At 71.8% G+C, this 57671-nt stretch carries 33 protein-coding genes, 1 tRNA gene and 12 pseudogenes (1 of these 46 running past the window's edge); 27 read left to right on the top strand and 19 right to left on the bottom strand.

Annotation, left to right across the window (positions count from 1 at the left end):
* From UG55_RS20490 to UG55_RS20475, 5 genes and pseudogenes are all read left to right on the top strand, one after another.
* Positions 1 to 1500, top strand: the 3' portion of a protein-coding gene (locus UG55_RS20490; RefSeq protein WP_066071758.1) for a cell division protein FtsK. 732 nt of this gene lie to the left of the window's left edge; 1500 of the gene's 2232 nt are visible here — the last part of the coding sequence; its start codon lies beyond the left edge, outside the window; the stop codon is at positions 1498 to 1500.
* A 384-nt stretch (positions 1501 to 1884) separates the two neighbouring features.
* Positions 1885 to 2108 (top strand): annotated as a pseudogene (locus UG55_RS47730) (DNA cytosine methyltransferase); the annotation flags it as partial.
* A gap of 1 nt (position 2109) precedes the next feature.
* Positions 2110 to 2757, top strand: a 648-nt coding sequence (locus UG55_RS20485; protein ID WP_242424849.1) for a DNA cytosine methyltransferase, incomplete at its 5' end; no start/stop codon positions are given.
* A gap of 23 nt (positions 2758 to 2780) precedes the next feature.
* A complete protein-coding gene (locus UG55_RS20480; RefSeq protein ID WP_066071752.1) occupies positions 2781 to 3692 on the top strand; it encodes a hypothetical protein in 912 nt (303 codons plus the stop codon).
* A 3-nt stretch (positions 3693 to 3695) separates the two neighbouring features.
* Positions 3696 to 3983 carry a hypothetical protein gene (locus UG55_RS20475; protein WP_066071749.1) on the top strand — a complete coding sequence of 96 codons (288 nt, stop codon included), beginning with the start codon at positions 3696 to 3698 and terminating at the stop codon, positions 3981 to 3983.
* 592 nt (positions 3984 to 4575) lie between these two features.
* Here the strand turns inward: UG55_RS20475 and UG55_RS30170 are convergent.
* The 8 genes and pseudogenes from UG55_RS30170 to UG55_RS40010 all read right to left on the bottom strand — a co-directional run.
* Positions 4576 to 4929: pseudogene (locus tag UG55_RS30170) on the bottom strand (hypothetical protein); the annotation flags it as partial.
* Positions 4930 to 5337: 408 nt separating this feature from the next.
* The gene (locus UG55_RS20465) at positions 5338 to 5583 is read right to left on the bottom strand and encodes a hypothetical protein (RefSeq protein ID WP_066071744.1); all 246 of its coding nucleotides are present in this window, start codon (positions 5581 to 5583) and stop codon (positions 5338 to 5340) included.
* On the bottom strand, positions 5580 to 5876 hold the full coding sequence (locus UG55_RS20460; protein ID WP_066071791.1) for a hypothetical protein: 297 nt from the start codon (positions 5874 to 5876) through the stop codon (positions 5580 to 5582). The genes UG55_RS20465 and UG55_RS20460 overlap by 4 nt, the downstream gene beginning before the upstream one ends.
* A gap of 632 nt (positions 5877 to 6508) precedes the next feature.
* A pseudogene (locus tag UG55_RS40025) lies at positions 6509 to 6918 on the bottom strand (tyrosine-type recombinase/integrase); the annotation flags it as partial.
* A 1-nt stretch (position 6919) separates the two neighbouring features.
* Positions 6920 to 7368, bottom strand: a pseudogene (locus UG55_RS40020) (tyrosine-type recombinase/integrase); the annotation flags it as partial.
* A gap of 160 nt (positions 7369 to 7528) precedes the next feature.
* Positions 7529 to 7601 (bottom strand) — tRNA-Arg (locus UG55_RS20445).
* A 243-nt stretch (positions 7602 to 7844) separates the two neighbouring features.
* Positions 7845 to 8257 (bottom strand): annotated as a pseudogene (locus UG55_RS40015) (aldo/keto reductase); the annotation flags it as partial.
* Position 8258: 1 nt separating this feature from the next.
* On the bottom strand, positions 8259 to 8726 hold a 468-nt coding region (locus UG55_RS40010), incomplete at its 3' end, for an aldo/keto reductase (RefSeq protein ID WP_242424848.1).
* 334 nt (positions 8727 to 9060) lie between these two features.
* Between UG55_RS40010 and UG55_RS40005 the strand changes: the two are divergent.
* Both UG55_RS40005 and UG55_RS20435 read left to right on the top strand, forming a co-directional pair.
* Positions 9061 to 9186, top strand: a pseudogene (locus UG55_RS40005) (single-stranded DNA-binding protein); the annotation flags it as partial.
* A 1-nt stretch (position 9187) separates the two neighbouring features.
* On the top strand, positions 9188 to 10035 hold an 848-nt coding region (locus UG55_RS20435; protein WP_242424847.1), incomplete at its 5' end, for a single-stranded DNA-binding protein.
* A gap of 2364 nt (positions 10036 to 12399) precedes the next feature.
* Here UG55_RS20435 and UG55_RS20425 read toward each other — a convergent pair.
* The gene (locus UG55_RS20425; protein WP_313954630.1) at positions 12400 to 13716 is read right to left on the bottom strand and encodes a DUF1214 domain-containing protein; all 1317 of its coding nucleotides are present in this window, start codon (positions 13714 to 13716) and stop codon (positions 12400 to 12402) included.
* 338 nt (positions 13717 to 14054) lie between these two features.
* On the opposite strand from UG55_RS20425, the gene ettA reads away from it, so the two are divergent.
* Entirely contained in the window at positions 14055 to 15737 is a 1683-nt protein-coding gene (gene ettA, locus UG55_RS20420; protein WP_066071725.1) for an energy-dependent translational throttle protein EttA, read from the top strand.
* A gap of 757 nt (positions 15738 to 16494) precedes the next feature.
* On the opposite strand, the gene UG55_RS20415 is transcribed toward ettA, so the two are convergent.
* Positions 16495 to 16914: a globin gene (locus tag UG55_RS20415; protein ID WP_066071783.1), complete on the bottom strand. Its 420-nt coding sequence runs from the start codon at positions 16912 to 16914 to the stop codon at positions 16495 to 16497.
* Between the two features lie 134 nt (positions 16915 to 17048).
* Complete coding sequence (locus tag UG55_RS20410; RefSeq protein WP_066071723.1) at positions 17049 to 19004, bottom strand: glycoside hydrolase family 13 protein; 1956 nt, start codon at positions 19002 to 19004, stop codon at positions 17049 to 17051.
* A 293-nt stretch (positions 19005 to 19297) separates the two neighbouring features.
* Between UG55_RS20410 and UG55_RS20405 the strand changes: the two genes are divergently transcribed.
* A complete protein-coding gene (locus UG55_RS20405) occupies positions 19298 to 21412 on the top strand; it encodes a SpoIIE family protein phosphatase (protein ID WP_396230963.1) in 2115 nt (704 codons plus the stop codon).
* 85 nt (positions 21413 to 21497) lie between these two features.
* Here UG55_RS20405 and UG55_RS20400 read toward each other — a convergent pair whose 3' ends face one another.
* On the bottom strand, positions 21498 to 23144 hold the full coding sequence (locus UG55_RS20400) for an SDR family oxidoreductase (RefSeq protein WP_066071717.1): 1647 nt from the start codon (positions 23142 to 23144) through the stop codon (positions 21498 to 21500).
* A 100-nt stretch (positions 23145 to 23244) separates the two neighbouring features.
* The gene (locus tag UG55_RS20395) at positions 23245 to 23766 is read right to left on the bottom strand and encodes an HNH endonuclease (RefSeq protein ID WP_066071712.1); all 522 of its coding nucleotides are present in this window, start codon (positions 23764 to 23766) and stop codon (positions 23245 to 23247) included.
* A gap of 609 nt (positions 23767 to 24375) precedes the next feature.
* Here UG55_RS20395 and UG55_RS20390 point away from each other — a divergent pair.
* The 7 genes and pseudogenes from UG55_RS20390 to UG55_RS20365 form a co-directional block, all read left to right on the top strand.
* Positions 24376 to 25319, top strand: a pseudogene (locus UG55_RS20390) (mechanosensitive ion channel family protein); the annotation flags it as partial.
* Position 25320: 1 nt separating this feature from the next.
* Positions 25321 to 25659 (top strand): annotated as a pseudogene (locus UG55_RS39995) (mechanosensitive ion channel family protein); the annotation flags it as partial.
* A gap of 122 nt (positions 25660 to 25781) precedes the next feature.
* Complete coding sequence (locus tag UG55_RS20385; protein ID WP_066071710.1) at positions 25782 to 26522, top strand: response regulator transcription factor; 741 nt, start codon at positions 25782 to 25784, stop codon at positions 26520 to 26522.
* Between the two features lie 34 nt (positions 26523 to 26556).
* The gene (locus UG55_RS20380) at positions 26557 to 28239 is read left to right on the top strand and encodes an ATP-binding protein (protein ID WP_396230962.1); all 1683 of its coding nucleotides are present in this window, start codon (positions 26557 to 26559) and stop codon (positions 28237 to 28239) included.
* Positions 28236 to 30665: a 4-alpha-glucanotransferase gene (gene malQ / locus UG55_RS20375; protein WP_066071777.1), complete on the top strand. Its 2430-nt coding sequence runs from the start codon at positions 28236 to 28238 to the stop codon at positions 30663 to 30665. The genes UG55_RS20380 and malQ overlap by 4 nt, the downstream gene beginning before the upstream one ends.
* A 229-nt stretch (positions 30666 to 30894) precedes the next feature.
* Positions 30895 to 31200, top strand: coding sequence for a hypothetical protein (locus tag UG55_RS20370; RefSeq protein ID WP_242424845.1), 306 nt, complete (start codon positions 30895 to 30897; stop codon positions 31198 to 31200).
* Positions 31187 to 31582: a DUF5130 family protein gene (locus tag UG55_RS20365; RefSeq protein WP_066071700.1), complete on the top strand. Its 396-nt coding sequence runs from the start codon at positions 31187 to 31189 to the stop codon at positions 31580 to 31582. Before UG55_RS20370 ends, UG55_RS20365 begins: the two co-directional genes overlap by 14 nt.
* Positions 31583 to 31733: 151 nt before the next feature.
* Here the strand turns inward: UG55_RS20365 and pepN are convergent, their stop codons facing one another.
* The gene (pepN, locus tag UG55_RS20360; protein WP_066071697.1) at positions 31734 to 34292 is read right to left on the bottom strand and encodes an aminopeptidase N; all 2559 of its coding nucleotides are present in this window, start codon (positions 34290 to 34292) and stop codon (positions 31734 to 31736) included.
* Between the two features lie 517 nt (positions 34293 to 34809).
* Here pepN and UG55_RS39990 point away from each other — a divergent pair.
* The 4 genes and pseudogenes from UG55_RS39990 to UG55_RS20345 form a co-directional block, all read left to right on the top strand.
* Positions 34810 to 35413: pseudogene (locus tag UG55_RS39990) on the top strand (AI-2E family transporter); the annotation flags it as partial.
* Between the two features lies 1 nt (position 35414).
* Positions 35415 to 35913, top strand: a 499-nt coding sequence (locus tag UG55_RS39985) for an AI-2E family transporter (protein WP_242424844.1), incomplete at its 5' end; no start/stop codon positions are given.
* A 37-nt stretch (positions 35914 to 35950) separates the two neighbouring features.
* Entirely contained in the window at positions 35951 to 36619 is a 669-nt protein-coding gene (locus UG55_RS20350) for a disulfide bond formation protein DsbA (RefSeq protein WP_066071694.1), read from the top strand.
* Between the two features lie 181 nt (positions 36620 to 36800).
* Entirely contained in the window at positions 36801 to 37286 is a 486-nt protein-coding gene (locus UG55_RS20345; protein WP_066071691.1) for a ribose-5-phosphate isomerase, read from the top strand.
* Here UG55_RS20345 and UG55_RS29590 read toward each other — a convergent pair.
* Positions 37232 to 37768: a hypothetical protein gene (locus tag UG55_RS29590; protein ID WP_128423098.1), complete on the bottom strand. Its 537-nt coding sequence runs from the start codon at positions 37766 to 37768 to the stop codon at positions 37232 to 37234. The two genes, UG55_RS20345 and UG55_RS29590, sit on opposite strands and share 55 nt — an antisense overlap.
* 751 nt (positions 37769 to 38519) lie before the next feature.
* Here UG55_RS29590 and UG55_RS39980 point away from each other — a divergent pair.
* From UG55_RS39980 to UG55_RS20330, 4 genes and pseudogenes are all read left to right on the top strand, one after another.
* Positions 38520 to 38720: pseudogene (locus UG55_RS39980) on the top strand (glycosyltransferase); the annotation flags it as partial.
* 1 nt (position 38721) lies between these two features.
* Positions 38722 to 39692: glycosyltransferase (locus UG55_RS20340; protein WP_242424843.1), on the top strand; the 971-nt coding region annotated here is incomplete at its 5' end.
* 265 nt (positions 39693 to 39957) lie between these two features.
* Positions 39958 to 44274: a DUF3367 domain-containing protein gene (locus UG55_RS20335; RefSeq protein WP_242424842.1), complete on the top strand. Its 4317-nt coding sequence runs from the start codon at positions 39958 to 39960 to the stop codon at positions 44272 to 44274.
* Between the two features lie 212 nt (positions 44275 to 44486).
* On the top strand, positions 44487 to 45893 hold the full coding sequence (locus tag UG55_RS20330; RefSeq protein ID WP_066071685.1) for a condensation domain-containing protein: 1407 nt from the start codon (positions 44487 to 44489) through the stop codon (positions 45891 to 45893).
* Positions 45894 to 46067: 174 nt separating this feature from the next.
* Here UG55_RS20330 and UG55_RS39975 read toward each other — a convergent pair.
* From UG55_RS39975 to UG55_RS39960, 4 genes and pseudogenes are all read right to left on the bottom strand, one after another.
* Positions 46068 to 46508, bottom strand: a pseudogene (locus tag UG55_RS39975) (RHS repeat-associated core domain-containing protein); the annotation flags it as partial.
* 1 nt (position 46509) lies between these two features.
* On the bottom strand, positions 46510 to 46661 hold a 152-nt coding region (locus tag UG55_RS39970), incomplete at its 3' end, for a hypothetical protein (protein ID WP_242424851.1).
* 833 nt (positions 46662 to 47494) lie between these two features.
* A pseudogene (locus UG55_RS47725) lies at positions 47495 to 48914 on the bottom strand (sugar-binding protein); the annotation flags it as partial.
* Positions 48915 to 50215: 1301 nt separating this feature from the next.
* The coding region (locus UG55_RS39960) for a DNRLRE domain-containing protein (protein ID WP_242424841.1) at positions 50216 to 52111 on the bottom strand (1896 nt) is incomplete at its 3' end.
* Between the two features lie 873 nt (positions 52112 to 52984).
* On the opposite strand from UG55_RS39960, the gene UG55_RS20320 reads away from it, so the two are divergent.
* The 3 genes from UG55_RS20320 (at position 52985) to UG55_RS20310 (ending at position 56675) form a co-directional block, all read left to right on the top strand.
* Positions 52985 to 53551, top strand: a complete 567-nt coding sequence (locus UG55_RS20320) for a transposase (protein WP_083987025.1) — start codon at positions 52985 to 52987, stop codon at positions 53549 to 53551.
* A gap of 259 nt (positions 53552 to 53810) precedes the next feature.
* Entirely contained in the window at positions 53811 to 54641 is an 831-nt protein-coding gene (locus UG55_RS20315) for an FkbM family methyltransferase (protein WP_242424840.1), read from the top strand.
* A 501-nt stretch (positions 54642 to 55142) separates the two neighbouring features.
* Entirely contained in the window at positions 55143 to 56675 is a 1533-nt protein-coding gene (locus UG55_RS20310) for a lipopolysaccharide biosynthesis protein (protein WP_242424839.1), read from the top strand.
* Positions 56676 to 57671 lie beyond the last annotated feature (996 nt).

The following is a 57671-nucleotide window of genomic DNA, read 5'->3' as shown; positions in this document are numbered from 1 at the left end:
AGCCCGGCCGTGGTCCCGACCCGGGTCGGCCGGCTGACCGCCGACGTCGTCACCCGCGCTCTCGGCGCTCTCGGGATCGCGGAGATCAACCGTGCGCGGCGGGAAGGCGGCGGGATCACCTACCCGTCGCCGATCATGCGTGACGGGCCGGGCTGGCGGGCAGAGGTCGACCTGCCCTACGGGGTGACCGTCTCCGACATCCTGGAACGCCGCGAACGGCTCGCCTCCGGGCTGCGCCGCCCCCTCGGCTGCGTCTGGCCGGAAGCCGGGCACGACGCGCACGCGGGCCGGTTGATCCTGTGGGTGGGGGACCAGGACATGTCCCAGGCCCCGGCCGCGCCGTGGCCGCTGGCGACACGCGGCCTGGTCGACGTGTTCGCCCCGCTGCCGTTCGGCACCGACCCGCGCGGCCGGCCGGTGTCCATCTCGCTGGCGGAAAACAATGTGCTGGTCGGGTCGCTGCCCGGGGCGGGGAAGACGTCGGCGGTGCGGGTGCTCATGCTCGGCTGCGGGCTGGATCCCACCTGCGAGCTGTGGGTGTTCAACCTGAAAGGCACCGCCGACCTCGACGCGGCGGAGAAGTTCGCCACCCGCTACGCCACCGGCCTCGACGATGCCACCGCCGAAACCACCCTGGCGGCGCTGCGGGACCTGCGGGCCGATATCGCCCGCCGCGCGGAGGCTATCCGCCGGTTGCCGAAGGATCTGTGCCCGGACGGGAAAGTGACCCGACAGATAGCCGGCCTGCGTTCCCAGGGGCTGCACCCACTCGTCGCGATCATCGACGAATGCCAGAACCTGTTCTCCCACCCCGACTACGGCAAAGAAGCCGGGGAACTCGCCACCGCCATCATCAAACTCGGCCGCGCACTCGGCGTCATTCTCATCCTCGCTACACGGCGGCCGGATGCTGCGTCGCTTCCGACGGGGGTTTCGTCGAACGCGTCTATCCGGTTCTGTCTGCGGGTGATGGGGCAGGTCGAGAACGACATGATTCTCGGCACATCGATGTACAAGAACGGAATCCAGGCCAGCACCCTACGCCCGTCGGACAAGGGAATCGGCTACCTCGTCGGTGCGACCGATGAGCCGATGATTGTCCGCGCCGCCTACATCGACACCCCCACCGCGGAGAAAATCGCGGACCGGGCGCGGGCCGCGCGGATCGCTGCCGGCAGGCTCGCCGAACACGGCCCACGCGAGATCACCGCGGCGGAACCCGTGACGCTGTCCCTGCTCGACGACATTCTCGCCGTCATACCCGACGCCGAGAACCGAGCGTGGTCGGAAACTGTCGTCGCGCGGCTCGCCGAGTTGCGGCCGGACCTGTATGGCGGATGGGGCCCGGAACAGCTCGCGGTGGTGTTGAGGCCGTACGGCATCGAGACCAGCCAGATCAACCGGCGGGTGCGCGGGAAGGTCGTCAACCGGCGCGGCATCGTCCGTCGCGACGTTGCCGCCGTGGTGGCGGAACGTGACCGAAACGGGGTCCGCGGATAGGTCGGGCGGGTGCTTGCGCAAGCGGCCTCCCTGCTTGCGCAAGCACCCCCTGTAAGCGCCTAAAAGGCTTGTTGAGCAGGGAGAACGCTGGTAAGCGGCCTGGTCGCGGAAGGCGCTGAAACCCGCGAAAACCTGCTTCCCAGGCCCCCTCCACCCTCCCGCTTGCACTCTCGCCACTCCCTACCGACCTGCGCCACTCTGTGTGATCGAAGTACGCGGCCGTCGCTGCAAGCCGCTCGACGTCCACGGCGCCCCCGCACATCTGGGAATGCTGCCGGACGCCGCGATACTCGCTCTCGCCGCCTCCATTTCGGTCTATCCGTCGATCACTGGTACGCGATTTCTGTGCTACCCATCGCTTCTTCCTCTGAACNGGAGAAAGAAATGTCGACCGTGCTTGACCTCTTCGCAGGTGCCGGCGGATGGTCCCTGGCCTGCGCGCAACTCGGCCTCCATGAAATAGGTGTCGAGTGGGACCATCAGGCCTGCGAAACCCGCCGCGCCGCCGGGCTTCCCACCATCGAAAGTGACGTCGAGGCGCTCCGGCCGGATGACTACACCGGGATAACCGGGCTGATCGCCTCCCCGCCCTGCCAGCCTTTCAGCATNGCCGGAAACAAGATGTGGCTCGCCGATCCCCGCGGCCGGCTCATCCACCAGCCCATGCGGTTCGCCCGGGCCCTTCGCCCGGACTGGATCGCGATGGAAGAAGTTCCCGCCGTCCTGCCGATCTGGGATCGGTTCGCCTACGAACTGCGCCGCGGCGGCTACGCCACCTGGACCGGAATCCTGTCCGCCGAGCAATACGGCGTGCCGCAGACCCGCCGCCGCGCCTTCCTTCTCGCCTCCCGCACCAAGAACACCGTCGGCCCGCCGCAACCCATTCACACCCGCTACCGCTCGAATACCGCACGATTCGCCCCACCGCTCAAGCCGTGGCGCAGCATGGCCGACGCTCTCGGTCGCGGATTGACCGACAGGCCGGCCTACACCGTCACTGGGGGAGGGAACGCCTGGGGCGGAACGTACGCCCGTCGCACTCTGCGAGCGGCCCAGGTAAACGGCCGGTGGGCCGGGCCGACGCACCGTCTCACCGCCGTCGAGTTCGGCGTCTTGCAGTCCTTTCCCGCCGACTATCCCTGGCAGGGAACCGCCAGCAGCCGGCAATTGCAGGCCGGGAACGCGGTTCCGCCCGCTTTCGCCGCCGCCGTCCTGTCTACCCTCGCACTTCCCGAATCCCTCACCCGCGCCGCATAACCCCCGGAACGGAGAACCTCGACATGACCACGACCCCCGACCCCACCGCCCAAGACGCACCAGACCCGGCCCCGACAACCCCCACCGAGGCCGGAAGCGGCGACGACCTGGCACGGGCCGGGCCCGCTCCCGCTGACAGCACGCCCGGCCGGCAGGGACGCACGGAACGCGTGCTCGGGGCGGCGTTGCCGGTGGTGCTCGCGGTGGGGGTGTTCTGCGTCGCGTTCGTCCACGTCCACGACGTCGCCGCCTGGGCTGGACAACCCGACTGGGCCGCCTGGTTGATCGCCGTGTCCGTCGAGCTGATGGCGCTGGCGTCCATCATCGAGATCCGGCACCGGCACCGTGGCGGCGCCCCGGTCCGCTGGCCCGTCACGACCCTGGTTGCGGGGGTGGGAATGTCCGGCGCGGCGAACCTCACCGCCGCCGGACCCGACGCGCTCACCGGCACGCCCGGTGCCTGGGTGCCTACGATGGCCCTGTGGCCGGTCGCCGCATTCGGCTTGGTCGCCGGACTCAAAGCCACCCGGCCCGCCCACCCCACACCAGCGACGACCGCCGACCCCACCCGCGGCCCCGCCCCGCCGGTCGATGACCGCCCGGCGGGCGACGGCCCGCGGACTGACCGGACCAGCAGCGCCGACACCACCGGTCCGGCCCCGGCGGTCCTGCCGGCTGATCTCCTGGCGGCCGGGCGGGCGGTCGCCGTCGAGCTGACCCGCCAGGGCCGACCGGTCACCCGGACCGCGCTCGCCCGCGGTGTCCGCCAGCGCGGGCACCGCTGCTCCACCGACCGGGCCGCGGTCCTGCTCGCCGCGGTCCGCGCACCGTCCCAGGGGCCGCCGGAGCTCCCCGCGGCCGGTGCCCCCGCGCGCGAGCCCGGGGGAGCTCTCCCCGGACCGCCCAGGACCGTCACAGAACCGTCCAGGAGCTGACCCGTGGTCGCTTCTCGTCCCGAGGACAGGTCTCTCATCGCCCGTATCGCCGCTCACGTCTCGTGGGCGAACACCCCCGACCGCGCCGCGCGCACCGCCCGCGGACGCGCCGCCTTCCTGGACCGCTTCGACCGCCAGGTCGACCCGGACGGCACCCTCCCACCCGCCGAACGTGCCCGCCGCGCCGAGCACGCCCGACGTGCCTACTTCTCCGCGCTGGCGTTGCGCTCGGCGCAGGCGCGACGCCGGAACCGCACCACACCGAAACAGGACACCACGCCCGCTCCCTGACCGGCCGGGGAACCCCGGGAACGTTGCCCCCTGTCCGCGGTGACCAGACCGCGCCACGGGTGACGGCTGGACATGCGAGCGGCTCTCTACCGGTACCGGTAGAGAGCCGCTCGGCGGCTTGCCCGTGTCCGAGTGCGGATGGGGGCACTCCCCGTGTGACCATCGACCATCACGTGACGATCGCGGGAGCGGTATCGGTCGAGGCAACGGACCGGGGGCGCAGCGAGGCACGGCGTGCCCGCTCGGCCAGAAGAGCAAGGTGGTAGACAAGTGCGTCGGCCGCCTCACCGCGGCGCGGCAAGGTCTCACGCATGCGGCCCTTCCACCAGACCTGGGCCACGCTGCCCGCCACGTCGCGGGCCCGCCACGCCTTCCCGCCATGAGGACCGTAAGCGGGACGGACCGTCCCGAGAAGCACACCACCCAAGTAGACGTCCTGCGTGCCACTGACATCGGAGTCCACCCGGCGGACCTCAGGAGTGTCCCCTTCCCCAGCGTTGGCGACGGCGCGAACCGCCGCGGACAGCTCGGCGGACAGCGGCTTGTCCCCGCGGTCCGTCCGGATCACCACTGGCCGCTCCCGATTTCGACNGGAACCGGTCGGCCGTGGTGCGGCCTTCTCCGGGTCGGCTACCGGATCTGCTGGCACGGTCGCCACGTGACGATCGTGGGGACGGGCCGGCGTGGTAGCCGCCGGAGTGTGACCGGTTCGCGCGGAACGGTCGTCATGTGACGATCGTGGATCGGGCGACGTGCCCGACGACGGTGCTGCCGGGAGGGGCGCGAGACGGTCAGCGTCCGGCGTAGGTGCCGTCGGCGCGGGAGCGACGCGGGAAAGCAGCGCCGTCGTGCCGTCCCGCACCACGGCGACCAGCGCATCGTCGGGCCGGCCGCCAGCGTCCAGCACCCCGGCCAGAACGCGGATCGCGTCGAGGAGCCCGGCCACGCTCGCCGGGTCCGCCGGGGGAGCGGTCCGGGCGGCCTGGCGGGCCCGGTACGCGCGCTGTTGACAGCCGCGGGAGGCGTACCGCGGTACCCGGCCTCCACGGGCAGGGGCGGCCGGACACGGCCGGCCGCAGCCACACCCACACAGCCCGTCCACCGGAACCGGATCGGTCATCACGTGACGATCGCCCATGACCGGCATGCTAGGCCAATCCCGGACGATCGTCACGTGACGATCGTCTCTGATCGCCGACCAGCACGCCAACCACAGCACCGGACGGCCGGCAGGCCCGGCGCAGCGGCACCAGCAACCCCGCCCCGACCGGCCGGAACCCCGCGGCGATCCCCGAACACGCGAACGGCCCCCCGCCCGCCAGGGCAGAGGGCCGAGCGTGCGCGACGAACGAACTCAATGTCGCCCGCCCGCAATCCGGGCCGGCAGTACCTGGAACAACTCGACGCCCTGTTGACCAGCCCACTGCCGCGCCGTGGTCTCACTCCCGAACGGACTCACCACCTCGACCAACGCACCCGTGTCGTCGAGCACGACCAGGCCGTAGATCAACGGGCGCCGGCCGGCCGCGGCCCCCGCTCGCCGCCGCGCCTCCGGGGCACCCTGGGCACCGGGGACCGGCAGCACCATCCGCGCGCTCACGACCCGTCGCCTTCACCGAACGCGCTCCCGCTCCCGGTGAACGGGTCATCATCAGCCAACCGGAGCAACCGGTGCGCAAGCCCACCGGTCACGCTCGGATGCTGCTCGTGAACCTTGAAATGCAGCTCGCCGCCCGAACGCGTACCGGACAGGTCCGCCATGTTCGCGAACTCGCACCCGATCGGCAGCTGTCGCAGAGCCGCGGCGAGGCTCGCCGGATGCGCGCCGGCCGGCACGTCGACCACGACGTGCCGGAACGGTCCCGTTCCCGTCTCGCGGACTTGTACAGCCATGACCCCGGACCCGTTGTCGCTGGTGACCCCGGGTACGTAAGCGCTGGTGGGGAGGGCTTCGGGCATGGTCGCGAGCGGCGCTCGGGGGTGGTCGCTCGCTGGTTGGTCGTGGGGCACGGCGTGATCCTTTCCGTGAAGGCGATCGCCGAGAACCCGCCCGGACCGCAGCGTTCGGGCGGGTTCGTCCTTGTGGCCCTGGTCGTGGTCGACCGGGAAACAAAGGTACCGCAAGTAGGTGACGTGCGTAACCGCCGTGAATAACCAATGCTCGTAGGTTACTTAACGTAGTCGTTAGCGTGCGCGCACATGGTGCCGTGGCCGAAGCGGGAGATGATTTCCCTGACGGAACTGGCCGAGGCGGTCGACGTCGACGCACTCCGTGACCTCATCGGGCGCGGTTCCCGTCNGCGGCAGCGAGTCTCGCGGGCCTACGCCGTGAGGGTTGCGACCACGAAGGGCTTCCCGGACCCGATCTTGGATCATCCGAAGCTCAGGCTCTGGCATCGTGCCGACGTCGAACAGTGGCTTGACCTCAACCGCCCCACGTGGCGGGGCGAGACGTGATCTGCCTGCCGTACCTCTGAGCGTCGCGGACGGTCACGGGACCGTCTGGCGTGCCTGGGGGAGAGCGCCTACAGCCGGTCGCCGAGCGAGAGGCGGGCGGCCGCTTCCCGGGCACGTTCTTCGGCTGTCGAGCGGGCGTACCGGCTGAGCATCTGCCGGGAGCGCCATCCGGCGTTGTGCATGAGGTCGGTCTCGTTGCCGCCGGCGGCCAGGAAGTAGTGGGCCCACGAGTGTCGGAGCTGGTGCGGGTGGACGTCGAGGCCGACGGCCCTGGCCCTGCGGACGATCATTTGGTAGAGGCCGTCCGCGGTCATCACGCCCCGGCCCCTGTCCGAGAGCCACCAGCCCGGCAGGTCGGCCCTGGAGTCGCGGGAACGGACACGGCCATAGCGGTCAAGTGCCAGTGCTGTTTTGGCGCCGAACCGGACGCGTCGGGCCCGGCGGCCCTTGCCGAGAACGTTGACGACTCGGTCATCAANGTCGACGTCGTCGACCTTGATGGAGGCCAGCTCGGATCGCCGTAGCCCGGTGTCGAGGAACAGGCGCACGGCTGCGTTGTCGCGGCGGTCCAGGAAGGACTTGCCGTTGAGGCTCTTGAGGAAGAGTTTGAGCGTCTCCTCGTCGAGCACGGGGACCGGTTTCTCCGGAACGATCGGCGGCTTGGTCCGCTCCATGGGGGAGCGGTCGATCTCTTCCTCCTCCAGGCACCAGGTGAAGAACTGCTGCAGCGACCGGTAGCGGTTGTTGACCGTCGAGGCCGCCAATCCCCGGTTGTGGAGGCTCACCAACCAGTTCTCGACGTCGGCCCGGGTCACCTCGTCGATGTGGCGGAGAGTGGCTGCGGCGTCGAGGAACTCGTCGAACTGGGCGGCGGACTCGATGTAGGTCCGGCAGGTCTGATCACTCTTGTTCGCGGCTCGCAGGGAGCNGAGCCAGGACGCGAGGAGGGGGCCGAGCGGGCCGGTCGCCCGCGCTGCCACGCGATCTTCAGGGGTGGCCATGGCGGCGAAAGTTATCAGGTGTCTGAGCGCTGTGCCAAGGCCCGTTTTGGATCTTAACCGGCAAAACTGCAGGTCAGGGGTTGTTTGTGCGCCCGGCAGGGATCGAACCTGCGACCCAGTGCTTAGAAGGCACTCGCTCTATCCGCTGAGCTACGGGCGCGCTCTTCCATTGTGGGGCCCGCGGACGGATCCCACGTGGGATGGACAGTGTCCACCCCACGTCACCTGATGTCGCAATCGGCCCCCGGTCGTCGTGGGCGGCGGCTCTGCTCGGCAGGGTGGAGTCACCATCCCACATGGTGCCGCATCCACCCACCGATGGCTTGATGACCGGCGGGCCGATGCGGATCGGGCATCGGCCCGCCGATCGTGGGCTGGGCCGTGGCGAGGACCGGGACGGCTGTCAGCCGGCCGCTTTGGCCAGCTCGTCGAACTCCCCGTCGGTGAGTGTGACTCCGGCGGCGGCGACGTTCTCCTCCAGATGGGCTACCGAGGAGGTGCCGGGGATCGGCAGCATCACGGGCGACCGGCGCAGCAGCCAGGCCAGCGCGAGCTGTGAGGGCTGGTTGCCGTGCCGCTTCGACGCGTCGTCGAGGACTCCGCCTGGCCGGGCGAGGGTCCCTGTCGCAATCGGGAACCAGGGGATGAACCCGAGGCCCTCGCGCTCGGCGTAGTCGAGTACGTCTTCGGAGGCGCGGTCGGCGAGGTTGTAGCGGTTCTGGACGCTGACGATCTCCGCGAGGGTCCGGCTGTGCTCCAGCTCGGCGACGCTGACCTCCGAGAGCCCGATGTGGCGGATTTTCCCCTCCTGCTGGANGGCGCGCAGCTCACCGAGGGACTCCTCGACGGGGGTCTTGGGGTCGATGCGGTGGAGCTGGTAGAGGTCGATCCGTTCCAGCTTGAGCCGGCGCAGCGACATCTCGACCTGCTGGCGCAGGTACTCCGCTCGCCCGACCGGGGTCCACCTGTCCGGGCCCTGGCGGGTGAGGCCGCCCTTGGTCGCGATGACCAGGCCTTCGGGGTAGGGGTACAGGGCCTCGGCGATGAGATCCTCGCTGACCTCCGGCCCGTAGGAGTCGGCGGTGTCGATGAGGTTCACACCGAGTTCCACGGCGCGTCGCAGTACGGCGATCGCCGCGTCCCGGTCGGCGGGTGGGCCCCAGACTCCCCGGCCGGTGATCTGCATCGCGCCGTAGCCGAGTCGGTTCACCGCAAGATCGCCGCCGAGCAGGAAGGTTCCGCTTGCGGCCGCGTTCACGTCGGGGTCAGCGGCTTGTGTCGACATACCGTCCCATTCTCCGTAGGTGCTGCCTGGCGGGCCGCCGTCGTGCGCCGACCCGCAACCACCAACCCCGATCGGTCCGCGCGGTGTTCCCGGGCCTGGTCATCGGCGGTCAGTCCGAGCATCGCCCAGGGCGGTGGCGCGAGCGAGGGTGGAACGCCGAGCTGTGGACGGGGACCAGTTATCCACANCGGACGAAGAAGCGGTTCCCCTCGGGGTTCCGGTGGCGCAGAGTCGTGGCGTGGACGCACTGCCGGTCGCTGGCCGCCTCTCGGGAGTCCCGGGTGGGCGCTCAGTGATCGATGGGCGCCCGCCGAGTCGTCTCCCTGCCCCCGAGATGCTCCCTGAGGAGTGCTCCATGCCCGACGCCACGATCACGTTGGTCGGCAATCTCGTCGAGAACCCCGTTCTGCGGATCACCGCCAGCGGTGTCTCCGTCTGCGGGTTCCGCCTGGCCTCGACCNCACGCCGCTTCGACCGCGCCGAGCAGCGGTGGATCGACGGGAACACGCTCTATCTCAAGGTGTCCTGCTGGCGGCAGCTCGCCGAGAACGTGGCGGCCAGCCTGTCGCGGGGGGACCGGGCGCTCGTCGTCGGCCGCCTGCGTCAGAACAACTTCGAGACGCAGGAGGGCGATCGGCGCGTCAGCTACGAGATCGACGCGGAGGCCGTCGCGGCGGAGCTCACCTGGCGACCCGTCGAGGTCCGCCGGGTGGCACGCGCGGCGCCCCCCGACCTCCCGATGCACACGGACCCCTTCGCGGATCCCTCGGCGGCGCCCGTCGACCAGCCGAGTCGCGACGGAGCCGGGTTCGGTGGTGCGGACGAAGGCGGGAACCTCCTCGGCGTGGGTCCGGCCGCCGACGAGGAACGCCAGGAAGGTGCTGTGCCGACGGTGCCGGTTGACCGGGCGGTCGCGGTCGACGCGGTCTCCTCGGCGGGCCACCGCGGCACCACGCGGGGGGCCGCGGGCGTCGCCGGCTTCATCGGCACGGAATCCGAACCGCCCGATCTGAGCGGCGCCGGGCACCCCGACGGCCCCGGGGTGGTCCCCGACGTGATCCCTGACGAGGTTCCGCTGGAGGAGGGGGCTCCGGACAGCGCCCTGTCGAACGATCCGATCCAGTCCGCCCCGCGGTCCCAGCGGGGGAGGCCGGTGTTCTCGTCGCGTTTCCGGGCCGGGGCGTCCCGGCTGCCGGGACGTCTGCCGTCCGCCTCCGGGCTGGCCCGGGCGCCCGGTGAGATGACGATCGGCCTCGCCGACATCGTGGGTGAGATCCGTCTGCTGGGCATGGGAGGCGCCTACGGCTGAGACCGCCCGGGGTCTGGCTGCGGCTGCGGCGGTGCTCACGGAACGCGCGCGTCGACCGACATGCTGTGACCGATGGGGCCACCTGCGGCATCGGTACCCGTTCCGCTCGGTACCGTGCCGAGGGTGAGCAGGCTGAACGAACCCGGTGGCGGGGTGGGCTCGGCGCTGGAGGAGCCGTCCAGTGGAACCGACGCCGAGGTCCCGCGGCAGGACACGGGCGGTCAGGCTGTTCCNACGGCCGAAGTGACGGTGCCCGGGCACCTGATCGGCAGGCTGGGCCGGCGCGGGCGGGAGATCAGCGCGCCTGGTCGGTATGTGGCGGTCCTCGCTGTGCTCAGCGCCGCGGTGGCCGTCCTGCTGCGGCACAACCTGTTCCCGTACCTGTCCGTCAACAACGACGAGATCATCTACCTGACCCAGGCCCGCGCGATGGCCGGCGGCCACCTGTTCCCGGTGGCACCCGAACCGGCGGCCTCGTACGCGCCGTGGCTGGCGGCGGTGTCCGACGGTCATTTCGTCCTCAAGTACACGCCGTTCGTTCCCGGCCTGTTCGCGCTCGGTCTGCTGCTCACCGGCAGCATCTCGCCGGTGCTGGCGCTGGTCGCCGCGGCGGCGGTGGTGGTCACCTACCTGTTCGGCGTCGAGCTGGCAGGTGACCGCAGGGTGGCGGCGCTGGCCGCGACCCTGCTGGCGTTCTCTCCGCTGGTGATCGTGCAGAGCGCGCTGGTGCTGAGCTACCTGCCGGTGCTCGTCCTGCTGGAGCTGGCGCTGCTCGGCCTGCTCCGCGGCCTGCGCGGCGCGGGCCGTCGAGCGGGTGGAGTGGCCCTCGCCGGTGCCGGATTCAGCGCCGGGGTGGCCGCCGCGGTCCGCCCCTACGATGTCGTTCTGCTGCTCGCGCCGGTCGTCGTCTGGGCGGGGGTGAAGGCACGTCGGGGTGGTCGGCTGGGCTGGGCACTGCGCTGGGCGGCGGCCGGGCTGGTTGTGCCGGCCGGGATCCTGCTGGCGTACAACACCGCCGCCACGGGCAGTCCGTTCAGACTGCCGTTCGCGCTGCTGGAACCGGATGACAAGCTCGGCTTCGGCCGGCGCAGGCTCTACCCGTCCGACGGCGGGCACGACTTCGGGCTGACCGACGGGCTGGCGTCCGTCGGCGACCATCTGTGGCTGCTCGGTGGCTGGGCCTGCGGCGGTGTGCTGCTCGCCGTGGCTGCGGTCGTGGCGGCGGCGCGCCGCCGGCTGAACGGGCCGGCCTACGCGCTCGGCGGCGGGACGTTGCTGTTCCTGGTGGGCTACATCGGCTTCTGGGGGGCCTGGAACGCGGCCGAGCTGTGGGGCGGCATCCGTTATGTCGGGCCGTTCTACCTCACCCCGGTGCTGATCGGGCTGGTGCACCTCGGAGCTCGGGGGGTCGCCGACCTCGCGACGTGGTCACGGCGGTGGGCGGCGCGCGGTGCGACGGCCGTGGGTACGGCGGGCGTCGTCGGGCTCACCACGTTCATCCTGGTGGGTGCGATCGACGCGAACGCGACGATGACCGGTCATGACCGCGAGCTCGCCGGGATGCTACGCGCGTTGCCCGGCCGGTCGCTGGTGCTGGTGGCGGCGAGCCCGCCCTACCTGGGCCATCCCAGCGCCGTCACGGCGAACGGCCCGGATCTCGACGGGGCGGACGGCGATGGTCAGCTGCTGTTCGCCGTCTCGCGGGGAGTCGCGGACCTGCGGGTCGTCGCTGATCACCCGGACCGGACTCCGTACCTGCTGCGGATGCCGGCCGCCTACAACCGCTCGCCGGGATCGGTTACACGCTCGCGGGTCGACGTGCTCACCCTGGCCACCGGACGCACCGTCGAGGTGGAGGTGACGATCGACGCCNCGCCGGCGGGGATGCGCGCGCCGCAGCTGGTGTTCGAGGCGGGCGGAACCCGGTTGTCCTACCCGATCTCGGCGCGTGGCCCGGCAACCGCCCACCTCACGGTCGACGCCGACGGGCTCGACCCCGAGGACGTCACCGACGCGGTGACCTATGACGAGGTGGAGACCAGGGGTTCCCCCTCGGGTCCGGGTGCGGGGAAGCCGCTTGGCCGCCCGCGGGTGTCGCGGGTGCCCGGCGCCGGAGCGTCGATCACCGTGTCGCTGGTGGCGACACCGGCGGCCGGGGGCCGGGCCCGGACGGTGGACCGCCAGGTGCTTCCCGTCCTGGCCGAACGCGGCGGTGAGGTGGCGGTGCTGGCGCCGGGTGCCCAGGTGGACGAGGCCGGAACGGGCAGCCGGCTTCCGGTCCGCGTCACGCTGAGCTGAGCTGAGCTGAGCTGAGCTGGGCTGAGCTGGGCTGGGCTGGCCGTATCGGTCTGGCTGTCGCGGTGGTCAGCCCAGGCGGTGGATCGCCGGCGGGGAGTAGGCGCCGTTGAGGACCTCGCTGCCGGGGCGGTACATCCGCAGCACCAGGCGGAAGTCGCCACGCGCCGCGGGCAGCCAGTTCGCGGTCGGGGCGGCGGGCTCCGGCGGGGGGGCCTCGTGCTGGATCAGAATCGGCACGGATCCGTCGGGCTCGTGGACGAGATCGTCCTGGCTGTTGATCGAGTAGCGGCCCAGCGGGTTGTCGACGAGATAGCCATCCGGCTCGTCGTACATCGTGAGGGTCCAGAAGGCGTCCACCGGCGGGGGCTTCAGGCGGAGCCGGTAGTCGTGGGCGCCGGTGAGGCGGTGCCCTTCGACGTCCACGGCGCAGTGTGCGGACGTCGACTCGTAGGCGTGGACGATGCCCAGCGGCCGCCGGGCGGCCATCGCCCGCGCGATGCGGGCCTGCGCCCGGTCGGGCATCTCCCAGGCGGGGTCGTCGAGGACGCCGGGGCCGAAGCGGTCGAGGTTGTAGTCGGCCTCGTGCAGGGTGCTGACCCAGCCCTGATTGGCCCGCCGGCCGACGTCGGCCAGCCGTTCCAGCGCGTCTCGGCCGGTCCGTAGGCCGCTGCGCAGCGACCAGGCGAGCGCCGGGTCGGGGTCGATGTAGGGGGACGGGTCGGTGAACACGCCCAGCGCCTCGAACCTGCGGGCGTAGTCGAGCTCGACCTGGGGAGGCGGGAAGGCGCGTAGCCAGATCCGCAGCTCCTCCCAGAACCGCAGGTCGTCACAGACCCGCTTGGACCGGTCGGGTGGGCCCTCGGGGCGGCGGGCGTCCAGGTCGAGTGGGTTCAGCGAGAGCTGGTCCTGCAGGGCGCGGACGGCCCGGAGATCGGCCGGGCCCCGGTAGGCGAAGCCGGCGACGATGCTGAGGACCCGCGCCGGCGCCTCGATCACGAGACGTCCCGCGTCAGTTCGGTGACCTCCCGCGTCGGTTCCGGGACGTCCCGTGGCGGTTGCGTCGCCGCCGGGTGGGAGGAGCAGGATCTCCCCTCCCTCGCCGCCGGTCGTGCGGGTGCCCAGATAGGCGAACACGTTCAGCCACGGGTCGTAACACGCCAGGACGTGGTAGCGGTCGGGTGCCGGCGGGAGGCGCAGCAGCAGGGGGCCCGGGCCCAGATCCACCTGTGCCGTCGAGACGAGGAGGTCGGGGTTCACGTTCAGGAACGAGGAGAGCGGACCCGGCGGGTCGGTCTCGTGCGTGAACGAGTTGAAGCCGGCCGGGCTGATCGGCCCGACGCCCTCGTGGGCGGCGCGGAGAATCTGCCTGACCGTGCAGACCATCGGGTAGCCGAAGCTGAACGCCTCGGCCGCGATTCCGACTCGCTGGTCATCCGCGCGCATGTCGCCTCCCGGCACNGTCGGCCCGGCCGCGACCGTCAGCCTGGTCGACGGATGGTCATCGCCGTAGATGGTCATCGCCGCACGGCGGTCGCGGTCCAGGGGCATGGGCATGAGCAGGGCTTGGTGGCCGATGGTGGCCGTCCGACTCCGGTTCGTACCCGGCTGTCGAGGGATCGAACGCGGGTCGACGCGTCCTCTGGTCGTCCGACGGTTGTCTGAACGTCGTCCGCCGGATCACCGCCGTGAGGTACCGGGGCGCGATGCCCTAGGGTTGACACATGGCGCAGTACGTCTTCCAGATGCGCAAGGCCCGCAAGGCCCACGGCGACAAGGTGATCCTCGACGACGTCACCCTCGCGTTCCTACCTGGCGCGAAGATCGGTGTCGTCGGTCCCAACGGCGCGGGGAAGTCGTCGCTGCTGAAGATCATGGCCGGTCTCGACCAGCCGAGCAACGGCGACGCGATCCTGAGCCCCGGCTACACCGTCGGGATGCTCGCGCAGGAGCCCGTGCTCGACGAGACGAAGGACGTCCGCGGCAACGTCGAGGACGGTGTCCGCGAGATCCGCGAGGTGCTCGCCAGCTACGAGGCGATCAACGAGAAGATGTCCGCGCCCGACGCGGACTTCGACACATTGCTGGCCGAGCAGGCCATCCTGATCGACAAGATCGAGGCGGCGAACGCCTGGGAGCTCGACAGCCAGATCGACCAGGCGATGGACGCGCTGCGCCTCCCGCCCGGCGACGCCGAGGTCACCCCGCTCTCCGGTGGCGAGCGCCGCCGCGTCGCGCTGTGCCGGCTGCTGCTCGAGGCGCCCGACCTGCTGCTGCTCGACGAGCCGACCAACCACCTGGACGCCGAGAGCGTCGCCTGGCTGGAGCAGCACCTCGCACGCTACGCCGGGGCCGTGCTCGCGGTCACGCACGATCGTTACTTCCTCGACAACGTCGCCGGCTGGATCCTCGAGCTCGACCGCGGGCGCGCGCATCCATACGAGGGCAACTACTCCACCTATCTGGAGAACAAGGCGAGCCGCCTCAAGGTCGAGGGCCAGAAGGACGCCAAGCGCCGGCGGATGCTCGCCCAGGAGCTGGAGTGGGTCCGCTCGAACCCGAAGGCGCGGCAGGCCAAGAGCAAGTCCCGGCTGTCCCGTTACGAGGAACTGGCGGCCGAGGCGGACAAGGCCCGCCCGCGCGACTTCGAGGACATCCAGATCCCGCCGGGTCCGCGGCTGGGCAGCCTGGTGATCGAGGCGAAGAAGCTGACCAAGAGCTACGGCGACCGGGTGCTCATCGACGACCTCTCCTTCAGCCTGCCCCGCGGTGGCATCGTCGGTGTGATCGGCCCGAACGGCGTCGGCAAGACCACCCTGTTCACGATGATCGCCGGGGGTGCGACCCCCGACAGCGGCGAACTACAGATCGGCGAGACCGTCGACATCGCCTATGTCGACCAGGGCCGGTCCGGGCTCGACCCGAAGAAGAACGTCTGGCAGGTCGTCTCCGACGGGCTGGACCACATCGTGGTCGGCAAGACCGACATCCCCAGCCGTGCCTACGTGTCGTCGTTCGGGTTCAAGGGGCCTGACCAGCAGAAGCCGGTCGGCGTGCTGTCAGGTGGTGAGCGCAACCGCCTCAACCTGGCGCTGACGCTCAAGCGCGGCGGCAACGTCCTGCTCCTCGACGAGCCCACCAACGACCTCGATGTGGAGACGCTGCGGTCCCTGGAGGACGCGCTGCTGGAGTTCCCCGGCTGCGCGGTGGTCGTGTCCCACGACCGGTGGTTCCTGGACCGCGTCGCGACGCACATTCTGGCCTGGGAGGGCACGGACACCGACCCGGCGCGGTGGTTCTGGTACGAGGGCAACTTCGCCGACTACGAGACGAACAAGGTCGAGCGGCTGGGTCCCGAGGCCGCGCGCCCGCACCGGGTGACCTACCGCAAGCTCACCCGCGACTAGGCGCTTTCCGGTGGACGGGGCCGGGGTGGCGGCGGCGGTGGCGGTGGCGGTGGCCGGGATGGTGTTGGCGGGCCGGGGTGGCCGGGGCCGGGCCGGGGTGGCCGGGGCCGGGCCGGGGTAGCGGTGGCCGGCCCCGTGGCCGGGGTGACAAACCTGTCTGATTGGATGGGACACTCGGGTGGCGGACCGGGTCGGGACCGGGTCGCGAGGCCCGAGGCGCGACCGCCTCGGGCCGGTACCGGACACCATCGCCTCGCCCTTTTACGACGTCCGGCACCCGCCCCGCAGGCACCTCGGCCCGCGGCCAGCCGGTCGAGGCACGGCGATCGGGCCGCCGCATCCGGCGGAACCCGCCGCGACGCCCGCTGCCAGGGCTTTCAGAGCCCGCACAGGCCGCGAAACACCCCCCACCCACCCCGCCGCCGCCCATCGGCGGGTGTTCGCCGCCAGCGACTGAAGAGCTCCTTGTGTCTCTGCTCCCGGCGGGGTTGCATCTCATCCGCCGCCGGGGTTGTCAACACCTCTCCCGAGGAGACACGCAGAGCTCTTCAGTCGCCGCATCGCCACTTCCGCGCCGGCACCCGAAACGCTGGCCGCCACCGTCAGATCACCGAACGCTCCCACTTGGCCCCGCGCTGGGTGAGGCCTTCGGCCGGCAACGAGGTACCGAGGCGGACGGACCGACAGGTCCGCGAATCGTCGTTCGGCCGACCCCCGGGGCACTCCAGGGGGTCGGCAACGACGGCGGGACGTTCGTTCAGCCGGGGCGGTTCTGCAGGGAGTTCGCGGCCATCAGCAGGTAGTCCCACAACTGGGCGTGCAGCTCCGGGTCGAGATCGAGGCTGTCGACCGCGGCCTTCATCTGCCGGATCCAGGCGTCGCGCTCCGCTGGGCCGATCGCGAACGGCACGTGCCGCATCCGCAGCCGTGGATGCCCACGCAGCTCGCTGTAGGTGCCCGGACCACCCCAGTACTGGATGAGGAACAGCCGCAGCCGCTCCTCCGCGGCGGCCAGGTCCTCCTCCGGGTAGAGCGGACGCAGGACGGGATCGCCGGCGACACCCTGGTAGAACCTGGCCACCAGCGTCCGGAACGTCGACTCGCCGCCGACGGCGTCGTAGAAGTCTGCTCGTGGTCGCGCGGGTGACGGTTGGTTCACACGTCCATTCTGCGCCACCGGACGGCGGTGCCCGGACCGCGGCCCGGCCTGGTTCCGCCCCTGGCGGAAGGTGGTGGCAGCCGCGCGCCAGACCCTCCAGGTGAGCGGTTCGAGTGGCGGTACGCGTCCGGCGGCCGACACCCACCGGTGGGTCAACCCGACCGGGGGACGACCCAGACAGTGGTGGCCGGGGGCAGCAGCAGCGTCGCGCCGTCGTAGCCCACCGGGCTGCTCGCCAGCACGAGCCGGCCGGCGAGGGGGAGGCGCACCTCGGAGTCGGTGGACATCACGCAGACGAGCGCTGCTTCCGGCGGTGTCGCGGATGCGGGCGGTTCCGCGGATGCGGCCGGTGGGGCTGCGGCCGGTGGGGCTGCGGCCGGTGGGGCTGCGGCGACCGGTGGGGCGGCGACCGGTGCGATCCGGTCGAAGGCCAGGCAGTCGTCGGGCAGGCCGTCCCGCCAGCGGAACCCTGGCGTGGTGCCGCCGGGGTGCGTCGAACCGCCGAGGAACGGCAGTGCTCGGCGCAGCGCCAGCGCGCCGCGGACCAGTACCCGGGTCGACAGCGGGTCCTCGGACTGGGCGGCCGCGGTCAGCGCGCCCCAGTCGGGCGGCTGCGGGAGCCAGGGGGTGACGTCGTCGTCCGTGAAGCCGTACGGCGGCGTCTGCCCGGACCACGGCATCGGTATCCGGGTTCCGTCCCGCCCGGGCGAGGTGTGTCCGGAGCGTTCCCACACCGGGTCGCGACGCAGGTCGGGCGGAACGTCGACCTGTGGCAGCCCGAGCTCGTCCCCCTGGTACAGGTAGGCCGTCCCCGGCAGCGCCAGCATCGCGAGCAGGGCGGCACGCGCCCGCCGCAGACCCGTCTCGCCGCCGCCGTAGCGGCTCACCGGACGGACCACGTCGTGGTTGGCCAGCACCCAGGTCGGCGTGGCGCCGACGGCGGCGGTGGCGGCCTGGGCGGCCGCTATCGCACTCCGCCAGGCCGGTGCCGAGAACGGCGCGAACAGCAGCGAGAACGTGAAGGTCAGGTGCAGTTCGTCGGGACGGATGTATCGGGCGAGGCGTTGCGGGTCACAGACCCAGGTCTCGCCGACGAGCACCCGGCTCCGCCCGTCCAGGCGGTCGTAGTCGTCCAGGATCGCCCGCCACTCGCGGTAGATCTCGTGGACGCCGTCCTGGTCCCAGGAGTAGGGCTCGAAGAGTTCCCGGAAGCCGGTCTCCGGTGTCGGGAGGCTCGGCGCCGAGGGGCTGTCCGCCGCGCCGCCGGAGCCGCCCGCGCCGCCGGAGCCGCCCGCGCCGCCGGAGGTGGCTCCGGCCGTGGCGATGGTCATGGTGTCGCCCACGGCTGCTGGGCCGAGAGCGGGATGGTCGCGCAACGCGTCGTCCTTGACCAGGCCATGCGAGACGTCGATGCGGAAGCCGTCGACCCCGCGGTCGAGCCAGAACCGGAGGATCCCGCGGTGCTCGGCGCGGACCTGCGGATGCCGCCAGTTCCAGTCGGGCTGCTCGCGGGCGAACAGGTGCAGGTACCACTGGCCGTCGGGAACCCGTGTCCAGGCGGGGCCGCCGAACACGGAGATCCAGTTGTTCGGCGGCAGCGTCCCGCCGGGCCCGCGACCGTCCCGGAACAGGTACAGCTCCCGCTCCGGGGAGCCCGGCCCGGCGGCGAGCGCCGCCTGGAACGCCGGATGCTGACAGCTCGAGTGGTTCGGGACCAGGTCCACCACGACCTTCAGGCCGCAGGCGTGCGCGTCGCCGAGCAGGGCGTCGAGATCGGCGAGCGTGCCGAACAGCGGGTCGACGTCGGTGTGGTCCGCGACGTCGTACCCGTGGTCGGCCATCGGGGAGCGGTAGAACGGGCTGATCCAGATCCCGTCGACACCCAGATCTGCGAGGTCGGGCAGCCGGCCGCGGATGCCTTCGAGATCGCCGACGCCGTCTCCGTCGGTGTCGGCGAAGCTGCGGATGTAGACCTCGTACATCACGGCGTCACGCCACCAGGGAGCCCCCGCCGCGGCCGCCCCGCTCGCGTCGCCGGCCGGGCGGCCCGGCGGAGGGCCTCCGGCCGAGGACGGGTCGTCCGCACGGTCCGTGACAACGGGATCCATGCCCGTATCAAACCCTCTCTGTGCGCGCGAAGTAAACGGCATGCCACGGTTACGGAAAGTGTTGGTCGAGAGTCTCGCCATGCGCGATATCCGACTACCGAACTACACTTCCGCGAGTGGATGACGTCACAGTCCGTTATGGAGTGCTTCCTGGGGGTGGATGTGGCCCGGTGGCGAAACGTCCCCACGGCGCTAGGAACGGCTCGTCCGAGGTCGTCGGCAACGGCGCGTCCGCNGGGGGGAAATCCGAGGNGGGGAACGTGGTGACTCGCACCGACCTGACTCGCACCGACCTGACTCGCACCGACCTGGCACGTCCGGGGTGGGCCGCGACGACGGCCTCGGTCGGCCGCGCGATCGTCCGGGAGCTGTCGGCCGCACGGCGCGGGCACTCGCATGTCACCGAGGAGACGACGCAGCGGCAGTTCTCCTTCCTCGCGGACGCGAGCCTGGTGCTGGGCAGCTCGCTCGACCCACAGCGGATCATCGACATGACCGCGGCGCTGGCCGTGCCGCGGCTGGGCAGCGCCGCGGTGGTCTGGCTGCGCGGGGAGGACGGTGCTGTCCGGATGGCCGGCTCGTCCTTCCTCGACCCGAAGGCGGCCGACTTCATCCGGGCCGCGGTGCAGATCCGCCCGCCCAACGTCGACCAGGACATCCCGCCGGGGGTCGTCATCCGGACGGGCCAGTCGCACTACATCCCGCGTTACACCGAGAAGCTGGTCGGCGAGCTGTTCAGCCGCGAGGCGTACGAGGGCTTCTGGGAGCTCCGTTCCGGGCCCACCATCACCGTGCCGATGCATGCCCGCGGGCGGGTGCTGGGCGCGCTGTCCGTCGGCCGGACGGGCCCGGCGGACGAGTACTCCACGCTGGAGATCCACCTCATCGAGGAGCTTGCGCGGCGCGGCGGCACGGCGCTCGACAACGCGCAGCTGTTCCGGGAGGTCGAGGAATCGGCGCTCACGCTGCAGCGCTCGCTGCTCCCCGCGCACCCACCGGCCCTGGACGGCATGGAGCTCGCGATGGAGTACCGGCCCGGCACGGCCGGGACGGAGGTCGGCGGAGATCTGTACGACGTGATCCCGCTGCCCGGCGGGCGGGTCGGCGTGGCGATCGGCGACGTGATGGGCCGCGGGCTGCACGCGGCGGCGGTGATGGGTCAGCTGCGGGCTGCGCTGCGGGCGTACGCACTGGAGGACTGGGGCCCCGCCGAGCTGCTCGCGCGCCTGGACCGGGTCGTCGACTCACTGCCCGGCCTGCAGCTCGCGACGTCGATGTACGCGGTGTACGACCCGTACTCCGGCCGCGCGACGATCGCCAGCGCGGGCCATCCGCCGCCCCTGCTGCTGATGCCGGACGAGCAGCCGGACTACCTGGTCCTGGAGCCGGGCCTGCCGCTCGGGACGGGGGAGAACGATCCCTTCTCCGAGACGACCATCACGCTGCCCGCGGGGTCGGCCTTGGTGATGTTCACCGATGGGCTGGTCGAATCACGTCGACGGCCGCTCGCGGACGGACTGGAGAAGCTGCGGTCAGGACTGGCAGAGCAGATCGCCCGCCCACGCGCCGCGCGGGAGGTCGTCCCAGCGGACCGGTCCGGTGCTCAGGCCAGGCGCGCCGTCCCGGAAGGAGGTGCCGTCCCGGAGGGAAGTGCCGTCCCGGAGGGAAGTGCCGTCCCGGAGGGAAGTGCTGCCCCGGGTGGAACTGCGGGACCCGAGCCGCCAGCCGGGCCGGTCTCGACGGTGCCGCCGGAGCGGCGGATCCGCGAGCGCCGGTCCGGGCGCGACCGCCGCGGCGGCTACCGCAGGTCCCGCCCCGCGGGCGACCGGCGCCGGGCGGGCAGCTTCGCGGCCCGGAGCTGGTCCGGGCCGGAGGGCGTGAGCTGGGACGGGTCCGGCCCGATCCAGGAGACCGCGCGGACCGTGCTCGAACGCTGCCTGCTCGCCGCCGAGCTTCCGCCCCGCACGGACGACGACCTCGCCCTGTTGGTGCTGGTGACCCGTCCGGTGCGCCCACCGCTGCTACAGCTCGCCCTGCCCGCGGTGGCGGCTTCCTCCGGCCAGGCCCGGACGGCCGTGCGGTGCGCTCTTCGCGACGCCGGCATCGGCTCGCTGGACGACGCGATCCTGCTGGTCAGCGAGGTGGTCACGAACGCCGTCCTGCACGCCCGCAGTGATCTCGTGCTGCGGGCGACCCTTGAGCCGGGCCGGCTGCGGGTCAGCGTCGAGGACCGCGAGGGCTCGGCGCTGCCCCAGCCCGGCGACGAGTCCACCGATCAGATCGACGCCGAGCACGGCTGGGGCCTGTTGCTGGTGGAGGCGCTCGCGCAGGCCTGGGGCGTCGAGACGACGCCGGACGGCAAGCGCGTGTGGTTCGAGATGGAGATCCCCGGCGACGACCACACCTGAGCGGCCCGGCGGCCGGGCATGGTCGTCTCAGTCAGGCGTGGTCGTCGCGGTCGGGCGTGGTGGTCGCGGTCGGGCGTGGTCGGCGTCAGCGCCGCGCCGCGACCGGGCCGGCACCGGCGGGGCTCCCCTGCCGTGCCGGTGTGGCGCGGTCGGTTTCGGCGCGGCGCACCACCGTCCGCAGCATGGCGCCGAAGACGACGGAGTGGAAGGGGCTGATCACCTTCCAGTAGAGGTGCCCGAGGAGGCCGCGGGGCAGGAAGAGCGCCCGCTGCCGGTAGACGACGCCTCCCGTGCCGGGCTCGACCCGAAGCTCCAGCCAGGCCTGGCCGGGCAGTTTCATCTCGGCGCGCAGGCGCAGCAGCCGGCCGGCCACCAGCTCCTCGACCCGCCACAGGTCGATCGCCTCGCCGGTCCGCAGGTGATGGGGGTCCCGCCGGCCGCGGTGATGCCCGACCCCGCCGAGCAGGAGGTCGAGCCATCCGCGGACGGACCAGGCGAGCGGCCAGCTGTACCAGCCGTTCTCCCCGCCGATGCCCTCGATGACGGCCCACAGGCGGTCGGCGGGTGCCGTGACCGCCTGGGACCGCTCATCGGTGTAGAGCGAGCCGCCGGCCCACGCCGGGTCGGTCACCACCGGCTCGCCGGGCGGTGCCTGCACGAGGGACCGCGAGGTGCTCGTCCGGTGGTCCGCCGGTGACCCGTCCGGGTGCGGCTTCCCGGTGGCACCGCCGAGGTGGGCGATGACCTCCGGGAATGGTGAGTTGATCGCGCTGCCCGGCCAGACCGCGGTCGACCAGCGGGTCTCCACCGCCCGGTCGCGCACCCGAGCCAGCGCGTAGGCCACCGAGGTCTCGAACGGGAGGAGCCCGTCGGGCGGGTCCGCTATCCACTCGGCGATGTCGTGCTCACCGGCGACGACCTCCGTCCGCAGTGACCGGACCAGCGGGCGCGCGATGGCCTGGGGGACCGGCGTCACGAGGCCCACCCAGAGCGACGACAGGTTGGGGGTGAGGACGGGTACCCGGATGAGGATCCGTGGGCGCAGACCCTCGACGGCGGCGAACCGCCGCATCATGTCGGCGTATGTAAGGATCTCCGGCCCGCCGATGTCGAACGACCGGCTGACCTCGGCGGGGACGTCCAGGCTTCCGATCAGGTAGTACAGGACGTCGCGGACGGCGATCGGCTGGATGCGGGTCTCCACCCAGCGCGGGGTGACCATGACGGGCAGCCGCTCGGTGAGGTAGCGCAGCATCTCGAACGACGCGCTGCCGCTGCCGATGATGACCGCGGCGCGCAGCACGACGGTCGGCACGCCGGAGCCGAGCAGGATCCGCGCCACCTCCTGGCGTGACGCCAGGTGCGCGGAGAGCCCGTCGGCCGTCGCCGGGCTCAGACCGCCCAGGTAGACGATCCGGCTGACCCCGGCGGCGCGCGCAGCGTCCGCGAAGGCGCCGGCGGCCGCGCGGTCGGCTGCCGAGAAGTCCCCGCCGCTGTCGATCGAGTGGATCAGATAGTAGGCGGCGTCGACGCCGGCCAGGGCCGGGCCCAGGGACGGGGGATCGAGCGCGTCCGCGCGGACGACCTCGGCCGCGGGGTGGTGCGCCCAGCCGACCTCGGCGAGCCGCGCCGGATTCCTGGTCATGCATCTGATGTGGTGCCCCGCGGCGAGCAGGCGGGGAGCCAGTCGGCCGCCGATGTACCCGGTCGCACCGGTCACGAGTATGCGCACGCGGAGTACCTGCCCGTGCTCCCCAGGTGGCTACCGCCGGGGCCGGCTACCGCCGCGGGCCGGCTACCGCCGCGGGCCGGCCGCCGCCGGCCGCGTGCGCTCAGGCGCTGGCCGCCTCGGAGACGTCTGGCACGGTGCTGAGGTACCGCGACCACCGCGGATCCATCCGACGGGACCCCAGAATGCGCCAGGCGGCTCCGCTCGGCGCTCTGGGCGCCGTGCGAAGCCGCCAACCGAGATCGGCAACCGCCCGGTCGGCTTTGACATGGTTGCAGCGGCCGCAGGCCGCCACGACGTTCTCCCATACGTGCGCCCCGCCGCGGGAGCGGGGGATGACGTGGTCCAGCGACGTCGCGGGGGCGTTGCAGTACACACACCGGTGATGGTCGCGGGCCAGGACACCCTTGCGGGTGAGCGGCACCTGCGAGCGGTACGGCACTCGAACGAACCGCGCTAACCGCACGACGATCGGTACCTCCACCGAGCTCGTCGACGAACGCAGTACCTGACCGGCGGATTCGACCATCACGGCCTTGTCGGTCAGAACCAGCACCAGTGCTCTTCTTTGTGACACCACGCACAGAGGCTCGTACGTGGCATTGAGAACCAGCGCCTCTGCCACGCGCCGACCTCCTGCCCACCCGAGGGTCCTCGCGGACCGTCCTACCCAGCGTCTCCGGTGACAATGGACAGTCAACCTTCTTCTGCGGCCGAACGCGAGCCTGTTTGCATGGTCATCAGCCCGGTCAAAGCGCTGATGTGCATATCCGGCCCGGTTTGTGACCAAGAACAAGCCCATCAGGTCATGTGTCGTGACCGCATAAGTACTCTGCGTGTCGAGGTGGCGGGTTGTGTCCGTGCGTGGTCGAGGTGGGGGTGTCCGGCCGTCGGCGGCGGGCGATGGGCGACACTGTCGGCGGGCCCGGGGGGAGCGGCGGCTGCCGCGGGCGGGTGCCGGGTCCGCCGCCGCGCGGAGGTCGGCGCGGGGGTCGGCGCGGAGGTCGGCATTGAGGGTGCGTGACGGGGCCCGGGTGCTGCCCGGGCCGTCCGCCGCGCCGAGCCGGCACCCTTTGACCGAGATCTTTCATGGAGGATGGCCAACGTTGTGCCCATCTAGCTTTTCCGGTTCCGTGTGCTTCGGGTCGGCCGGCGCCTCGGCCCGCCCGACGCCGGGGCATCGCGTGTTGTCGCGGGAGTGGTGCCGTCCGTGACCGCCCAACCGGTGATCCCGATGCTAGGCGCGCTCCTGTCGCCGACCGCCGCGCCCACCACCACCCCCGCCGCGGCGGTCTCGCAGAGCCCGTTCCCCTCCGTGTCCGTCTCGCCGGAGCCGACGTCGGACCCGATCGTCTCGATCGAGGGCGTCGCCAACGCGCTGCGGGATGCCTGTGGCGTGGACGCGAGCATCACCTGCCGCACCGTGTACAACATCACGCACAGTGACTATCTCGCGTCCGGTGCCGAGGTGTTTCTCGGGACCCCGATCAAGATCGCGCTGATTCTGCTGATCGCCCTCGTGATCCGGGCGCTGCTGCACAGATTCATCCGGCGGGCCACCACCCGCGCGGCCTCGGGGCGCGGAATCGGGCCGTTGCGCGGGCTGCGCAGCAACACCCTGCTGGGTGCGTTCGGTGATCCGACGATTCTGCTTGAACGTAGCCGCCAGCGGGCCGGGACCGTCGGTTCCCTGCTGCGCAGCGTGACCTCAATCATTATCTTCGGGCTGGCATTCCTGACGATCCTCGGTGAGCTGGGGATTAATCTCGCCCCGATCGTCGCCAGCGCCGGCGTCCTCGGCATCGCGGTCGGTTTCGGCGCGCAGAACCTCGTGCGCGACTTCCTGTCCGGCATGTTCATGCTTCTGGAGGACCAGTACGGCGTCGGGGACGTGATCGACGTCGGCCCGGTGTCGGGCACCGTCGAGGCGGTGAGCCTGCGGATGACGCGGCTGCGCGACGTGGAGGGAACGGTCTGGTACGTCCGCAACGGCGAGATAACCCGGGTCGGCAACAAGAGCCAGCAGTGGGCGCGCACGGTTCTCGACGTCCCCCTCGACTACGACACCGAGGTCTCCGCCGCCCGGCGGATCCTCGCCCGCACGGCGGACGAGATGTGGAAGGACGACAAGTGGTCGAGCCTGATCCTGGACGAGCCCGAGGTCTGGGGCATGGAGACNATGACCGCGGACGGCTACACGCTGCGGATGGTCGTCAAGACGCAGCCGCTCAAGCAGTGGGACGTCGCTCGTGAGCTGCGCGAGCGGGTGCGGACCGCGCTGAGCGGCGCGGGAATCGAACTCGGGACGGTGCAGCGCAGCGAGGTCGTCGTCGTAGACGAGGAGGAGGAGACCACAGCGGCGGAGGAGGAGGAGTCGCCGGGTGGCGACCTCGCGGGCCCGGCCGGGCCCCCCGGCCGCGGCGGCGCGGAGGATCTGCCGGCGCCGAGAATCGATCCGCCCGCGCCGGGGTCGTCGTCGACGGCCGGTGGGAGCCAGGTCGGCAGCGGTTCGCGCTGACCCGGCCCCACGGACACCGGTACGCGCGAGCTGTCTGAAGCCGGGCTGAGGATCCCGGAAGGTCTTCCTGAGGTGCGCGTCCAAAGCCCGGAACTGTCACGTGCGGCAGGCAGACTGGAGCCGTGCGGGTACTGGTTGTGGACGACGATGCCGCCGTCCGGGAGTCGTTGGAACGTTCCCTGCGTTTCGAGGGGTATGAGGTGCGCACCGCCGCGGACGGTGTGGACGCCCTCGACCTGGTGACCCGGGACCATCCGGACATCGTCGTGCTCGACGTGATGATGCCGCGCATGGACGGGCTGGAGACCTGCCGGCGCCTGCGGGCCCGCGGCAACGACGTGCCGGTCCTCATGCTGACGGCTCGTGACGGCCTCGCCGACCGGGTGAGCGGGCTGGATGTGGGAGCCGACGACTACCTGGTGAAGCCGTTCGCCCTGGAGGAGCTGTTCGCCCGGTTGCGGGCCCTCATCCGCCGGGCCACCCTGGCCGCCCGCGCCGGGGCGGGCACCGGCCAGCCGCCGGGCCGGGGAACGGATCACGGTGTCGCGCCGGCCCTGGTGTACTCGGACGTCCGGCTGGACCCGGCGAGTCGCCAGGTGCTGCGCGGAACCCGCGAACTCACCCTGACCAAGACCGAGTTCGAGCTGCTGGAGCTGTTCCTGAGCCACCCGCGCCAGGTGCTCTCCCGGTCGGTGATCATGGAGAAGGTCTGGGGTTACGACTTCGGCCCCTCCTCCAACTCGCTGGAGGTGTTCGTGAGCTATCTGCGCCGCAAGCTGGAGGCGGGTGGGGAGCCGAGGCTCCTGCACACGGTGCGCGGCGTCGGGTACGTGCTGCGTGAGCTGCCCGCCGACCGGGCGTGAGCACGGGGACGCCGGTGGGCACCCGATGATCGGCATGGGCGGGCCGGCGCACCCGGCGGCGAAGGGGGCGGGGCTGCGCGCCCGGCTGAGCCTGGGTGCCCGGCTCACGCTGCGGGCACGGATGGCGCTGCTCGCCGGGGCCGCCGTGGCCGCGGCAGTCGCCGTGGTCGTCAGCGTCGCGCTGGGCGTGACGCGGATCGTGCTCAACCAGGCGATCGACGACCAGCTGCTGGAACAGGCCAGGGCCTCGGCCGGGAACCTGCAGGCCAGCGAGATCAGCGTGCGGGCGCTGAACTTCGGGATGGAGGTGCAGTTCCTCGACTCCCGGGGCGTGCCGCTGGAGAGCGCGTTCCCATCGCTGGAGACGTTCGCGATCCCCGTCGACGAGCAGGACGCGCAGGTCGCCGAGGGCCTGCGGACCAAGAACCTGCACACCGTGACGGTCGACGGCACGCGCTACCGGGTGGCGACGGTGCCGCTGCGCTATCCGCCGCCGCTGACCGGAACAGGCGCCCTGCAGTTCGCCCGCCCCACCTCCGATGTGGACCGCACCCTGCGCGACCTCGGCCTCGTGCTGTTCGTCGTCGGCCTCGTCGGGGTCGTCGGCTCGGCGATCGCCGGCCGGCTGGTCGCTCGGGCCGCGCTGAAACCGGTCGATGCCGCCGCGGCCGCCGCGGAGGAGGTGGCCAGGACCCAGGACCTCTCAGCGCTCATCCCGGTGACCGGCTCGGACGAGATCGCCCGGCTCGCGACCAGTCTCAACAGCATGCTGCGGGCCCTGGAGGCATCCCGGCTGCGTCAGCGCCAGCTCGTCGATGACGCCGCCCACGAACTGCGCACGCCGTTGACGAGCCTGCGTACCAACATCGAGCTGCTGCTGCGCGCGGAGTCGACCCCGAACCGGGCGCTGCCCCTGGAGGACCGTGAGGCGCTGCTGCGGGATGTCGACGCCCAGTTGCGGGAACTGACCCACCTGGTCAACGAGGTCATCGAGCTCGCCCGGGACGAGGCGCCGACGGAGGAGGTGGAACGGCTCGACCTCGCCGGTGTCGTCCGGTCGGCCGCCGAGCGGGCGCAGCGGCGCGCGAAGGCCAGGGGCATCCGCATCGAGGTGAGCACCGAACCGTCCTTCGTGGACGGGCGGCCGAACCTGCTGGAACGGGCCGTGACCAATCTGCTGGACAACGCGGTGAAGTTCGGCCCGCTGTCGTCCACGGTGCGGGTGGTCAGCCGCGGGGGCGAGGTCACCGTCGCGGACGAGGGGCCGGGCATCGCACCAGCGGACCGGACGAAGGTCTTCGAGCGCTTCTACCGGGCGACGTCGGCGCGCAGCCGGCCCGGCTCGGGGCTGGGGCTGGCGATCGTGGCGGACGCGGTAGCGATGCACGGGGGAACCGTCCGCGCCGAGACCGCGCCCTCCGGCGGGGCGCTGCTGCGCATGACGCTGCCCCTCGCCGCGCCGAGCTCGACCACCGAGCTGGACGGCGGCGCGTTCCCGCCCGCACCGCCCGCACCGCCCGGCCCGGCCCGGCCCGGTCCGCCCGCGCTGCCCGGTCCGCCCGTCGTGCCTGACTCGCCCTGGCGTCGACCGGCCGATCCGTCTGCCCGCCCGCCGTCGTCCGACATCGCCGCGACGCCTACCACATCGGGTCCGGACGGCGAGCGGTCCGGGGGTGGGTGGGCCGCGCCGGGCCGACGGGCAGTATCGGGATCGTGACGTCCGCCACCGAAGGCCCCCGGCAGCCCGACCCGTCCCTCGATCCGGCCAGCTCCGGCGCAGGCCCCGGCCGACCCGGCCGACCCGGCCGACCCGGCGGCGCCGTCGCGGCGGCCTGGTCCGGGCTCGGTGCCCTCGCGGCGCTCGCCGCCGATTTCGGTGTGGCCACGTCCTACGACGGGCAGGACGGCCGGCCCGTCACCGTGGCGCCCGAGGCTGTCCGCGGGGTGCTGGAACTGCTCGGCGTCGACACGGCCGACCCGGCGGCGGCACTCGCGCGGGAGCGCGCGGCCCGCCGGCGACGGCCGCTGCCACCCTGCGTCGTGATGCGCGCGTCGTCCGCGGCCTCCGTCGAGGTGCACCTTCCGGCAGAGACCGCGGACGAACCCTCCGCGGTGGTCGTCCTCGCGGACGGTGGTCACGTTCCGGTCACCTTCCGGCCGGCCGCCGCCGATGGCGGTGTCGGTGTCGGTGTTGATGGCGATGGCGGTGGCGGTGGCGGTGGCGGAACTGGCGAGGAGGTCGACGGTCGGCTGTGCCGGGGCGCTGCCGTGGACCTTCCCGCGGGCCTGCCGCTCGGCGACCATCTCCTGCGGGTTCGGGCCGGCGCGAGTACGGAGCAGTGCCCGCTGATCGTCGTGCCGGATCGGGTGCCCGACGTCCTGACCGAGGCCGACGGCCTGCCCCCGGCGGAGCCGGAAGGACCAGCCGTGGGAGGACCAGCCGTCCGGGGGGCTGGTGTGCGGCGGGCCGGGGAGGCGAGCGGGCGGGCCTGGGGCTGGATGATCCAGCTCTACGCGCTCGCCTCGGCGGGCTCCTGGGCGATCGGTGACTACGCCGACCTTGCCACCATCGCCGGGTGGTCCGGCCGGGACGGCGCCGACGTCCTGCTGGTGAACCCGCTGCACGCGGCGGCCCCGACGTTTCCGGTCGAGCCGTCGCCCTACTCGCCGGCGAGCCGTCGCTTCGTGTCGCCGTTGTACCTGCGGCCGGAGCTTCTGCCCGAATACCTGCAGGCCACGGACGAGGTACGCGCCGAGGTGGATCGGCTGGCCCGACGGGCGCGCGAGGAGGGGATCGCGGACGGACTCCTCGACCGTGACGCGGTCTGGCGGTCGAAGCTGGCGGCCCTCGAACTGTTGTTCGCGACCGCTTCGGCCGGCGCGGGCCGCCCGTCGGATGGCGCGCTGGGGGACTTCGCGCTCTGGTGCGCGCTGGCGGAGCGGCACGGTCGTGACTGGCGGACCTGGCCGGAGGACCTGCGTGACCCGGCTGGACCGGCCGTCGAGGCGGCCCGCGGCCAGCTCGCGGACCGCGTCGCCTTCCACACCTGGCTCCAGCGGCGCTGCGACGACCAGCTCGCCGCGGCCCAGTCGGCGGCCACCGCGGCGGGTATGCGGGTCGGCATCGTCCATGATCTGGCCGTCGGCGTCGATCCGGGCGGCGCGGACGCGTGGGCCATGCGCGGAGTGCTCGCCGCCGGCGCCTCCGTGGGGGCGCCGCCGGACGGTTTCAACCAGCAGGGCCAGGACTGGGGCCTCCCGCCGTGGCGGCCGGTCGCCCTGGCCGAGAGTGGCTACGCTCCGTTCCGCGAGATGGTCCGCGCGGTCCTCTCCCGGGGCGGTGGACTACGGGTGGATCACATCCTCGGCCTGTTCCGCCTCTGGTGGGTGCCGGCGAGGGCTGGCGCGAGCGGTGGGACGTACGTCCGGTATGACGCGTCGGCGCTGCTGGGGCTCCTTGCGCTGGAGGCGTCGCGGGCCGGTGCGCTGGTTGTCGGGGAGGATCTCGGCACGGTGGAGGCCTCGGTGGCCCAGGTCCTCGACCAGGCCGGGATCTTCGGGTCGTCGGTGCTGTGGTTCGAGCGGCGGGCCGACGGATCCCCGCGCTCGCCGGGGGAGTACCGGGAGCGTTCGATGGCCAGCGTCACCACCCATGATCTGCCGACCGCGGCCGGGTTCCTCGACGGTGAGCACGTGCGGGTGCGCGGCCGGCTCGGGCTGCTCGCGCGCTCGGGCGAGGAGGAGCGCGCCGCCTGGCTCGCCGAGCGGGCCGATCTGTTGCGCCTGCTCGCCGCGGAGGGCCTCGCCGCCGAGGGCCTTGCGGACGAGGGCCTGGCACCGGAGGGGGAGGAGCGTGCCGAGGCGCGGGAGCGGGCGGTTCTCGGGATGCACGCCCTGCTGGGCCGGTCGCGCGCCCGGGTCGTCCTGATCGCTCCGGGCGACGCGTTCGGCGACCCCCGGCAGCCGAACCTGCCCGGCACGGTCGACAGCTATCCGAACTGGCGGCTGCCGGTCGTCGACAGCGCGGGCCGGCGCGTCACCGTCGAGCGGCTGCTCACCGATCCGCGGCCGCGCAACCTCGTCGCCGCCCTCGGTGCCCGCGCCGTCAACCGGCCGGATGCCACCACCGCCCGGCGCCCCTGAACCGCTGTGTCGCGGGTCGCCTCGCCGAGGTCGAGCCGGTCGAGGCGCGCGGCGACCAAGCTCGCACCCCTGAGGACGGACGGTGGCACCGGTTCCCGGTACCCTTCCGGTCGTGATTCCACGTCGTCCGCGCCGTACGTCTCGACGGTCCGTCGCGGCCCGTGACCTGTCCTCGACCTTCCGGTCGGGCCGACGGGTCGCCGCGCGCCGCGTTCTTACCGTTGCCGCGTTGTCCCTGTTCACCGTGCCGTTCCTGGCGGTGTCCGCGTCCGCGCAGGATGTGGGGACTCCCTACGACCCTGACCCACTGTCGGCTGTCCAGGCCTGGGCGATCTACGGCGGCACGGTTGTCGGCGGGTTCCTGCTGGCGGTCGTCCTCACCGCACTGACGAGCCGCATGAGCCGTCCGTCGCGGTACCGTCCGGGCCAGCCGTGGGTGCATGACGAGACCTGGATCGGGGCGAAGCCCGAGGATCTTGATGAGAAGCGCTCGGCGGCCACGCCGGGCGCGGGCGGTGCCAGTGGCACCTGGTGAGGCATTCACCCCCGAGCAGGCCGACCGGCTCGAGCGCGCCCGGCAGGCGGCGCAGAAGCAGACCGGCATCCGCTTCGCCGTCCGCGTAGGCGGGCTGGACGGAGATCCCAGGCTCGCCGCCGAGCGGCTGCTGGGGGGCCTCGCCGATCCGCGGCAGGACGAGGCGGTGCTGATCGCCGTCTCGCCGGGCCAGCGGTTCGTCCGGGTCGTGACCACCCCGGCCGCGAAGAAGCGCGTGAGCGACGCCGCGGCCGGCCTGGCCACGCTCGCGATGACGTCCAGCTTCGCCCACGGCGACCTCGTCGGGGGTGTGATCACCGGGCTGCGGCAGCTCGCGGACGCTGCGGGTGCCCCCGCAGCGACGGCCGGCGCCCGCCGCTGACCCGCCCGCCGCGCACGGCTACCAGGCCCGGCGCGGCGGATGTGCCTCCCCGGCCGGCTGGCCGCGGGTGGTGCCCGGCCGGCTGGGTGGTGCCCGGCCGGACGCGGGCGTGCCGCGAGAGCCGCGGCCCGCTCCGCGCCCGGCCCCGGGGTCAGCCCCGCGCGGTACCGGCGGCGGCGTCCTTCGCCCGGGCGGCGAGCGCCCGCACCAGGCCGTCCCGGCCCTCGACCAGCGCGCGGCGCAGCGCCGCCGGCAGCTCCGTGCGCGTCAGGTAGGCGTCCACCCGCTCCACGGTCGCGGGCTCGATGACGTCGGACGGGAACAGCATCTGGGTGATCGTCTGCGCGGAGTCGAACGTCCGCGTCTCCCAGATGCCGCCGATCTCGGCGAAGAACCGGTCGACGTACGGACGGGTCAGTTCCAGCTGGTCGCTGATCCAGAAGCCGTTCATGGTGGCGACCGCCAGGTGGTTCGACAGCGCGTCCGAGTCCATCACCGCCGACCAGGCCGCGGCCTTCGCCTCGGCGGTCGGCCGCGCGCTGCGGGCGGTCGCGGCGCGCTTCTCCCCGGTGGCCGTGCTGTCCCGGGCGAGCTCCGCGTCGATCTCGGCGTCGCCGTAGACGCCGCGTGCCACCAGCTGGGTGAGCAGCGTCCACCGCAGCTCGGTGTCCAGGACGAGCCCCGCCACCACGTCGGTGCCCTCGAAGATCGCCCTGAGGCGGTTGATCTGCTCGGGATCCTCGGTCTGGGCGAAGGCGGAGGCGAAGACGAGCTGCAGGTCGCTGCCGGGTTCGGCGGAGCGCAGCAGCTGCTCGGCCCGGGTGGTCAGCTCCAGCAGCGCCGCCGGCCGGTTCGCCGGGTCGCCGTAGCTGTCGACGGTCAGCACCGCCTTGGCGACCAGTGACTGCACCACGCCGATGTCGTCCTCGGCGTCGATGCCCGACAGCACCAGCCGCAGGTAGTCGCGCGCGGCGAGCTCGGCGTCGCGGGTCATGTCCCACGCGGCGGCCCAGCACAGGGTGCGCGGCAGCGACTCCGAGACCGCCCCGATCGACTCGACCAGCGTGCGCAGCGACCGCTCGTCCAGCCGCACCTTGGCGTAGGTGAGGTCGTCGTCGTTGAGCAGGACGAGATCCGGCTGGCGGAGCCCGACGAGCTTCGCGACCTCGGTGGTCTCCCCGACGACGTCCAGCTCGACGCGCTCGCGCCGGACCAGGCGGCCGGCGGTGTCCCGGTCGTAGAGGCCGATCGCCACCCGGTGCGGGCGCAGCGTGCGCGAGGCGGTGGCGGGTGCGCTCGCCGGCTCCTGGACGACCTCGAACGAGGTGAACAGCCCGGCGGAGTCCGTCGTGAAGCGGGGGCGCAGTGTGTTCGCTCCCGTGGTCTCCAGCCAGTCCGCCGACCAGGGCGCCAGGTCGCGCCCGCTGGCCTTCTCCAGCTCGACGAGCAGGTCACGCAGCGAGGTGTTGGCGTACTCGTAGCGGCGGAAGTAGCTGCGCAGCCCGGCGAGGAACTCCTCCTGGCCGACCCAGGCGACGAGCTGCTTGAGGACGGAGGCGCCCTTGGCGTAGGTGATGCCGTCGAAGTTGCTGCGCACCGCGTCCATGTCGGGGGCGTCGGCGACGATCGGATGGGTGGAGGAGAGCTGGTCCTGGCGGTACGCCCAGCCCTTCTCCGCGTTCGCGAACGTCGTCCAGCCGTTGGTGAAGCGGGTGGAGGTCACCTGCGCGAGGACGGACATGTAGGTGGCGAACGACTCGTTGAGCCACAGGTCGTCCCACCAGCGCATGGTGACCAGGTCGCCGAACCACATGTGGGCCATCTCGTGCAGGATCGTCTCGGCGCGGCGCTCGCGCCGGGCCTCGGTGACCTTCGCCCGGAAGACGTAGTCCTCCAGGAAGGTCACGCAGCCGGCGTTCTCCATCGCACCGGCGTTGAACTCGGGCACGAAGAGCTGGTCGTACTTGCCGAACGGGTACCGGTAGTCGAAGACCCGGTGGTAGAAGTCGAAGCCCTGCTTCGTGATCTGGAAGATCTCGTCCGGGTCGAGGAACTCGGCCAGTGAACCGCGGCAGTAGATCCCGAGGTCGATGCCGTCGTGGTGGTCACGCACCTCGTGGTACGGCCCGGCGACCAGCGCGGTGATGTAGGTCGACATCACCGGGGTCGGCGCGAACGACGTCCGCGCCGCACCGTCGGCGGCGCCCGCCGAGCCGGTGACGACGCTGTTGGAGATGATCTTCCAGTCGGCCGGCGCGGTGACCGCGAGGGTGAACGTCGCCTTCAGGTCGGGCTGGTCGAAGCAGGCGTACATGCGGTGCGCGTCGTACGTCTCGAACTGGGTGTACAGGTAGACGGCGCCGTCCACCGGGTCGACGAACCGGTGCAGGCCCTCACCGGTGCGCGAGTACGCGCACTCGGCGACGATCCGCAGCTCGTTCGCCGCGGCCAGGCCCGGCAGGGTCACCCGCCAGCCGTCGAAGACCTCGGCCGGGTCGAGGGAACTCCCGTTGAGGACGATCTCGCGCACCGCCGGGGCGGCGAGTTCGACGAAGGTCGTCGCGCCCGGTTCGGAGCAGGTGAACGAGGCGGTGGTGCTGGAGAGGAACGTCTCGGCACCGACCGTGAGATCAAGCTCGACGTCGTAGGAAGAGACGGCCAGCAGGCGGGCGCGTTCGCGCGCCTCGTCGCGGGTGAGGTTGTGAGGCACCCGGATCCTTTCGCAGTAACGTCGCGGAAACCGGCGGGAACGTGTGCGGTGCGCTCGGTGAGCGTGCCCCCGCCGCGCGAGCACGCGGGCATGACGTGACGTCGCGGACCAGTGTCCCACGCGGTGGGGCGGGCCCCGACGACGTCCGGATTACGCCGCACAGCGGGCCGCGGCCTCGGACGGCCCGCCCGGCTGCGCACGGAGAGTGGGTTGTTCTGGGGCTTGGTGGAACTCTGCCCGGCCCGTCGGGTTGGATGTCCGAAAGGACAGCGCCAGCGGGCAGGACCGTCGGCCGCCGGAGCGAGGGGGTGGGCCGTTGCGCCGGGTAGCGGGGCTGGGCCGGGTGCCCCTGCGTGGTCCGCGGCGGGCGTCCGCGAGTGAGCCGGAGCAGCCGCGGCCCGGCGGCGCACCCCGCCGTTCTCCTCGGCCGGCCCGGCCGGGGGATGGCGGCACCGTGAGCCGACGGGTGCGCGGGGCCGCGGAGGCGGGCAGCGCCGCGGGCCCCGGCCGGCGGACGATGGTCAACGGCGCCCGGGCGAGCTCGACCGCGCGCCGGGCGGAGCAGCATGTGCCGGTCTCGCTGCGCGTCGCGGCCGGGTGGTCCTGGCGCGTACTCGTCATCGGTGCCGGCATCTACGTCCTGGTCATGATCGTCGGGCGGGTGCGCTCGGTCGTCATCCCGGTGATCGCGGGGCTCCTCATCGCGGCCCTGATCCATCCGCTGGCCCACCGCTTCCAGCGGATGGGGCTGCCCCGTCTCGGGGCGGCCTTCGCGGCCCTGATCGTGTTCCTCCTGGTCGTCACCGGGGCCGGGGTGGCGGTGGGGTTCAACGCCGCCAACGAGATACCGGCGGTCGCCGACCAGGTCAGCGAAGGTGTCGACCAGGTCCGCGACTACCTCACCGACGGGCCGTTCCACCTCTCCGAGGGCCAGATCGACGACCTGGTCGACGACATCCGCAAGAGCCTCACGAGCAACCGCGGCCGGGTGGTCTCCGGCGTGATCTCGACCGCGTCCGTCGCCGCCGAGGTACTGACCAGCATCCTGGTCGCGTTGTTCGCCACCTTCTTCTTCCTCTACGACGGCGAGCGGATCTGGGACTGGATCGTCACCCGCTTCCNCGCGGGCGCGGAGGAGCGGGTCCGCGGTGCCGGCCGGGAGGCCTGGCTCACGATCACCGGCTACATCCGGGGCACCGTCTTCGTCGCCGCCGTGGACGCGGTCGGCATCACGATCGGGCTGGTCGGGGTCGGCGCGCCGCTCATCGCGCCGCTGGCCCTGCTCACGTTCTTCGGCGGGTTCATCCCGATCGTCGGCGCGACGGTCGCCGGGATCGCGGCCGTCCTGGTGGCCCTGGTGTCGAACGGCGTGGGCGACGCGCTGATCATCCTGGGCGTGGTCCTCGCGGTGCAGCAGCTGGAGGGCCACCTGTTGCAGCCGCTGGTCATGCGCCGGGCTGTCCGGCTGCATCCGCTGGCCATCGTCATCGCGCTGTCCGCCGGCGGCGTGCTGGCCGGCATTCCGGGGGCGATCGCAGCTGTGCCCTTCGTCGCGGTGGTGAACCGGGTCGCGACATATCTTGCCGCCGAGGGGAAGGAACCGACGCCCACGGACGGTTGAGGTGGAACGTAGTTCCGTCCGCCGTCCAGGAGGTCCCATGACAGCCGATACCGCGCTTTCGGCCCAGTCCAGCCCCACCGGTTCCGGCCCCGCCCCCGGCCAGCCGCTGGCCGAGGCCGATTTCTGGTTCGACCCGATGTGTCCGTGGGCCTGGCTGACCTCGCGCTGGATGCTGGAGGTGGAGAAGGTCCGGCCTGTCCGCACGCGCTGGCACGTCATGAGCCTCGCGATCCTCAACGACGGGCAGGACGTGCCCGAGCAGTACCGGGAGGCCATGCGGCAGGCCTGGGGACCGGTCCGGGTCTGCATCGCCGCGGCGGCCACCGCCGGTGAGGAGGTGCTGCTCCCGCTCTACACCGCGATCGGCCGGCGCCGTCACCTGGAGAACGCCGATCTGAACGAGGAGACCCTGGTCGCGGCGCTGACCGAGGTGGGGCTCGATCCCGCGCTCGCGGCGGTGGCCGGCTCGACCGAGTGGGATGAGCGCCTGCGGGCCAGCCACAGTGACGGCATCAACCGGGTCGGCATGGACGTGGGGACACCCGTGATCGCCGTCGCCGGTACCGCGTTCTTCGGCCCGGTGGTCACACCGACGCCCCGCGGGGAGGCCGCGGGCAAGCTGTGGGACGGCGTCCTGCTCGTCGCGCAGACCCCCGGCTTCTACGAGCTCAAGCGCAGCCGCGACCAGGGGCCGATCTTCGACTGAACGGGCCGGGAGGGTACTCCCGGGCCTCCGCGATCTCTCCGCGGCGCCCCCGCGACCACCCCGCCGCCTCGGCGGCCCGTTCCGAGCCGGCTGCGCGGAGCCGGCCGCGGAGGCGGCGGCAGGGGGAGTGGTTCGTCACCGGCGGCGCGGCGACGGCGGTGACCGGGCATGATGGCGCATCATGCGCGTCCATCTCGGTTCTGATCACGCCGGGTTCCACCTGAAGCAGGCACTCGTCACGCGGCTCACGGAGCTCGGCCACGCCCCTGTCGACCACGGGCCGGTCGACTACGACCCCGACGACGACTACCCGCCGTTCGTCATGGCCGCCGCGGCCGCCGCCGCGGCGGAGCCGGGCAGCCTGGGTATCGTGATCGGCGGTTCCGGTAACGGCGAGGTGATCGCCGCCAACAAGGTGGACGGGGTGCGCGCCGCTCTGGTCTGGAGCGAGCAGACCGCGACCCTGGCCCGCCAGCACAACGACGCGAACGTCATCAGCGTCGGTGCCCGCATGCACTCGGTGCCGGAGGCCCTCGGGTTCGTGGAGGTCTTCCTGACGACGCCGTTCAGCGAGGAACAGCGGCACGTGCGCCGCATCCGGATGATCTCCTCCTACGAGCGCTCCGGTGAGCTCCCGGAGGCGTCGCCGTCCGCGCCGGCCACCTGACCCCTCCGTCCGTGGGCTTCACCGTTCTTCGGTCGGGGCGTGGGCCGGGCCTCCCCTCGCCGGGGGCGCCCGGCCCGCTCACGTGTCCGGCTGTCTGCCTCGGGAGCCGGGCGGGTGGGGCTGCCGGGCCCAGGGCTGCCCTGGCGGCGCCTGCCCGGCGCTGACGCCCCGGGTGCGGGTGCCCCTGGGGAACCTGCCGCCGAGGCCTCCGACGTGGCCGCTGGCCCGCCCTGGCGGCCTGCGGCACCCGGCCCGGGCGCGCGCCCGGCCCCGCCGGGTTCGTCCCCCGCCGTCGCCGGCTGCTGCTGGACGGGATGGGCGTGGCGCAGCACCACGGTCTCCTCGGCCCACGCGAGATCGGCCTCGGTGACGCGGGCGACGTCCCGTGCCCGCATCGCGGCACTCAGGCTGAGCCGGGAGCGGCCCGGGCCGACCAGCCCGCGCAGCATCGCGTCCGTGCGATGCTGATCTTCTCGTGGCATGCGGCCTCCTGGCTGCCCGGTGTGCCACCTCCCATCGTGCCGCCTGGGTCTGCCCGGGCGCACCCCCCGCGGCCGCTGGGGCGCGGCGGTCACTCGAGGCCCGCTCGATGGTGCCATTCCGTGGCCGTAGTGACGACCTGCATTTCAGGATCACGGACGCTGGTTCATTCCCTGCATGACCACCCCGGAAATTCCCTGGTGGCGGCGGGTGTTCGGCGTTTTCTGAGCCGCGTGTCGGCGGGTGCCCGGGCCGGGGAGCCGGCCGCTGGGTGACCTCGGGGAGCCCGCCGCGGCCGCTTGCGGGCGGCGCACCGTCTGGCGGGCCGTGCCAGTGTCTACGTCGGCAACGCCGGTGGACCTTCGACGGCTGCCGCTTCGAGGCCTGTTTCCGCAGGTGACAGGCCGGAGGCTCTCGAGAGGTGATTATGGCGATGCGTAGCGGGGTGATTCCGGTCGGTGGGAGAATGTCGACCATTCGCATGCCGCTCAACAACCGCGGCCGCCCGGCGGCATCGCGCATCCAGTCAATCCGTATGCTGACCAACAACCGGCGGTTGATGTTGTGTGTCGACATGGCTGGTGAGCGCGGGGCGGGGTGGCCGCCGGATGCGCAGGCAGTGCCGAGGTGGGATGAAGTTGACAGACAACGCAAGTCGTCCGAAACTCGGCAATTCAGACTGGGCGCCGCGGACATAGTTCATCCGGTGAGGCTCCGGTCATCACACCTGTCGTCACTGCCGAGGGGTGAGTAGTGGACCGAGTGCCCGTGACCGTCGTGATTCCCGCCTACAACGAGGCGCTTCGGCTGCCGAAGTCCCTGCCCGGCCTGCTGACGGCGGTAGCCCGGATCACCAGGTCCGAGGTGATCGTCGTCGACGACGGCAGTACGGACGGCACCGCCCGCGTCGCCGAGGAACTGTTGTGCGGCCATCCGAACCACCGCGTGGTGCGGNTGCCCTGGAACTGCGGCAAGGGAACCGCCGTGCGTGCCGGCGTCGCCGCCGCCCACGGCAAGGCGATCGTCTTCATGGACGCCGACGGTGCCTCCGACGTGGCCGACCTGCCGCTGCTGCTCGCCGCGCTCGAGCACGCGGAGGTCGCGCTCGGCTCGCGCCGCATCGGCGCCGGAGCGACCAGGACCAGCGGCCGCAAGGCCGGCAGCTGGGCGTTCAACCAGCTCACCCGCTCGCTGGTGGCGCTCGACGTCGCCGACACCCAGTGCGGTTTCAAGGCCTTCCGGCACGCCGAGGCCAAGATCCTGTTCAGTCTCACCCGGTCGACGGGCTTCGGCTTCGACGTCGAGGTGCTGTCGATCGCGCGTTCCATCGGCTACCGCATCGCCGAGGTTCCGGTGCGCTGGAACGAGACCCCCGGCGGCACCTTCCGCATGAGCAGGCACACCCCCGCCATGATCGTCGACGTCGTGCGCGCCCGCCGGTACCTCAACCGGGGCGGCCTCACCTCGGTCGCCCGCCGGGAGCGGCTCGACGAGCTGGCGGTCGTGGAGACTTCCGAGCTGGTGGGTGGCCCCGTGCCCCCGCGGCCGCTGGCGCCGTCGCGTCCCGCGCTCGCGGGGTCGGGCGCCCAGCCGCCGAACCGCGAGACGGCGGGGCCCGCCGGCCAGGAGCCGTTCGCCCCCGCGCTCGTCCTGCCGCCGGCGCATCCCGCCCGGGTCCGCCCGCCCGCACCCGTTCGCCCGCCCGCGCCGGTTCGCCCGCCCGCGCCGGTTCGCCCCGCCGGCCCGGCTCCGGCCGCGGCCGAGGCGGCCGTGCCGCCCGGCACCAGCGGGGGAGCCCCGGCTCCGAGGTCGGCGTCCAACCCGGCCGCCGATGCCGCCTCCCGGGAGCAGGCCCTGCTCTGCGCGTCCGGATGGTTAATTCCCCCGGGCGCCCTCCGTGACGTCCCGGGATACCCAGCGCCGTGAGTGCCGCCAGGCCACGCACCCGGCGGACAACCCTCGCCATGGCACCGAATACTGTGGGGCGGTGTGGTCTGAATGATCGCACTGGCCCGCACCGCTGGCTCGAACGTCCCTCGACATCACGGACAGGACCGGTACCGGACCGTTCCGCGTGACGATCGAAAGTCGGGCCAGTCCCGACCAGCGCCTGGAGCCTCACATCTCTGCCATCCCGGCCGAAAGCGCCGTTCGGCCGGGTCTGACCGACCCGGCCGGTGAACCCGAGCCCGTGCGGCCCCCTGCTGGACGCCTCCACCTTCCCGGGGTCGCCCGCCTGCGTGCCGGCCAGTCGCGCCGAGGACCCGACCGGGCCTCCCGCTGGTCGCTGGTGGCGATGTTCGTCGGGTTCGTCACCCTGTTCATGCTGCAGGCTCCCGGCAAGCTGACGGCCGACACCAAGCTGGACGTCCCGCTCGAGCCATGGCGCTTCATGGCGGCCGCCACCCACCTGTGGAACTCGACGTCCGACTTCGGCTACCTGCCCAACCAGTACGCCGGCTACCTGTTCCCGATGGGCCCGTTCTTCGGGATCGGCGACGTCCTCGGCGTCCCGCCGTGGATCACCCAGCGGCTGTGGATGGCCGTCCTGCTCACCCTGGCGGCGTGGGGCACGGTCCGGCTCGCCGAGGTGCTCGGGGTCGGCAACCACCTCTCCCGCTTCCTGGCGGGGCTGAGCTTCGCGCTGTCGCCGATGTTCCTCGGCAAGATCGGCGCGACGTCGGTGGCGCTGGCCGGCGCGGCCATGCTGCCCTGGATGGTCATCCCGCTGCTGCTGGCGCTGCGCCCGGACGGCGCGGGCGGGGCCGACACCGGGTATCGCGACGACGGCGGTGAGCGCGCCCGGGAGCTGACGGCGGGCCGGCTCTCCCCGCGGCGTGCCGCGGCACTGTCCGGGCTGGCCGTGCTGGGTACCGGTGGCATCAACGCGACCGTCACCCTCTGTGTCCTGCTTTGCCCGGCTGTGGTGCTGGTGTTCGCGGGTGGCGGGCGGCGCGCGTGGGCACTGCGGGCCTGGTGGTTTCTGTGCGTGGTGCTGGCGACCGCGTGGTGGGTCATGTCGCTGCTCGTCCAGGGCCGCTACGGGATCAACTTCCTGCCCTTCACCGAAACCGTCGAGACCACCACCGCCACGACCTCGGTCGGGGAGACGCTGCGCGGCGCCGCGGACTGGATGGCCTACCTGGCGCTGCCGATGGCCTGGCTGCCCGCGGCCCGGGAGTACGTCTCCAGCGTCGCGCCGATCGTCGCCTCCGCGCTGGTGGCCGGGCTCGGCCTGGTCGGCCTCGCTCGCCGAGACCTGCCGGCGCGACGATTCATGCTGGTCACCCTGCTCGTCGGCGTCGTCGCGGTCTCCTCGTCGTACTCGGGGGAACCCGTCAGCCCGCTGGCCAGCGGGCTGCGCTCGCTGCTGTCCGAGCCTTTCGGCTTCCTCCGCAACGTCTACAAGTTCCAGCCCGTGGTGCGCCTGCCACTGGCGCTGGGCCTGGCGCACATCCTCGCGGTGACCCTGGCCTGGCGCCCCGGCCAGGCGCCCGCGCGGCAGCCCGGTCGCGGCCCGCTGCGCGGCCGTGGTCTGCCGCGGCTCGGCTCCGGCCGGCGGGGCGGTCCGTCCGACCAGCCCGCGCGGGACGAGGACACCGTCGCGCGGGACGAGGACACCGTGGCGTTGTCCATCTCGCGGGCGGCCAGGCCCGACGGCGAGCCGGTGGCGTCCCGGCGCCGCGTCCTGCCCGCCGTGGTGTCGCTGGCCACGGTCGCCGCCCTGGTCGTCGCGATGCTTCCGCTGCTGCAGGGCAAGGGCCTGCAGCCCCGACCGTTCGACAAGGTGCCGTCCTACTGGACCGAGGCCGCGGAATGGCTCGCCGATCATCCCGAAGGCGGCCGCACCCTCGTGCTGCCCGGCGCCCCGTTCGGCGAGTACTCGTGGGGCCGGCCGCTCGACGAGCCGCTGCAGTGGCTCGCCAGGTCGCCCTGGGGCGTGCGCAGCCTGATTCCGCTGGGCGGTGTCGGCGCGACCCGGCTGATGGACGGCATTGAGGAGATGATGGCGACCGGCGACTCGCCGGGGCTGTCGACGACGCTGGCCAGGGCTGGTGTGGGCATGGTGCTCCTCCGCAACGACATCGAGATCAAGGACTGGGACATCCCCCCGTCCACCGACCAGCTGCACCGCGCTCTGGCGAGCTCGGGCCTGCAGCTGGCGGCTTCCTTCGGGCCGACCACGGAGGCCCGCACCAGCTCCAAGGCCCGCCTGATCCAGTCGTTGCGCCGGTCGGAGGAGCGGGTGCCGTCCCTGGAGGTCTGGATGGTGCCCGGGGGCGCCCGCATGGTCCAGGCATACCCGCTCAGCACCGGCGTCGTCGTGTCCGGCGGGCCGGAGGCGACCGTGCAGCTCGCCGACCAGGGTCTGCTCGGGCAGGACCGCGCGACCGTCCTGGCGAGTGACCTCGCCGAAGCCGACGAGTACTCGGCGGCGGCGGGCGGATACGACGCCGACCCCACGACCACCCTCGCCCCGATCGCCGAACCACCCCCCGCCTCTGCGGTCATCACCCCGACCACCGCCCTCGCGGTGACCGACACCAACACGCGCCGTGACTTCACCTTCGGCATCGTGCACGACGGGACGTCCTACCTGCTGGGCGCGGACGAGAACGTCGCCGGCGAGAACGAGCCGCCCACCCAGTGGACCGACCGGCCGACGGCCGGGCACCAGACGGTCGCCGGTTACGCCGACGGCATGTCGGTCACCGCGTCGTCCTACGGCTACGAGCTGACGACCGCCCCCGACTTCGCGCCGCAGTCCGCCGTCGACGGCCAGACGTCGACGGCCTGGACGGCGCTGCGCCGGCATGGTGGCACCTCACAGGGTGAGTCGATCACGCTCGACGTCGGCCGGGAGCTCGAGGCGCCCTACATCGAGGTCCGGCTGCTGGCGGAGGGGGAATGGCGGCCGGAGGTGCACGCGCTGCGGGTCACCACCGAGCGCGGCTCCGTCGTCACCCAGGTCAAGCCGATCGAGGACATCCAGCGTCTCGACGTGCCGGCGGGGGAGAGCCGCTGGTTCCGGATCACACTGGAGAAGGTCACCAACGAGGCCGACCCGTCGCTCGGGGCCGGGATTCGCGAGATCGATATCCCCGGCGCGAGCTTCCACCGGTACGCGCAGACGCCGTCCGACCTGACGGGCGCGTTCGAGTCCCTGAGCGAGGGGCTCGTCGCCTACTCGTTCGAGCGCTACCGGGTCGACCCGCTGCAGCCCTTCGGCGGCTCGGAGGAGCTCACCTTCGGCCGCAGGTTCGACTCGCCGCGCCAGATGACCTTCACCCTCAAGGGCACCGTCACCGCCCTGCCACCACCGGCAGGCTCCGCGGTCAACAACTCCAACGCGCCGCTGGTCATCCCCTGCGGGGAGGGGCCGTCGCTGATCATCGACGGTGTCCGCTACGAACTGGAGATCTCCGGCGTCTACAGCAACATCGCCACGGCCCGGCCGTTCCAGCTGAAGCTGTGCACGGAGAACAGCCAGCTCAGCCTCGGCGCGGGCACGCACCTGCTGTCGGTCGACCTCGGCGGTTCGACCATGGTCGTCGACTCGATCAGCATGGTCGGCGACGGCGCCGCCGTGAGTGCGGACAAGCCCAGGACGACAGCGATCGGGCACTGGGACTCCGAGCTGCGCACCGTCGAGATCGGCGCCGGCGCCGCGTCGTTCGTCTCGGTGCGGGAGAACGCGAACGCCTCCTGGACGGCGACGCTGAACGGCACGGAGCTCACCGCGGTGCGCATCGACGGCTGGGCCCAGGGCTGGATCGTCCCCGCGGGGGAGGGCGGGACGATCGTCATCGAGAACCACCCCGGTCAGGCATTCCGCCGCAACCTGCTCATCGGGCTCGGCCTGGTGCTCATCCTCCTCGCCATCGCCGTCGTCCCCGACTCCGTGGGCGCCGAGCGCCGGCGCGGGCGCCAGGAGCGCGGGGGCGGTACCGGCCTCGCTGACCGCCTGACCCGTCTCAGTCCCGCCCGGTTGCCCGGGATGCGGTCGCTGGGGCGCCTGCGGGTGCCGCCCCTGTGGGGGGGCCTGGCGTTGGCGACCCTGGCGGTCTTCCTGGTCGCGGGCCCGGTCGCGCTGGTCGTCCCGCTGATCGTGCTGCTCGGCCGGCGGCTGCGTTGGTTGCCGGGTCTGCTGGCGCTGGCCGGCATGGTCGGTTCCGGGATCGTGGTGGCGACCGTTCCGAGCGCCATCCCGTTCTCGGGTGAGGGCGCGTTCAGCTGGCCCGCCCAGGCCCTCGGCGCCCTCGCCTTCGCCGCGACGGCCTCCGCGCTCGCTCTTCGCCCGGCGGATCCGGACCGGAAGTGGCCCGAAAGTGGTACCGAATTTGTGCATGTGCCCAACTTGTTGGAGGACAATGCCGTGCGGCGCCAGCCGGCGGGCACGGGCGGTTCCGTCCCGTCCGGCGGGCGACTGCCGGGTGGCTCGATAGGCGAGGTCCCGCCGCCGAGAGGCGGTCGGCCGTGCCCTCCCGAAGGCACGATCAGCGACTGAACGGAAGGGGCGGATGGATGTCCTTGCTGAGCAGGGGTGCACCGGGGCCATCCGCCCGTCCGGCCACCATGGCGATGGGTGGCGGGAACTTTCGCGGCCCGCAACCGCAGCGTGGCGAGACCGGGACGGCGGCCCGGCCCGATGGCGGGGACGCCCCGGCGGCCTGGCGGCCGGAGGTTGGACGACGGCGGGCCCTTACCCTCGACGAGGAAATGATCGTCGCGTCGGACCGGAAACGATCGCCGCTCACCGTCGGCCTGATCGTGGAGACGGACGCCGCGATCCAGCCGGCGGGCCTGCGCCACTCGCTGGAACGGGCCCTGCGCGACTATCCGATCGCCAGAGCACGGCTGGCCGGTGGGGTCGGCGCACCGTCAGCCTGGGACTTCTCGGCGGACCCGGACCAGGCTTCGGATCTAATCTATGAAATCCACACTGCGTCCCTGGGCGAGGCGGAAGCCGAGCGGGCGATCTGGCGTGCGGTGGAGTCCCTGTGCTCCCGCCCCTTCGACCTGCGGGCACAGCCGCCCATTCGCCTGCTGCTCGCGCACCGGCCGACGGGCGACGTCGTCGGCCTCGTCGCGCACCACGTGGCGCTGGACGGGATGAGCGTCCTCACCCTCCTCCAGGAGATCATCGCTGGCTACGCTGCCGCTCACCCCGTCTGTGAGGTGGTCGGTGGACGAGCACCGCAGCGACCGGCGGCCGGGCCTCAGCGGCCGGCGGCCCCGCGCCAGGGGCCCGCGAACCCGCTCCAGCGGCACTGTCAACACGGGCTCTCCCGCCGTCCCTCGGCACGGACCAGGGGCGCCGGCGCGCCACTCGGGGCCGGGGCGGCGACCATCGGCGCACCGATCGGCCGCCGGGTCGTGCCGCACCTCGTGCCGTGCGGTCCGAGCCATGCTCAGGGGTATGGCGTGCACCCCGTCGACCTGCCCGTGCCGCCTCCCATGCCGCTGGCGGACGGCCGGCGGATGACGGTGAACGACCTGCTGATCGCGGCCGCGCACCTGGCGGTGGGGCGCTGGAACGCCGAGCACGGCCGCCCGGGCGGCAGGGTGCTCGTCCGCATGCCGATCGCGGCGAGGTCACCGGATCCCGGGGAGGCGCGGGATCTGGGCAACCGGTCGGGCCAGGTGATGATCAGTTCCTCCGCCGCTCAGCGTGCGGTGCCGGGCCTTCTCGCTGCGGCCGTGGTGGAGCAGACCCTCGCCGCCAAACGGAATCCGACCGGCTGGGCGGGCAACGGTCTCACCGCCGCGGTGCGGACCATGATGGCGGCCGTGCCGCGATCGCTGCGGACCACCGTCCTGCGCTGCATCGCGTCCATGACCCGCCCGTTCCTCGCGCCGAGCGTGGCGGTCAGCAACATCAGCCGCGTCGACCGCCGCCGGTTCGCGCCGGGTGGCACCGTGCGTATCACCGGCCTGTCCTTCATCGGCACCACCGGAATGCCGCAGGGTCTCCTCATCTGCGCCGCCGGCAACGGCGACCACCTCCGCCTGACCTTCTGCCACCACCGGCGCCTGTTCGACGCCGCCGGGATTGCCCGGTTCGTGGAGATCTACGAGGAGAGCATGGACAGCCTGATCACCGCGCTGCTTCCCGAGTCCTCCTGAGCCGCCCCAGCCGACCTCCGTGCGGGTCGCGGCGGCTCGTCGTGGACCGCGTACTCGCTTCGACGCGGTGGCAGCCGTGTAGGCGGTGTGGTGAGCCGGCTGCGCTGGTCGGTGCGACGATCGCCGGGCTGGTCGGCATCCTGGTGGATGCCGACCAGCCGGTTACCTAGCGGGTCATGCCCACCACGCGACGAAGCGCAAATACCTCATCGTGGTGTTTTTGTCCACCTTGTCCGGGGCCCAGGCCCAACGCTTTCTCTCCTGTTTTTCTTCGTAGTAGTAGTAGATCTTCTGGAGCTTGCGGAGCTGGGGGAAGTATCGGTGTACGTAGAATCGGACGATCCTGACTCTGCTGTCGTAGTAGGTGCTGAGGATGCGGCGGTAGTTATGCCATCTACTCCAATCTTCAGGGTAGGTGCCTCTAAGGGAGGTCGTGCACGTCAGTGCTAGTCCCGTCGCGCAGCTGTAGATCTGCGCAGGAGTGGTGAAGAGTCCGTCCAGGTCGACTGTGTTCAACGGGTCCTGGAGTGCGTAGTCGTACGGATTCGCTGAGCCGCCGAAAACAGGGTCGGTCGAGAGGAAGCGGCCGGAATAGGGACTGTAGAGGCGGACGCCNATAAGGGTTAGGCCGCCGAGGCTGTCGCGGGAGCGCAGTTCTCCGCCAAGCCATCCGTAGCGGGCGTAGGCAGTGCTCGTGAAGTAGGGGATCCCGTACTCGTTGGATCCGGCGTAGTTGGCGATGGAAGTTACGCTGACGTCGTCGGCCACGGTCGCGACGATGTCGCCGTGAAGATTGGCCAACTGCAGGACGACCGCCCCGGAGCTGTCCTGTACCGCGGCGAGGCCGCCCTGAATACCAGGGATGTTCCTGGTCCAGGCTCCGCCGGTGACGCCGATCCAGCTCGGGCTGTCGGTGCTGGCGGTGGCGTAATGGTTTGTCGAGGTGACGGAGCCGTCTGTCCACGAGCGGAAGCGGCGTGCCGGGTCGAGAGCGTACGAGCGGGTTGTGGAACCCGAAGTCTGGGATGCGACCAGGTCATTTGCATAGTAGCCGAGGGTGAGTGCGGTTCCGCCTGCGTCGGCGGCGGGTACGGCCGTGGTGCGGCCGAAGAGGTCGTAGGTGTAGCCGGTATCGGTGATCCGGTCGGCCTGGTCATAGGTGTGCGACAGGACCTGCGGGGTGGTTGCGGTGGAGCAGTTGCCGGTGTTGGGCTGGCCGCCGGCATCGGGATAGCTGTTCAACGCGGTGCGGTTGTAGTCCGCGTCGTAGGTGTAGGTGCGGGTGGTGCAGATTCTGGGTCCGCCGTAGCTGACCGAGTCGATGACGCTGCTGAGGCGGCCGGCGGGATCATAGCTGACGAATTTCCCGGCCGGTGGGGTGGAGTCCTCGCGGACCTGTCCGTGAATGGATCTGGCCTGGGAGAAGGTCAGCCAGGTGGTCCCGGATTTGGCGTAGACCAGACTCGTGGCTTCGGCTGCGCTGTTGTAACGGGTGGTGGCGACGAGGCCGTTCGGATAGGTCTGGGAGGTCAGCTTCCCGTCGCCGTCGTAGGAGGCGGTGAAGGTTGACGGTGCGGCACCGGCACCGACGCCCAGGCTGGTTATGAGGTCACGGTGCTCGGTGGCAGTGTCGTAGGTGAAGGAATAGGTGCCTTTGCCGTCGTCGAGGGTGGCGACCTGGCCGTCGATGTCGTAGGTGGTGGTTGTGGTGTTGCTGTCGGCGTCGGTCTGGGAGGTGATCTGGCCCAGGTGTCGTAGCCGGTGGTCAGGGTGATCGACGACGCGGTTGTGGTGGTGGGCCGGCCGGTGGTGGTGCTGTAGCCGTAGGTGGCGGTCGGTACGGCGGTACCGCCGTTCGCGGCTGGGCTGGCGGCGAGGGCTTCGGAGGTTCTCCGGCCGGCGGTGTCGTAGGTGTAGGTGGTGGTACGGGTGGTCGTGGACCCGGAGACCACGGTGTCGACCCTGGTCAGGGGCTGGTTGAGGTCGTTGTAGGTGTAGCTGGTGACCGGCAGCGGGTTGCCTGAGGAGGGCTGGGCGGCGGGGCCGGTGGTGCAGACGAGGCCGGTCCAGGAGGCATTCACGCAGCCGCCGGATCCGGTAGCTGCGAAGTAGGAGATGACGGTGGTGTAGGCGTCGGTCCCGGTGGCGTTTGCCTTCGGCTGGCGGACCTCTACGGGGTTTCCGGCGGAGTTGTAGTAGGTGGTGCGGATGATGTCCGGGTTTGCTCCGCCGCCCATCCAGGTCGCGACGGTCGTCGGCGTGCGCAGAGTCCAACCGGACGTGTCGGCGGATGCGCCGCTCTTGGCCTCATACCCGTTGATCGTCTTGCGTGGCTGGATGTCCGATCCGTTGGCGAGGCGGATGGTGGTGGTGACGGTGGTCGGGAGCCGGTAGGGGTCGGTGGAGGACGGTGCGCCTTCGTCGTAGTCGGTGTGGATGTGGGCACGGGCTGAGTACTGGGCGCCGGTGTCGTCGACGATGCGATGGGTCGGGCCGAAGGTGTCGGTGACCACGACGCCGTCGGCGCTGTAGCCGGTGTCAGTGTCGAGGAGCTGGGCGCGGGCGGCGGAGTCGGTGACGGCGGTGACGGTGGGGTCGGTGTCGGCGGTGGGGGTGAGGGCCTGGTTGCGGTTCTCCGCGGTGAGCTCACGGACCACGTTGCCGTTGGGGTCGTGTTCGGTGGTGGTGATCTGCCAGGCGCCGTTGCCGTAGGAGGCGGAGTTCACCTGCCGGCCGTCGGCGTTGAGGTAGGTGATGTCGGCGTAGGGCCAGTCGGCGGCGATGGGCGGGTTGGAGGGGACGCGGCTGGCGGGGAACACGGCGGCGCCCCAGGCGGGCAGGTCGCGCTGTCCCCAGTCGTCGACGACGCCCGCGGCCATGTCGATCGGTGCGCTGCCGCCGGTGAGAGCTACGCCGTAGACGACGGTCTGGGTGGCGGTGCCGCTGGTGGGCCGGGGCCGGGAGACGGTGGTGATCCGGTTGTAGATGTCGTAGCCGAAGGACCAGGTCGCCTGCCCGGGCNGGGTGTAGGAGCTGACCTGGCCGGCGGCGTTGTAGGCGTAGGTGGTGGCGAGGTGCGCGCCGCCGCTGTCAAGCCGCGGGTCGTAGTACTCGCGCAGATGCCCGGTGTTGTCGTACCGGTACTGCGCGACGGTCACGGCGGAGGCGCCGTTGAGCGCCATGGAGATGCTGGCGAGCCGGCCGTTGTAGTTGCCCCAGGTGACGGGGGTGGTGCCGGTCGCGGTGGTGGAGGTGGCGTAGGTGAACGTGAGGGCCCGGCAGCCGGCGACGAGGGTGGTGCAGGTGACCCCGGCCGGCACGGGGCCGAGGATGCGGGTGACGCGGCCGTTGCCGTCGGTGGTGTAGGTGGATGTGGTGGCGGAGCCGGGCTGCTCGACCCGGTCGACGACCCAGATGGTGGCCGAGCCGACGGTCTTGGAAACGAACACGGTCTTCGTGCCGTCAGCGCCGGTGTGGGTGAACTGGGTGGCGGAGTCCTTGACCAGCTTCGATCCGTCGACGGCGGCGTCCGCGACACCGACGTAGCTGTACGGGTAGGAGCCTGATCCGGTCCGGGTGTAGGCCGACGCCGCGCCTTCGCTGGAGGTCAGTGTCACCGTGTTCGTGGTCGAGGTCTTGTCCGTCAGGGTGACGGCCCCGACCCCGGTCTCCGGGCCCTGTAGGTCCGAGGTCCAACCCGGGCCGAAGACGCCGGCCGGGTCGCTGGTCGCGGCGGGCGGGGTCAGGCTCGTGGCTGTGCGGCCGACGGTGAGGGAGCCGGTGTAGGTGGGCATCGACACGTCGGTGGCGGACAGGGAGTAGTCGCCGGTCAGCAGCGCCAGCGAACCCGGTCCGACCGCAGTGGTCGCGTTCGAGTCCCCGAAGGCGTTGCGGGCGTACTGCACGGTGCGGGCGGCGGTGCAGGAGACGGTCCCGCCGGAGGTCCGGAAGCAGGCCCGCAGCTGGATCGGCCCGTCGTCGCCGCCCTGGAGGGTGAAGCCGACGTTCCAGTTCAGCCGGTCGAACACCCCGGAGCCGTTACGCGGCGCCGGCCAGGTGGGATTCGTGGCGGTGCCCTCGATCACCGTGTCGGCGACGGGGACGTCATGCCAGGTTGCGCTCCCGCTGGTGCCCAGGTGGTACTGGTAGGTCACCGACACCTGGGTGCTCGGCGCCTGCCCTTCCAGCACGACGAAGCGCTGCACCCGGGCGTTCTCCGCCGGGCTGGCGAGCGCCCCGGTACCGACGCCGAAGGGGAAGGAGGCGACCGGGGAGAGGTTGCCGGCCTTGTCCTTGGCTCGGACGTAGAACGTGTGTAGCCNGGCGGTCGGGTTCAGCGTCGGGGTGGTCGTGCCGGTGGTCTCGGTGCTGGGGGAAGGTTCGTCCAGGCCGTAGAGGAAGCCCGCGGTGTCACCACCGGGAGACGTCCACGAGACGGTGCCCGACGTGGCGGTGGCCCACCCGCCCGATGTCCACGCCGCCGATGTCAGCGATGTCGGTGCGGAGGGAGCGGTGGTGTCGACGGTGAACGGGATCCAGTCCGACCACGCCTGGGAGTAGTCGGCGCCGTCGTAGGCCCGGGCCCGCCACTGGTAGCTGGTGCCGTTCGTCAGCACGCTGGCGGGCACTGTCCAGGAGCCGGTGGCGTTCGGGGAGATGTTGGAGACCGACCCATCGGTGATCTTGGTGGTGCCGGCGGAGTTCCACACCTCGAAGTCCAGCCGCAGCGGCGCGCCGTCCGCGTCGGTCGCCGCGCCCGACAGGACCGGCCGGAGGCTGTTCGTCAGCACGGTGGCCGGGCTGCCGCCGCACTGCGCCGAGCACGGCGAGGTCGAGCGGTTCGCGACCGTGCCCGGGTAGGAGTTGTAGGTGGTGGCGATCTGCGGCTTGAGGACCGTGTCAGCGGAGTAGAAGGATTTGAACTGGGCGTCCAGGCTCTCGTTGCCGGCGCGCAGCGTCAGCGTCTCGGGTGAGGGCTGACCGTTCGACGACCACGCCTGCACCAGGCTCGTGACGTCGATGCTGACCGGGCCGGCGCCGCAGCTGTTGTCGGCACCCTCGTTGAAGCTGGCGGACGCCCAGGTCACGCCGTCGGAGGCGGGCTGGGTGTTCCAGGTCGCGCCGGACGGCAGGCTCGCGGAGCCCTGCACGATCGTCGGCTGGTCGTCACAGGTCGTCGACCCGGCCTGCCACAGGTCCAGGGTGGCGGCGGTGACGTGCCGGCCCTCGATGGCGGTGGTGTCGAACTTCAGGAAAGCCCGCTGCACCGACCCCAGGTAGGCACCCACCCGCAGGTACTGGTAGGTGTCGAAGTTGGTGGTCGGGTAGGCGCTGGCCACGTCGGTGTCGAGGTTGTCCGGCAGGACCGCGGCCGGATCGATCGTCACCGGGTACTGCCGGTCCGCGGCGGTCAGCCACTCCTTGTCAGGCCGCAGCGCCAGGGTCGGGGTGGCAGTGCCCGCGCCGTCCAGCGCCGCGTCGACGGTGCGGGTGCGGTCCGGCAGGCCCGTCTTCTCGTCGACGTGCGCGTCCCACATCAGCGGGGTCGGGGAGCGCGCGGCCAGCTTCCCGCCGGCGGACAACCGCAGCTCGCCGCCGGACGTCCGTTCCGCCGTCACGCCTTTCAGACGCATCGGCAGGCTCAGCGCCGCCTGCGCCGCGGCCGGGGTGTGCGCGACGATCCGCACGTCGAACCCGGTCGGGGTGACCTCCACCTGCAGGTCGGTGTCCTTGGCCACCGCCTTGTAGGTGGCGATGTTCCCGTCCAGCTCGGGCGCGGGCAGCGCGGTCGGCCAGGCGAACGCGACCTCCTTGCCCGTGTCGGCCAGCCGGGCGATGTCGCCACCGGCCTTGCCGCCCGCGGACAGCACGATGTCCGCCTTCGCCGCCTTCGGCGTCACCTTGCCGTCGACCAGGACCAACGTCGGGTCGACCGGCACCCAGCCGTCACCCCGACGGATCCGGTGCACACCCGCGAACGACTCCACGGTGACGGTGCCGTCCGGGTTCACGAACGTCGACGTCGTCTCCGTCCGCTCGTCCGTCACCTCGATCCGCCGCTTCTCCGCATGCGCGGCGAGCTGCGCCGAGATGAAGTCCGGCCGCTCGGCCGGGCCGGTGGGCCTGGCTTCCGCAGGCTCCGCGGGCGCGGCCGACGCGGTCGAGCGCAACGCTGGCAGAAACTCGGTGACCGTGGTCGCCAGAACGGCGGCCAGCAATAAACAGAGGACAGGGACGAGAGGTTTGCGGCGGCGTGATGGAGAGGCCCTTAGCACGTGGACTCCGATCCGGATGCGTTTTGGGGCGCGACGTCGTTGTGGCCCCCGGAGGGGAACGGGGGCCACAACGACGGCCAAAAATGACAGCCCTGAAACATCCGGCGCAACTCGCTCAAGAAATCCCGCTTCACGGTCCGTGACGGAATTCCGGAGGAGTGACGGCCTACTGCTGAACGCCATCACCCAAGGTGACGGCGAGCGGTGCTCAAACCGGGCATAAATCCGCGCTGCCGAGGTTCCTCGTGGCGTCGCTTCCCGACCCGACCGGCCCTCGCGTCACTCTCGGGAACAAATGTGATGTCGGACACACAGAAAGGCGTTACCCGCTGGAAACACTGGTGTCTTGGTAGGGAAGCAGACCGCGAACCCCAGTGTAGGCAGGGGTTGTCGCCGCACCGCACCGCTCCGGTTCCGAGACCGGATGCCCGGGCTATCGGGTCGGGTGGGGGTTGACCTGGATGCCGCCAGCTGACCTGCGGGTTTCCATCGCGAGGGGTCCGGGCGCCGCGGGTGGCGACAACCGGGTCGTACCGACCTGCTGACAGCGTGCAAGCTTTCTGTCATAGTCCTACCCCGGAGCTTTTGGTTGGCAAGTGCACCCGAGTGGGTTGACTTGCATTGTGGGTACTTCCACGGTTCGCCCGCCGGCGCGCGAGCGGTGGTCGACGGCGGGGTGCAGACGCAGTACTCGTGCCGCCGGCGTCGAAAGAGTGCTCGGTGGTTCTCTGGTTGATTCAGAGGTCACGGCCAGCCATTCACAAGGTGTTCCACCGTGTTGAGGAATTCCTTTTCTGTCGCAGGAGACACCTGGCCATGGGGCGCCCGACCAGATATCCACCGCAAATACGCGCTCTGGCCGTGGCCAGAGTCGCCCGTATCCGGTCGAACCAGCGATCCGACTGGCAGGCCATCAAGATCGTTGCCGCGGAGGTGGGGGTCAGCGCGGAGACGTTGCGTAGCTGGGTGCGCCAGTCCGAGGCGGCGAGGAGCCAGGACCACCGCCGAGACCTCGCGGACCTGGCGGAGCTACGCCGGCTGCGGGAGGAGAACGCCAGGCTGCGGCAGGCGCTGGATCTCATGCTCCGGGAGGCGGGCGCCGTCGCCCTGGCCCACGGGGCCGTCCACCAGGTCGGCTCGGGGGCTGATGGGATCGGCGTCAGCACGCTCGCCGGGGCCGTGCCGGAGCGGACGGAGCCGACGCTCGGCGACGCCGACCGACAGCCGCTGACCCCGGGCGATAGTGATCGTGCCGGATTCGACGCCGGCGGCGAAGGCCACCAGACACCCGGACTCGATCCAGCCCGTGATCCCGGCAGCCCGGCCCGTGATCCCGGCGGCGCCGTGCCGGTCCAGCACCGCCCGGTGCCGCCGGGGCCGTAACCCTGCTCGGGACCCGGCCTGGAACCGGCGGTGCGCCGTGGCCGCCGACACCCCGGTGCCGGCCTTCGGGCAGGCCGATCGTGCACACCTCGGATCAAGTAGCCGCCCGCAAACTCTGTTACCACATACCGGATCGTCGTGCCCGCGGGGCCCGGTGATTACCCTGGACCCCGCCCACGGGGATGCGGCCGCGAGGGCGCGACCGAGGGGATGGCCGGGTGTATTATCCCACAAAGCTATCGCAGTGGCCGATAGTCGCTTGACGCTCGGCCGTTGGACGGGTATTTGGCCGGACTTCCCTGGGCGACACAACAGAGAGGTACGTCAGATGAAAGTCTCGAGCGTCGTCGCCGGGTTGATTCCCGATCGCGCCTTCGGAGACGCCATCGCATTGGCGCACCGCAGGTTCGAGCCGGTACTCGGTCAGATTCGATCTCTGGTGGCGCCGGGCCAGACGGTGCTGGACGTGGGCGGATGGTATGGCCCCTGGACCTTCTGGCTGTCGCGTATCGCGCATCGCGTGGTGACCGTCGAAGCCAACCCGGAACTCGCGGCCTTCATCGCCCGCGTGGCGTCCCCCAACGTCACAGTGATCGCCAAGGCCGCCTCCGACCAGGCCGGGACGGCCACGCTGTCCCTGCCGCCGGGAGGGCGCGGTACCGAGGGCCGGGCGTCCCTCGGTGAGCTCCCGGGCGGGCGGTCCGTCACCGTCGAGACCTTCCGCCTCGACAGTCTCGAGCTCGACGACGTCGGCCTCATCAAGATCGATGTCGAGGGTCATGAGCTGTCCGCGCTGCGTGGCGCCGAGGGCATCATCCAGAAATGGCGCCCGAACCTGCTGGTCGAGATCGAAGAAGCCCGATCTCCCGCTGCTCCCACCATCGAGTACCTCTACGATTTCGGGTACAAGGGCCTGGTGCTGGTAGGCGGCCGTTGGATTCCGCTCGACGAGTTCGATCTGATCGGGCATCAGAAGGCGATGAGCGGGCAGCCGGAACATGGCTATCTGCGAGCTGTGATCGATGGCTCGGGAGCCAAGTTTGTCAACAACGTCCTCTTCCGATACCCGCGGGGGCAGTTCGCCGATTGAAGCCGGCACCGGCCGGTTCCTGTCTCAACGGTTCCGGTGGCCAGGCTGGGCGCGTGGTGATCCGTGTGGAGAGGAAGGTTTCCGACCGGCCGCCAGCCAATACGGAACCGAGGTCGCGAGCCCGCTTGTCGGCCTGCCGCCGAACTGGAAATGACCGTCGAACTTGATGATGGTCTCGCCGGGGAGCCGACGCGGATCAAGAACTGGTTCCGCCGGCGCCCGGTGTGGGCCGAGGTCGGTGCGGCTGTCGGCACCGGGTGCGGGTTGCCGTCCTGGCGACCGCGGCCTCGCTCCGGCCGCCCGGTCCGCACCTCGACCGTTTGTGCCAATAAGAGGCGCTACATATGCCTCTGGCCATGCCATCCCCGCACGATTGCGGCAAATCATGCCATCATGAGTCGTGACCTGTTTCACGTCCGGTGGAGGGGAGCCGGGTAGCCACTGCCGATCGGAACCAGGGAGTGACGCATAGTGACGCGCGCTCGGGCAACCCTAGCTGGAATGGTTGCCGGCCCCGCGGTCCTCGCGGTCGTGGGTGCGTTTTCCAACGGCCTCAACCTGCTGATGAACCTGGTGCTCGCGCGGGTTCTCGACCCGGCCGCCTACGGGGCGGTGATCGTCCAGGTCAGTATCTTCATGGTCCTTTCGGTCGTCGGCAACGCCTTGCTCATCGCGGTCGTCCAGAAGGAGACGGCCGCCGACGGTGACAGCCGGCGCGACCAGTGGGCCTGGATTCGTCATCTGCGCCGCCGCTGCCTGTTCGGTGTCTTCGCAGCCACCGTCCTGGCGCTGCTGATCTGTCGGCCGCTGGCCGCGCTGCTGGCCTACGCGCACCCGCTCGCCGTCGCCGAGGCCGTCATCGGGGCGGCGGTGTGGACGCTGCTGTGCATCGAGCGCGGAGTGCTGCAGGCGAGGGGCGCCTACCGCCGCCTGGCGGGCAACTTCGTGATCGAGGCGGCCGCCCGGGTCGGCCTCATCATCGTGTTCGTCGTCGCCGGGCTCAAGGTGAACGGCGCCGGGCTCGGGCTCGTGCTGGGTGTCGCGCTGGGCACCGACCACGCCCGCAAGAGCCTGGCGAAGGTGCCACGGGCACTGGCCGCCGTCCCGCGGCGTGCCGTCCGGTCGGCGTCGCTGGCCGCCACCGGCCCGCTCGCGATCCCGCAGGCACAGATCATGCGGCGGGTGGGGCTGCTCTCCAGCACCTGGGTCGCGCTCGGCGCGCTGGTCCCGCTGGCTTTGTTGCAGAACATGGACGTCGTGATCGTCGGCTGGCTCGATCACGACGGCGCCGGCGACTACGCGGCGATCGCGACCGCCTGCAAGGTGCCGGTCTTCATCGGCCTGGCCGTGGCGAACTTCCTGCTGCCCGAGGCGGCCCGGCGCCGCGCGGAGGGCCGGGGCGCCGGTGCCGCGCTCGCCGTGGCACTCGCGCTCGTCGTCGCCCCGGGCCTCGCGCTCGCAGCCGTCGGCGCGGTCGCGGCGAAGCCCCTGCTGTCGCTCGCGTTCGGCCCGGAACTCACCGGCGCCGCCTCGTCGTTGTCGATCCTCGCCCTCGGCATGACCTTCCTCGCCGCGACCCTGATGTTCGCCACCTACCTGTTGGGATCGGCCCAGCGGCGGGTTGTCGTGGTCCTCGCGGTCTGCGCCGGGGGCTCCGCGGCGGCGATCGGGCTGGCCGGCGGTGACGCGATGAGCACCGCTGTCGCGGTGCTCATCAGCCAGGCCGTCACCGCCCTCGCGGCGGGCGCGCTGGTGCATTCCATGCACCGCGCCGACGCCCGCGCCGCGGCCGCCGGGCCCGCACCGGCGTCCGGGTCCGCGTCCGCTCCGGCGCCTTCGCCGTCGGAAACACCGTCGGCGGAAACACCGTCGGCGGGAGCACGGCCGGCTGGAACGCCGAGGCCCTCGCTGCCCTCGCTGCCCACGAGGCCGTCGCGGGCGTCGGGCGCGGCAGCGGAGGGTGTCAGCCGGGGCCCAGGCCCGATCCCGCCCGTCTCAGGGCCGGGGGAGGTGCGGCCCGCCAGTGTCTGGTGACAACAGTGTGGGGAACAGCCGCCGCTGTTCTTCAATAACCGCGGCATAACCGGGCATCGCGGTACGCGGTGCCAGAGCCAGGATCTGATCACCCCGCCCCGATCCTCCATGCCGCCGAGGCCGGATCCGTGCATGCCCGGCGCTGCCGTGGAGGGCCGCCCGAACGGAGTACACGTGCCGTTGACCAGCCCCAGGGCCGACCACCGGTCTGCCCGAAACCTGCCCGTTCGGCGCCAGCCCGCCCGGTTGGCCCTGCCGCGTTCCGTTGCTGTTCCGGTTGCCGTCGCCCTGCCGGCGGGGTGCTCCGCTTCCGCCCTCCTGCCAGCGGTCGACCAGATCTGATGCCCGACTCCGCGGACATTGACCCGGACGCGACAAGGGTGCAGTGGGGCGGTTCGCCCGCCGATCAGACCGGCCGTCCCGCGGGCTCCGGTGGCCCGCCGGAGGATCAGCGTCGCCGTCCCGCGGGTTCTGGCGGCCCGCCGGTCACCCGGCGCCGTCTGATCACCGCGGTGGCCGGGCTCGGTGCGCTCGCCGCTGGCGGCACGGCGGCGTGGCGGCTCGCCGGCGATGACCCGGCCAACCAGCCCTGGTGGTCGCCGGATTCGGCTGTGCCNGGCCCGGCGGACGGATCGATGTCGGCGCCGTCCGGGTCGTCCAGGAAGATCCCGCGGGGCCTGCTGTCGATCTTCGGTGCGCCGGGCACCTTTGGTGATCTCGATGGGTCGTCCCCCATCGGCACGGTTGAGGTTCCGGGCTGGGGTTTCGGGCCGGGTCAGGCGGCCTACATGTCGGCGGTTGCGGCTGACGGAACAGTGTTCATCGCGACTACTCCGTTCACTGATGACCAGTCGAAGCTCACTGGTACGGGTATGGAGTTGGGTCTGTTTGAACCGGCCCAGCCGCGCTTCTCTCGGCTGGTCATCCCGTCCAGTACCGGGCGGCAGACCCAGCCGCGCGCGGAGCTGCTGTTCTCCGGTATCGGCGGCGGTGACG

The sequence above is a fragment of the Frankia sp. EI5c genome (genome assembly GCF_001636565.1).
In the GTDB taxonomy this organism is placed as follows: Bacteria; Actinomycetota; Actinomycetes; order Frankiales; family Frankiaceae; genus Parafrankia.
The sequence above is the reverse complement of the archived record's forward strand: the minus strand, read 5'-3'. Positions and strand labels throughout refer to the sequence as shown.

Bases quoted from the DNA above. Each gene is read 5' to 3' on its own strand.
- UG55_RS20480 (WP_066071752.1), top strand. From the start codon at position 2,781: ATGACCACGACCCCCGACCCCACCGCCCAAGACGCACCAGACCCGGCC.
- UG55_RS20460 (WP_066071791.1), bottom strand. From the start codon at position 5,876: ATGGCTGTACAAGTCCGCGAGACGGGAACGGGACCGTTCCGGCACGTC.
- UG55_RS20425 (WP_313954630.1), bottom strand. From the start codon at position 13,716: ATGGTCTGCACGGTCAGGCAGATTCTCCGCGCCGCCCACGAGGGCGTC.
- ettA (WP_066071725.1), top strand. From the start codon at position 14,055: ATGGCGCAGTACGTCTTCCAGATGCGCAAGGCCCGCAAGGCCCACGGC.
- UG55_RS20410 (WP_066071723.1), bottom strand. From the start codon at position 19,004: ATGGATCCCGTTGTCACGGACCGTGCGGACGACCCGTCCTCGGCCGGA.
- UG55_RS20380 (WP_396230962.1), top strand. From the start codon at position 26,557: ATGGGCGGGCCGGCGCACCCGGCGGCGAAGGGGGCGGGGCTGCGCGCC.
- UG55_RS20350 (WP_066071694.1), top strand. From the start codon at position 35,951: ATGACAGCCGATACCGCGCTTTCGGCCCAGTCCAGCCCCACCGGTTCC.
- UG55_RS20345 (WP_066071691.1), top strand. From the start codon at position 36,801: ATGCGCGTCCATCTCGGTTCTGATCACGCCGGGTTCCACCTGAAGCAG.
- UG55_RS29590 (WP_128423098.1), bottom strand. From the start codon at position 37,768: ATGCCACGAGAAGATCAGCATCGCACGGACGCGATGCTGCGCGGGCTG.
- UG55_RS20330 (WP_066071685.1), top strand. From the start codon at position 44,487: ATGATCGTCGCGTCGGACCGGAAACGATCGCCGCTCACCGTCGGCCTG.
- UG55_RS20320 (WP_083987025.1), top strand. From the start codon at position 52,985: ATGGGGCGCCCGACCAGATATCCACCGCAAATACGCGCTCTGGCCGTG.
- UG55_RS20310 (WP_242424839.1), top strand. From the start codon at position 55,143: ATGGTTGCCGGCCCCGCGGTCCTCGCGGTCGTGGGTGCGTTTTCCAAC.